This window comes from Winogradskyella sp. (assembly GCF_045105575.1).
Taxonomy (GTDB): Bacteria; Bacteroidota; Bacteroidia; order Flavobacteriales; family Flavobacteriaceae; genus Winogradskyella.
On the sequence record NZ_JBGCDQ010000009.1, the window covers coordinates 1 to 57,671 of the forward strand.

The 57,671-nt window shown below is 34.8% G+C and carries 54 protein-coding genes and 1 riboswitch (1 of these 55 running past the window's edge); of the genes, 24 read left to right on the forward strand and 30 right to left on the reverse strand.

The window, feature by feature from the left end:
• Window positions 1-322: 322 nt before the first annotated feature.
• Window positions 323-859, reverse strand: a complete 537-nt coding sequence (locus AB8B52_RS01875; protein WP_406024679.1) for a YcxB family protein — start codon at window positions 857-859, stop codon at window positions 323-325.
• Window positions 860-1,404: 545 nt separating this feature from the next.
• Here AB8B52_RS01875 and AB8B52_RS01880 point away from each other — a divergent pair.
• The 6 genes from AB8B52_RS01880 to AB8B52_RS01905 all read left to right on the forward strand — a co-directional run bounded on the left by AB8B52_RS01880 (window position 1,405) and on the right by AB8B52_RS01905 (window position 7,528).
• Window positions 1,405-2,886: an arginine decarboxylase gene (locus tag AB8B52_RS01880; RefSeq protein ID WP_406024681.1), complete on the forward strand. Its 1,482-nt coding sequence runs from the start codon at window positions 1,405-1,407 to the stop codon at window positions 2,884-2,886.
• A 195-nt stretch (window positions 2,887-3,081) separates the two neighbouring features.
• Window positions 3,082-4,032, forward strand: coding sequence for an agmatinase (gene speB / locus AB8B52_RS01885; RefSeq protein ID WP_406024683.1), 951 nt, complete (start codon window positions 3,082-3,084; stop codon window positions 4,030-4,032).
• Window positions 4,022-4,999 carry a deoxyhypusine synthase family protein gene (locus AB8B52_RS01890; protein ID WP_406024685.1) on the forward strand — a complete coding sequence of 326 codons (978 nt, stop codon included), beginning with the start codon at window positions 4,022-4,024 and terminating at the stop codon, window positions 4,997-4,999. Before speB ends, AB8B52_RS01890 begins: the two co-directional genes overlap by 11 nt.
• Window positions 4,999-6,528, forward strand: a complete 1,530-nt coding sequence (locus tag AB8B52_RS01895) for a bifunctional GNAT family N-acetyltransferase/carbon-nitrogen hydrolase family protein (RefSeq protein WP_406024687.1) — start codon at window positions 4,999-5,001, stop codon at window positions 6,526-6,528. Before AB8B52_RS01890 ends, AB8B52_RS01895 begins: the two co-directional genes overlap by 1 nt.
• A gap of 46 nt (window positions 6,529-6,574) precedes the next feature.
• Window positions 6,575-6,901: a hypothetical protein gene (locus AB8B52_RS01900; protein ID WP_406024689.1), complete on the forward strand. Its 327-nt coding sequence runs from the start codon at window positions 6,575-6,577 to the stop codon at window positions 6,899-6,901.
• Window positions 6,902-7,162: 261 nt separating this feature from the next.
• Entirely contained in the window at window positions 7,163-7,528 is a 366-nt protein-coding gene (locus AB8B52_RS01905; RefSeq protein WP_406024691.1) for a hypothetical protein, read from the forward strand.
• Between the two features lie 62 nt (window positions 7,529-7,590).
• Here AB8B52_RS01905 and AB8B52_RS01910 read toward each other — a convergent pair whose 3' ends face one another.
• From AB8B52_RS01910 to AB8B52_RS01940, 7 genes are all read right to left on the reverse strand, one after another.
• Complete coding sequence (locus tag AB8B52_RS01910) at window positions 7,591-9,060, reverse strand: mannosyltransferase (RefSeq protein WP_406024693.1); 1,470 nt, start codon at window positions 9,058-9,060, stop codon at window positions 7,591-7,593.
• A gap of 4 nt (window positions 9,061-9,064) precedes the next feature.
• On the reverse strand, window positions 9,065-10,483 hold the full coding sequence (locus AB8B52_RS01915) for an ATP-binding protein (protein WP_406024695.1): 1,419 nt from the start codon (window positions 10,481-10,483) through the stop codon (window positions 9,065-9,067).
• 180 nt (window positions 10,484-10,663) lie between these two features.
• On the reverse strand, window positions 10,664-12,097 hold the full coding sequence (locus AB8B52_RS01920; protein ID WP_406024884.1) for a cellulose synthase family protein: 1,434 nt from the start codon (window positions 12,095-12,097) through the stop codon (window positions 10,664-10,666).
• 56 nt (window positions 12,098-12,153) lie between these two features.
• Complete coding sequence (locus AB8B52_RS01925) at window positions 12,154-12,873, reverse strand: glycosyltransferase family 2 protein (RefSeq protein ID WP_406024697.1); 720 nt, start codon at window positions 12,871-12,873, stop codon at window positions 12,154-12,156.
• Window positions 12,873-13,343: a toxin-antitoxin system YwqK family antitoxin gene (locus AB8B52_RS01930; protein WP_406024699.1), complete on the reverse strand. Its 471-nt coding sequence runs from the start codon at window positions 13,341-13,343 to the stop codon at window positions 12,873-12,875. The genes AB8B52_RS01925 and AB8B52_RS01930 overlap by 1 nt, the downstream gene beginning before the upstream one ends.
• The gene (locus AB8B52_RS01935) at window positions 13,343-14,932 is read right to left on the reverse strand and encodes a 4Fe-4S binding protein (RefSeq protein ID WP_406024701.1); all 1,590 of its coding nucleotides are present in this window, start codon (window positions 14,930-14,932) and stop codon (window positions 13,343-13,345) included. The genes AB8B52_RS01930 and AB8B52_RS01935 overlap by 1 nt, the downstream gene beginning before the upstream one ends.
• A gap of 178 nt (window positions 14,933-15,110) precedes the next feature.
• Window positions 15,111-16,415: an NAD(P)/FAD-dependent oxidoreductase gene (locus tag AB8B52_RS01940; RefSeq protein WP_406024703.1), complete on the reverse strand. Its 1,305-nt coding sequence runs from the start codon at window positions 16,413-16,415 to the stop codon at window positions 15,111-15,113.
• A gap of 206 nt (window positions 16,416-16,621) precedes the next feature.
• On the opposite strand from AB8B52_RS01940, the gene AB8B52_RS01945 reads away from it, so the two are divergent.
• The 6 genes from AB8B52_RS01945 (at window position 16,622) to AB8B52_RS01970 (ending at window position 22,434) form a co-directional block, all read left to right on the forward strand.
• Window positions 16,622-17,332 carry a DUF547 domain-containing protein gene (locus tag AB8B52_RS01945; protein WP_406024705.1) on the forward strand — a complete coding sequence of 237 codons (711 nt, stop codon included), beginning with the start codon at window positions 16,622-16,624 and terminating at the stop codon, window positions 17,330-17,332.
• A 53-nt stretch (window positions 17,333-17,385) separates the two neighbouring features.
• Window positions 17,386-18,333 (forward strand): hypothetical protein, encoded by a 948-nt coding sequence (locus AB8B52_RS01950; RefSeq protein WP_406024706.1) that lies wholly within the window; start codon window positions 17,386-17,388, stop codon window positions 18,331-18,333.
• A 35-nt stretch (window positions 18,334-18,368) separates the two neighbouring features.
• The gene (locus AB8B52_RS01955) at window positions 18,369-19,370 is read left to right on the forward strand and encodes a glycoside hydrolase family 113 (protein ID WP_406024708.1); all 1,002 of its coding nucleotides are present in this window, start codon (window positions 18,369-18,371) and stop codon (window positions 19,368-19,370) included.
• A 64-nt stretch (window positions 19,371-19,434) separates the two neighbouring features.
• The gene (locus AB8B52_RS01960; RefSeq protein WP_406024710.1) at window positions 19,435-20,697 is read left to right on the forward strand and encodes an outer membrane protein assembly factor; all 1,263 of its coding nucleotides are present in this window, start codon (window positions 19,435-19,437) and stop codon (window positions 20,695-20,697) included.
• Between the two features lie 354 nt (window positions 20,698-21,051).
• Window positions 21,052-21,786 carry a metallophosphoesterase family protein gene (locus AB8B52_RS01965; protein WP_406024711.1) on the forward strand — a complete coding sequence of 245 codons (735 nt, stop codon included), beginning with the start codon at window positions 21,052-21,054 and terminating at the stop codon, window positions 21,784-21,786.
• A gap of 117 nt (window positions 21,787-21,903) precedes the next feature.
• A complete protein-coding gene (locus tag AB8B52_RS01970; RefSeq protein ID WP_406024713.1) occupies window positions 21,904-22,434 on the forward strand; it encodes a hypothetical protein in 531 nt (176 codons plus the stop codon).
• A gap of 59 nt (window positions 22,435-22,493) precedes the next feature.
• On the opposite strand, the gene AB8B52_RS01975 is transcribed toward AB8B52_RS01970, so the two are convergent.
• The 14 genes from AB8B52_RS01975 to AB8B52_RS02040 form a co-directional block, all read right to left on the reverse strand.
• Window positions 22,494-23,321: a TIGR04283 family arsenosugar biosynthesis glycosyltransferase gene (locus tag AB8B52_RS01975; RefSeq protein WP_406024714.1), complete on the reverse strand. Its 828-nt coding sequence runs from the start codon at window positions 23,319-23,321 to the stop codon at window positions 22,494-22,496.
• Window positions 23,314-24,195 carry a DUF547 domain-containing protein gene (locus AB8B52_RS01980; RefSeq protein WP_406024715.1) on the reverse strand — a complete coding sequence of 294 codons (882 nt, stop codon included), beginning with the start codon at window positions 24,193-24,195 and terminating at the stop codon, window positions 23,314-23,316. Before AB8B52_RS01980 ends, AB8B52_RS01975 begins: the two co-directional genes overlap by 8 nt.
• A 46-nt stretch (window positions 24,196-24,241) precedes the next feature.
• On the reverse strand, window positions 24,242-25,123 hold the full coding sequence (locus AB8B52_RS01985; RefSeq protein ID WP_406024716.1) for a sterol desaturase family protein: 882 nt from the start codon (window positions 25,121-25,123) through the stop codon (window positions 24,242-24,244).
• Between the two features lie 35 nt (window positions 25,124-25,158).
• Complete coding sequence (locus tag AB8B52_RS01990) at window positions 25,159-25,971, reverse strand: purine-nucleoside phosphorylase (RefSeq protein ID WP_406024717.1); 813 nt, start codon at window positions 25,969-25,971, stop codon at window positions 25,159-25,161.
• Window positions 25,964-26,593 carry a TIGR04282 family arsenosugar biosynthesis glycosyltransferase gene (locus tag AB8B52_RS01995; protein ID WP_406024718.1) on the reverse strand — a complete coding sequence of 210 codons (630 nt, stop codon included), beginning with the start codon at window positions 26,591-26,593 and terminating at the stop codon, window positions 25,964-25,966. The genes AB8B52_RS01990 and AB8B52_RS01995 overlap by 8 nt, the downstream gene beginning before the upstream one ends.
• A complete protein-coding gene (locus AB8B52_RS02000) occupies window positions 26,586-27,080 on the reverse strand; it encodes a rhodanese-like domain-containing protein (RefSeq protein ID WP_406024719.1) in 495 nt (164 codons plus the stop codon). The genes AB8B52_RS01995 and AB8B52_RS02000 overlap by 8 nt, the downstream gene beginning before the upstream one ends.
• 30 nt (window positions 27,081-27,110) lie before the next feature.
• Window positions 27,111-27,938, reverse strand: a complete 828-nt coding sequence (locus AB8B52_RS02005) for a metallophosphoesterase family protein (RefSeq protein ID WP_406024720.1) — start codon at window positions 27,936-27,938, stop codon at window positions 27,111-27,113.
• 70 nt (window positions 27,939-28,008) lie between these two features.
• A complete protein-coding gene (locus AB8B52_RS02010) occupies window positions 28,009-29,349 on the reverse strand; it encodes a sodium:solute symporter family transporter (RefSeq protein WP_406024722.1) in 1,341 nt (446 codons plus the stop codon).
• Between the two features lie 126 nt (window positions 29,350-29,475).
• Window positions 29,476-30,975 carry a SusD/RagB family nutrient-binding outer membrane lipoprotein gene (locus AB8B52_RS02015; RefSeq protein WP_406024724.1) on the reverse strand — a complete coding sequence of 500 codons (1,500 nt, stop codon included), beginning with the start codon at window positions 30,973-30,975 and terminating at the stop codon, window positions 29,476-29,478.
• Between the two features lie 60 nt (window positions 30,976-31,035).
• Window positions 31,036-34,230 carry a SusC/RagA family TonB-linked outer membrane protein gene (locus tag AB8B52_RS02020; RefSeq protein WP_406024726.1) on the reverse strand — a complete coding sequence of 1,065 codons (3,195 nt, stop codon included), beginning with the start codon at window positions 34,228-34,230 and terminating at the stop codon, window positions 31,036-31,038.
• Window positions 34,231-34,296: 66 nt separating this feature from the next.
• Window positions 34,297-34,980 (reverse strand): DUF2064 domain-containing protein, encoded by a 684-nt coding sequence (locus tag AB8B52_RS02025; protein WP_406024728.1) that lies wholly within the window; start codon window positions 34,978-34,980, stop codon window positions 34,297-34,299.
• A gap of 288 nt (window positions 34,981-35,268) precedes the next feature.
• Complete coding sequence (arsS, locus tag AB8B52_RS02030) at window positions 35,269-36,324, reverse strand: arsenosugar biosynthesis radical SAM (seleno)protein ArsS (RefSeq protein WP_406024730.1); 1,056 nt, start codon at window positions 36,322-36,324, stop codon at window positions 35,269-35,271.
• 78 nt (window positions 36,325-36,402) lie between these two features.
• Entirely contained in the window at window positions 36,403-36,738 is a 336-nt protein-coding gene (locus AB8B52_RS02035) for an arsenosugar biosynthesis-associated peroxidase-like protein (protein ID WP_406024732.1), read from the reverse strand.
• Window positions 36,739-36,881: 143 nt separating this feature from the next.
• Entirely contained in the window at window positions 36,882-37,862 is a 981-nt protein-coding gene (locus tag AB8B52_RS02040) for a hypothetical protein (protein WP_406024734.1), read from the reverse strand.
• 158 nt (window positions 37,863-38,020) lie between these two features.
• On the opposite strand from AB8B52_RS02040, the gene AB8B52_RS02045 reads away from it, so the two are divergent.
• From AB8B52_RS02045 to AB8B52_RS02065, 5 genes are all read left to right on the forward strand, one after another.
• Window positions 38,021-39,262, forward strand: a complete 1,242-nt coding sequence (locus AB8B52_RS02045) for a sensor histidine kinase (RefSeq protein WP_406024735.1) — start codon at window positions 38,021-38,023, stop codon at window positions 39,260-39,262.
• Entirely contained in the window at window positions 39,255-39,923 is a 669-nt protein-coding gene (locus tag AB8B52_RS02050; protein ID WP_406024737.1) for a response regulator transcription factor, read from the forward strand. Before AB8B52_RS02045 ends, AB8B52_RS02050 begins: the two co-directional genes overlap by 8 nt.
• Window positions 39,924-40,020: 97 nt before the next feature.
• Window positions 40,021-40,800: a xanthine dehydrogenase accessory protein XdhC gene (gene xdhC, locus AB8B52_RS02055; RefSeq protein ID WP_406024739.1), complete on the forward strand. Its 780-nt coding sequence runs from the start codon at window positions 40,021-40,023 to the stop codon at window positions 40,798-40,800.
• A gap of 36 nt (window positions 40,801-40,836) precedes the next feature.
• A complete protein-coding gene (locus AB8B52_RS02060; protein ID WP_406024741.1) occupies window positions 40,837-41,844 on the forward strand; it encodes a hypothetical protein in 1,008 nt (335 codons plus the stop codon).
• On the forward strand, window positions 41,841-42,350 hold the full coding sequence (locus tag AB8B52_RS02065) for a nucleoside-triphosphatase (protein ID WP_406024743.1): 510 nt from the start codon (window positions 41,841-41,843) through the stop codon (window positions 42,348-42,350). Before AB8B52_RS02060 ends, AB8B52_RS02065 begins: the two co-directional genes overlap by 4 nt.
• 235 nt (window positions 42,351-42,585) lie before the next feature.
• Here AB8B52_RS02065 and AB8B52_RS02070 read toward each other — a convergent pair whose 3' ends face one another.
• The 5 genes from AB8B52_RS02070 to AB8B52_RS02090 form a co-directional block, all read right to left on the reverse strand.
• On the reverse strand, window positions 42,586-42,975 hold the full coding sequence (locus AB8B52_RS02070; protein WP_406024745.1) for a hypothetical protein: 390 nt from the start codon (window positions 42,973-42,975) through the stop codon (window positions 42,586-42,588).
• A 219-nt stretch (window positions 42,976-43,194) separates the two neighbouring features.
• Entirely contained in the window at window positions 43,195-45,519 is a 2,325-nt protein-coding gene (locus tag AB8B52_RS02075; RefSeq protein ID WP_406024747.1) for a xanthine dehydrogenase molybdopterin binding subunit, read from the reverse strand.
• The gene (locus tag AB8B52_RS02080) at window positions 45,512-46,924 is read right to left on the reverse strand and encodes an FAD binding domain-containing protein (protein ID WP_406024749.1); all 1,413 of its coding nucleotides are present in this window, start codon (window positions 46,922-46,924) and stop codon (window positions 45,512-45,514) included. The genes AB8B52_RS02075 and AB8B52_RS02080 overlap by 8 nt, the downstream gene beginning before the upstream one ends.
• 20 nt (window positions 46,925-46,944) lie before the next feature.
• Complete coding sequence (locus AB8B52_RS02085; RefSeq protein WP_406024751.1) at window positions 46,945-47,163, reverse strand: hypothetical protein; 219 nt, start codon at window positions 47,161-47,163, stop codon at window positions 46,945-46,947.
• Between the two features lie 158 nt (window positions 47,164-47,321).
• Window positions 47,322-47,795, reverse strand: a complete 474-nt coding sequence (locus tag AB8B52_RS02090; RefSeq protein ID WP_406024753.1) for a nucleoside deaminase — start codon at window positions 47,793-47,795, stop codon at window positions 47,322-47,324.
• 576 nt (window positions 47,796-48,371) lie between these two features.
• Here AB8B52_RS02090 and AB8B52_RS02095 point away from each other — a divergent pair.
• From AB8B52_RS02095 to AB8B52_RS02125, 7 genes are all read left to right on the forward strand, one after another.
• Window positions 48,372-50,027: an alpha/beta fold hydrolase gene (locus AB8B52_RS02095; RefSeq protein ID WP_406024755.1), complete on the forward strand. Its 1,656-nt coding sequence runs from the start codon at window positions 48,372-48,374 to the stop codon at window positions 50,025-50,027.
• Window positions 50,028-50,514: 487 nt separating this feature from the next.
• Entirely contained in the window at window positions 50,515-50,886 is a 372-nt protein-coding gene (locus tag AB8B52_RS02100; RefSeq protein WP_406024757.1) for a hypothetical protein, read from the forward strand.
• Window positions 50,887-50,916: 30 nt separating this feature from the next.
• A complete protein-coding gene (locus AB8B52_RS02105) occupies window positions 50,917-51,474 on the forward strand; it encodes a YceI family protein (protein ID WP_406024759.1) in 558 nt (185 codons plus the stop codon).
• Complete coding sequence (locus AB8B52_RS02110) at window positions 51,471-51,869, forward strand: OB-fold protein (RefSeq protein WP_406024761.1); 399 nt, start codon at window positions 51,471-51,473, stop codon at window positions 51,867-51,869. The genes AB8B52_RS02105 and AB8B52_RS02110 overlap by 4 nt, the downstream gene beginning before the upstream one ends.
• Before the next feature lie 7 nt (window positions 51,870-51,876).
• The gene (locus tag AB8B52_RS02115; protein WP_406024763.1) at window positions 51,877-52,722 is read left to right on the forward strand and encodes a DUF5777 family beta-barrel protein; all 846 of its coding nucleotides are present in this window, start codon (window positions 51,877-51,879) and stop codon (window positions 52,720-52,722) included.
• A gap of 28 nt (window positions 52,723-52,750) precedes the next feature.
• Window positions 52,751-52,996 (forward strand): hypothetical protein, encoded by a 246-nt coding sequence (locus tag AB8B52_RS02120; RefSeq protein ID WP_406024765.1) that lies wholly within the window; start codon window positions 52,751-52,753, stop codon window positions 52,994-52,996.
• A gap of 156 nt (window positions 52,997-53,152) precedes the next feature.
• Window positions 53,153-54,322: a hypothetical protein gene (locus AB8B52_RS02125; RefSeq protein WP_406024767.1), complete on the forward strand. Its 1,170-nt coding sequence runs from the start codon at window positions 53,153-53,155 to the stop codon at window positions 54,320-54,322.
• Window positions 54,323-54,544: 222 nt separating this feature from the next.
• Here the strand turns inward: AB8B52_RS02125 and AB8B52_RS02130 are convergent, their stop codons facing one another.
• From AB8B52_RS02130 to AB8B52_RS02140, 3 genes are all read right to left on the reverse strand, one after another.
• Window positions 54,545-55,552, reverse strand: a complete 1,008-nt coding sequence (locus AB8B52_RS02130; protein WP_406024769.1) for an alpha/beta fold hydrolase — start codon at window positions 55,550-55,552, stop codon at window positions 54,545-54,547.
• Window positions 55,553-55,631: 79 nt separating this feature from the next.
• Window positions 55,632-56,930 (reverse strand): O-acetylhomoserine aminocarboxypropyltransferase/cysteine synthase family protein, encoded by a 1,299-nt coding sequence (locus AB8B52_RS02135; protein ID WP_406024771.1) that lies wholly within the window; start codon window positions 56,928-56,930, stop codon window positions 55,632-55,634.
• 141 nt (window positions 56,931-57,071) lie between these two features.
• A riboswitch (SAM riboswitch) is annotated at window positions 57,072-57,195 on the reverse strand.
• A 137-nt stretch (window positions 57,196-57,332) separates the two neighbouring features.
• Window positions 57,333-57,671: the final stretch of a hypothetical protein gene (locus tag AB8B52_RS02140; RefSeq protein WP_406024773.1), read on the reverse strand. The gene runs 1,209 nt beyond the window's last position; 339 of the gene's 1,548 nt are visible here — the last part of the coding sequence; the start codon falls outside the window, past its right edge — the gene reads right to left on this strand; its stop codon occupies window positions 57,333-57,335.

Sequence of the window (57,671 nt, forward strand, 5' to 3'; positions counted from 1 at the left end):
TTAAGGAATACGCTGGAAAATTGTTGCGGAATGATAACTAACCTTTGCAGAAAATGCAACGACCATTGTGCGTTTAGTTCTCCAAAAAAAGATTTTCGAGCTACAAGTAAGTAGATAAAAAATTGAACTTGAGCTTTGCCATTTAAATTGCAAAAATGGAAAAAAGTTTTTTTGCACCTATTGTTGCTAACTGTCTTGTGTATGGTTAGTTGCGTGTTTAAGCACTAAAGTTAGCAAATAAATCACGGATAGAAAGTCCGCGAGGACTTTCGTAAGTAGGCTATAACTAGCAATGAATTATACACATTGTTGCCATTAGTACTTATTTCCATTCCCAATTCAGTTCGTCAACATAATCAGCTCCCAATTCAGTCACACGTTTCTTAAATTCCGCTTGATTTCCAATCGAATGTTTTGGAACAATTAGTGATAAATCAGTTGTCAATTTTATAAAGAAATGGTTTTTTGTTTCAATCAGTTCCTTTAGTTCAGTTCCGTTTATTTTGCTTTCAGACGTAAAATCTTTGGCATTCACAGAATTTTCATCAAAGTCAATTTCCACAGGTTTATTAATCCGATTTTTATAATTTTCTTCAACGTGCTTTTGAAAATGCTTTTTATATCTCCATTTAGAATACATTGGATAAAAAGCAAACCATCCAATTCCGATTCCAGCCATTATAATTCCAATTCCACCGTTTTCGTTTTTATTCGCAAAATAAAGTCCAATAAGTAAATAAATTATTGGGACGATTATTCGAGAGCGAAATCGTCTTTTTTTATGTAATTCAGATTTTGAAGAAGTATAAAGCTGATATTCTAAAAAATCCGAGTTTGTAAGTTGATAGTTTATAGTCATTTCGTATTAATGGCAACTTGTTATAAAGCAACTTTTATTACTCATATCCCTTAAGTAGTTGAGGTTATCGTAATACTTATGTTACTATTGGTTAGTAAATATAATTCTTTTACAGCAGTATTCAAAGGCTTCATTTTTTCTAATTAAGTAGTTATAAACGATTGAATTTCGGTTTAAAACCACCAAAATCCATTACTTTAAATTACATTCAAAAAAAACAAAAAAAAGTTTGCCATATTAAAAAATAAATTAAATTTGCAGCGAAAATTGGTAGAGGTGTAAATACTTTAATTCCAATTTTTAGCTGAACAATTGAAACATGTTTATATGTTCGGGTTCTTGAAAATTAGGAAGTCATATTCAAGAGCAGCTTACAGGTTAAGTAACCGAATTTTAGAGCTAACTTCCGCTTCTTCCATTGCTGCCAGTCAGCACATTTATGGTTTTGTGCCTACGACGCAAAGCCAAATTCAGGTATGAGATAAAGCACCTTCTACTTTATTGCGTTTTTAATTTACATTTTACCTGAATAACTATTTTATCACATGAATAATAAATACGTTGATCTCATCGATCAATCTTTCGATTTCCCTCAGCCAGAATTTAAGCTAGAGGACAAAGCCTTGCATTTCCATGATATTGACCTAATGAAACTGGTTGAAGAACACGGTGCACCATTAAAATTCACCTATTTACCACAAATATCCAATAACATTCAGCGTGCCAAAAAGTGGTTTACCGATGCTTTTGAAAAGTACAACTACAAAGGCAATTACAACTATTGCTATTGCACCAAAAGTTCGCACTTTAAGCATGTTTTAGATGAAGCACTATCTAATGATATTCATATTGAAACCTCGTCGGCTTTCGATATCGATATTGTAAAAGCCATGAAAAAAGAAGGCAAGATTACAAACCAAACTTTCGTTTTAAGTAATGGGTTTAAACGCGATCAATACATTAAAAATATCGCAGATCTTATTAATGAAGGTCATGAAAATGCCATTCCTATTATAGATAATTACGAAGAAATTGAACTACTGTCTCAAGAAATTAAAGGGAAATTTAAAGTTGGGATAAGAATCGCTTCAGAAGAAGAACCAAAATTTGAGTTTTACACCTCGCGTTTGGGTATTGGTTACAAGAATATTGTACCGTTTTACAAAAATCAAATTCAGCAGAATAAAAAAGTAGAACTTAAAATGTTACACTTTTTTATCAATACAGGCATTAGAGATAATGCGTATTACTGGAACGAATTACACAAATGTTTAAAGGTATATACCGCTTTAAAGAAAATTTGCCCAAGCTTAGATAGTTTAAATATTGGAGGTGGTTTCCCTATTAAAAACTCATTGGCTTTCGATTTTGATTATGCTTATATGGTGGACGAAATTGTGAACCAAATAAAATTGGTTTGCGAAGAAGAGGACGTTGATACACCAAACATTTTTACAGAATTTGGCAGTTTTACCGTTGGTGAAAGTGGTGGTGCTATTTACAAAATCTTATACCAAAAACAACAAAACGACCGTGAAAAATGGAACATGATTAATTCATCGTTCATCACAACCTTACCAGATACTTGGGCTATAAATAAGCGCTTCATTATGTTACCTATTAACCGTTGGCACGATAATTACGAGCGTGTACTCTTAGGTGGTTTAACTTGTGATAGCGACGATTATTACAACAGCGAGCAACACACCAATGCTATTTATTTACCAAAATACAATAAAGAAAAAGACTTGTACATTGGCTTTTTTAATACAGGAGCTTACCAAGAAACGATTGGAGGTTTTGGCGGATTACAACACTGTTTAATTCCAACACCAAAGCATATTTTATTACAACGAGATGCTGATGGCAACGTAACCACCAGAGTTTTTGCAGAACAACAAAAAAGTGAAAACTTGTTAGGGATTTTGGGTTATGAAATGGAAACCGAAACCGAAGCTGAAGTCGAAGTTGAAATCAAAGTCGAAGTTGAAAAGAAAGCTTCGGAGCTTTCGGAAATAAGAGTCTAAACTTATAGTCAAAATGCCTATTAATTTAGATTGTCCTCTTGAGGGGACTTTAGGGGTGTTTTAAAACAAATTAAAGTATAATTTAATAAGATTTCTGCATTCGTGCGAAATGTATATGAAACATCCAAACTAATTGTTTAAAATAACAAAGCTAATTTTAAGGATGTTCTATGTGACCTTAATAACAAAATAAAAATGACACACATAAAAACAACAACTTACGCTGGTATTCCAGATCAATTTTCAAAATTAGAAACATCAAAAATTGTACTAATTCCTGTACCTTACGATGGTACAAGTACATGGCAAAAAGGAGCTGATAAAGGGCCTGATGCCTTTTTAGATGCTTCGGCAAATATGGAACTTTATGATATTGAAACGGATTCTGAAGTGTACCAACAAGGGGTCTTTTTAGCAGAAGCGGTTACGGAAACTACGTCGTCAGAAGCGATGGTAGATGCTGTGCACGAAGCGACAAAAAAATACATTAAAAAGAACAAGTTTGTCACCGTTTTTGGTGGTGAGCATTCTATTTCAATTGGCACTATTAGAGCCTTCAACGAAATGTTCGATGATTTAACGGTATTGCATATCGATGCGCATGCCGATTTACGCGAGAGCTACGAAGGGTCATCCTGCAATCACGCATGTGCAGTTTACGAAGCGAGCCAAACCACCAATTTAATTCAAGTTGGTATTCGTTCAATGGATATTCTTGAGAAAACCGTTATGGACGAAGACAAAACGTACTTCGCTCACGAAATGGCTGAAGACGATAGCTGGATGGATGCTGCAATAGACCAAATGACAGACAATGTTTTTATTACATTCGATTTAGATGCTTTCGATCCGTCAATTATGCCAAGTACAGGGACACCAGAACCAGGAGGCTTATTGTATTACGAAACGCTAGAATTCTTAAAACAAGTGTTCGAGGAAAAGAATGTGGTTGGTTTTGATATTGTAGAATTATGCCCAAATAAAAACGAGAAGTCTTCAGATTTTTTAGCGGCAAAATTATATTACAAAATGTTGAGCTATAAGTTTATGGATCAAAATATCGAAGACAACTTTGAAAGTAACTTCAGCGATTCAAACAGTGAAGGCAACAAGAAATCTAAATTCAATACAGAAGATGACTACTAATAAAGGAGAAATTTCAAAATTTATAGAAAAGTACTATTTACACTTTAACGCAGCAGCTTTGGTTGATGCCGCAAAAGGGTATGAAGACCAATTAAATGCTGGTGCTAAGATGTTAGTCTCTTTAGCAGGTGCCATGAGTACTGCGGAATTAGGAAAGATTTTTGCTGAAATGATTCGTAAAGATAAAGTTCAAATTATCTCATGTACTGGAGCTAATTTAGAAGAAGATATCATGAATTTGGTAGCGCATAGTCATTACAAACGCGTGCCAAATTATCGCGATTTAACACCTCAAGACGAATGGGATTTGCTTGAAAAAGGTCTAAATCGTGTAACAGATACTTGTATTCCAGAAGAGGAAGCCTTTAGAAGAATTCAAGAGCATATCGTTAAAATTTGGAAAGATGCTGAAGCCAAAGGCGAGCGTTATTTACCTCATGAGTACATGTACAAATTATTATTATCTGGTGTTTTAGAGCAGCATTACGAAATTGATATTAAAGATTCATGGATGTATGCGGCTGCTGAAAAAAACCTACCAATTATCTGTCCTGGTTGGGAGGATAGTACCATGGGAAACATATTTGCAAGCTACGTGCTTAAAGGCGAATTGAAAGCAAGTACTATGAAGTCTGGTATAGAATACATGACGTTTTTAGCAGATTGGTACACTAATAATTCTGAAAATGGCATCGGATTCTTTCAAATTGGAGGCGGCATTGCGGGCGATTTCCCAATATGTGTGGTGCCAATGTTATACCAAGATATGGAAAGACCAGAAACACCATTTTGGAGTTATTTTTGCCAAATTAGTGACAGTACAACCAGTTACGGATCATATTCTGGAGCCGTTCCAAACGAAAAAATAACTTGGGGAAAACTAGATATTAACACACCAAAATTTATTATTGAAAGTGATGCGACCATTGTGGCGCCATTAATTTTTGCTTACCTCTTAGACATGTAATGGAAGATCAGAAAATTGAAAATATAGAATTAACCTACTTAACGGTTGACGATTTTGAAGAATTAAAATCAGCAACATTGGAGTCTTATGGAGGCGTGCTCGATTCATTTTGGAAGAAGGGTCACATTGAGCGTTTAACTTCTATTTTTCCAGAAGGGCAAGTCGTTATAAAAATTGATGGTGTTCTGGCAGGTTCAGCTTTATCACTTATTGTAGATTACGATAAGATAGACGACAACCATACCTATGCAGATATTATTGAAGGCGAAACGTTTAAAAATCACGACCCTTATGGTGATGTTTTGTATGGTATCGATGTATTTATAAAACCAGAATTTAGAGGTTTGCGTTTAGGACGACGTCTATATGATTACAGAAAAGAAATCTGCGAAAATTTAAATCTAAAAGGCATTGTATTTGGTGGTAGAATGCCAAATTATCATAAGCACAAAGCACTTACACCTAAGGAATACATTGAAAAAGTAAAACGTAAAGAAATTCATGATCCGGTTTTAAATTTTCAGATTTCTAATGATTTTCATCCGGTTCGTGTTTTAAAAGGTTATTTGGAAGGAGATACAGCATCAAATGAATATGCGGTTTTAATGGAATGGGATAATATCTATTATACCAAGAAAAGCAAAAGAGCAAGTACCGTTAAGTCGATTGTGAGATTGGGCTTAATACAATGGCAAATGCGTCCGTACAATACGCTTGAAGATTTAATGCAGCAAGTCGAATTTTTTGTAGATAGTGTTTCTGCTTACAGATCTGATTTTGCATTATTTCCTGAGTTTTTTAATGCACCATTAATGGCTAAGTTCAACCATATGTATGAGCCAGAAGCCATTAGAGAATTAGCAAAATACACGAGCGCAATTGTTGAGAAAATGCAACAGTTATCTATTTCGTATAATATCAATATTATTACGGGTAGCATGCCAGAAGTTATCGATGATAACTTGTATAATGTGGGTTATTTATGCAGAAGAGATGGTAGTTTGGAGCGTTACGAAAAACTTCACGTAACACCAGACGAAGCAAAAGTCTGGGGCATGCAACGTGGCAATAAATTACAAACCTATCAAACTGATGCAGGGAAAATCGGCATTCTTATTTGTTACGATTCTGAATTTCCTGAATTATCAAGACTATTGGCAGATGAAGGTATGGATATTTTGTTCATTCCATTTTTAACAGACACACAAAATGGCTATTCTCGTGTACGTTTATGTGCGCAAGCGCGTGCAATTGAAAACGAATGTTACGTCGCTATTGCTGGTAGTGTTGGTAATTTACCGAATGTAAATAACATGGATATTCAGTATGCACAATCCGCTGTATTTACTCCATGCGATTTTTCATTTCCTAATAATGGCATCAAGGCTGAAGCTACTACAAACACCGAAATGATTTTAGTAGCAGATGTAGATTTAAGTCTTTTAAGAGAATTACATGCGTTTGGAGCGGTAAAAAATTTAAAAGATCGCAGAAAAGATTTTTATGATGTGATTCGTGTAAACAAATAAGTATTATATTTAAAAAAAAAAATTAGCTCCAGAAATTTTATTAAAGATGAAACCAAAAGACGCACACCTAAAACGAGTAATCGTTGATTTTAAAAAATTAACACCAGAAATTTTAGCACTTCTGGTAGAAAAATATCCACATGGTTACGATGATGATAACGTTATCTCATTTAAAAATGCTAAAAACGAAACCGTTGAAGCTGTCGAAGTAACTACAGAAGATACTAAGTATTTAGTAAAAGTGAGTACAAAGTTAGAGCAGACCATGGAAAATTATGATGAAGACGATTATGAAGATTTTGCAGATGATGATCCAGATGCTGTCGTCGATCCAGATTTGGAACCAGGTGCTGAGGATGAAGATTTTGAATAAAACATACTATTTATTTTTCCTAAAAAAACCGAACGAGATTTAAGAAGAAACGTTTCTAAGCGTCCACAGTAATTATAACTATAAGTTTATAATCTAAAAGCATTTGGTCTTGAGGTGGCTAATTCCCAATAATTCAAAACAAAATATCGAAATATTTATGACATGTTTATGCAACAATTTTGTGGCATAACGGTATCTTAAATATGAGGTAATCAATGTTTTAAAACAAGGTTATTAGTAATATATTAAATGTTATTCAAGATGAAAAATAAACAATTTTTATTAGCATTCATTTGTGCAATCGTTGTATTTAGTGCAGATGCTTTATTGGAAAAGAAAAATAATACTAAAGATAAAACAACAACTACTATAGCCATTTTTGATGGTTACGATGCAGACGATGGTTATGCGTTTATTGTAAAAGCAGACGACGAAGACGACGATAGTGAAGAAACTATGTATTTTTCTGAAATTTCTGAAGAGGCTATTAAAGCGATAAACTTAAAGTCTAAGGACATGGTTGGTAAGCGTTTTGAAATCACTTATGCGATTACAGAATACGAAGAAGAAGATGGTTATAAGGAAACGTATGAAATCTATAAGATTTTAAAGATTAAGAAGTTGTAAGTTTTAAGTACTTTTTTTTAAAAATAGACCTCAGTATTTGTGGTGTTGAATTTTTTTCAATATTATAAATGTTGAGGTTTTTTCTTGATGAAAACTTCCCAAATAAAAGCTGAAAATACAATTCCATATTCCAAAGCAATAATCCAAAGATTTTCAGAATTTGAAGCGTTAGCATAAGCCAAATAACTTAGAATTAGTGCAAACGACCAAACCAAAGGAAATTTGTAATCTGTAAATACGCATAGAATAACTAAAGTAGCAATATACCAAGGATGCACTGTGGTACTCAAAAACAAATAGCAAGTAAATGCTAAAAGCATAGAGGTTGTTAATGTTGGAATGGTATGATTCTTTTTGAAAAATGAAAAGAACAAAATGACAAGCACTGAAATAACAGGAAGCACTTTTCCGATGATCGCTATTTCATTATAACCTGTAATGGCATAACCAATTGCTCTAGCGATATAATAGATGCTGGCATTAAATTCAAAATTCCCAAACCAAAGGCCAACCGTTTTAGAGTAATTGTTAATGAATTCCATGGAGAAAAAGGGCAGAAACAATAAGATCGTAGTGCAACCAATAATTAGATAAAACCAAATGAGTTTTAAGTAGGATACCTCACAGGTTTTCAAAACTTGTGAGGTCTTATCGGTATTTAAATGATTTGAAGCTGATTTTTGTTCTTGGTTACCGAACGATGGTCGCTGAGCGTAGTCGAATCGAGCCGAATTAAACCATCTAAAAAACAAAGGCAATAACATCAAAGGAATCAGTTTCACAGAGATAGAACAAGCTAAAACCACAGCAGCCCATTTCCATTTGCCAGAATGTAACAGATACAAACTCCAAACCAAAAAGAAAATCATCACGCCTTCAAAATGAAGATTCCCAGTCAATTCAATAATAATAAAGGGATTTAAAATATACCAAAAGATACGATTTGGTGGCAGTTTTAAACGCTCTAAGAGTTTTTTTCCAAAGTATAAAGTTCCAATATCAGCGGCAATAATTAAAAGACGCAATACGGTTACGGAGCCCAAAATGCTTTTTCCTGAGAATAAAGCAGCAATATAAAAACACAACTGATTTATAGGTGGATAATTAGTAAAGTGAGACGAACTCAAAGCTCCCATGCCATTATATAATTCTTGCGCTTCAAACACTGGAAACTTACCGTTGTTTATAAACGAATCTGGTGTATATAAATAAGGATTAAAGCCTTCAAATAGCATCCGTCCATCCCAAATAAACCGATAAAAATCTTGTGATAAGTTCGGAATAGCAAAAATGAAAATAGCACGACTGATAAAGGCAATTAGTGTTAGTAACTTAAAATTGTCCTGAGCATATTTCTTCCCGATAACTATCGGGATTAAAAGAAAAATTAACCACAACAAACTATAGGTGAGAACGAGTGTTTTATAATCGGTTCTAATCATCTGGTATGCAAAAAACCAATAGAGAATAGCACTCAATAAAACGAGTAGTATTAAGAATTTGTTTTTAATGAAAAATGCGAGATGGAACATAAATTTAAATGGATATAAATAAATCGTTTAAACTAATGTCATTAGAAACCAAATCAATTTTATGCATATTATCTGTGATGCCATAAGTACTTACCATAACTAAAAAGAGTTGTTTTTTTGTTTTTGTGGCTTCTTTAAAACCTGTAAGTTTTTGTCGTAAGGTTTGAGCATAACTTTTAGTAATGGTGAATTCTGAGGCATAAAATTTCATTTCGCAAACAGAAATCACTTGGTCGCTTCGGTCAATAAGCATATCTATTTGAAATCCAGAACTCTCATCATCAGCTTTTTTTAAATAGCTCGATGTTTCACTATATATACCGGAAATGCCTAGCGCTTTTTTTAGTTCATTATCATGTTGCAGACATAAACTTTCAAAGGCATAACCTGTCCAGCTTTTCCAAGCCTGACTTTGCGATAGTGCCATCCAAGACGTGTGTCGTTTCCCTTTAATAAATTTTAGATAGAATAAGGAATACGCATCTGATAAACGGTATAAGGTGTCTTTTTTCTTGTTTTCGAAGGGAAGATAAGACGTTATAAATCCTGAAGTTTCCAGTTCTTCTAATAATTTTGAAAACGTACCACCATCTTTCAGTTGGCTTAATTTCAAAATATCTTGACGCGACAAGCCTTTCCATTTTTTGGCAAGGCAAGTCACAATATGTATATGATTATCCGCATTTTTAAAAAGTGCGGCATACAAATTTGAAAATTCATTTTTTAGTAATCCGTGATTTTGAAAGCACATGTTATCAATGTTTTGTGCTGCGCTTAAACCAGATTGTATGCCTTTGAGATAATGAGGGATGCCACCCATTACCATATAGATTTGTGTAATTTGGTAGCGGCTTAATTTTATAGCTCTACTGATGAGGTAAGCTTCCGTTTCTTTTAGTGAAAATTGCTGCAGTTTAATAAGTTTTGTAATCCGATTGTGCAAGCCACCTTTGTGATTCACAACATGGTCTATCATCCAGCTTGCTGCTGAGCCACAAATAACAATTATTATGGGCTGTTTGCTCGCCCAATTATTCCAGAAATGAGCAAAAGCCTGCAAAAACCCAGAGCGTTGTGAGGCTAGCCAAGGCAATTCGTCAAAAAATAAGACGGTTTTTTTAGATGATGGTAACTGTTCTAAATAAATTTTTAGTTGTGTAAAAGCGTCAGGCCAAGAGCTTGGCGTTTGTAATGGTATTGGTGATTTTGAGTAATCGGTGAGTTGTGTAGAAAAATTTTGAAGCTGTTGGTTTAAATGAGCATCTTGGATACCTGTAATTTCAAATTGTAAATGTGCTTTATAGGTTTCACGGATGAGGTAGGTTTTTCCAATACGTCGTCTCCCAATAAGAGCCAGTAGTTCTGCTTCTTTACTCTGAAGTAAATTATGCATTATTTGGCGTTCTTTTTCTCTACCAACCATAAGTCTATTGTTTTAATACTTAGCGGAATGAAACAAATATAAGTATTTTTCGCTACATATAAAATATATACTCAGCGGAAAGTATCCTTAATTATAGTGTTTACGCTAAGTATAGTAGAAGTGTGTTTCAAATCAATGAACAGTGAGGCGGAAAAAAAAGAGTATTAACAACGTAAAAAATTAAACCTTAGAACTTAAAGATTTAAAAAAGACATACCCAAAACCAATAAATAGCATAAGGTGGAACGGAAACAAACCAAAGTCGCCTCCTTGGTCACCAACCACAAAGGCACTGTACATACCAAAACCAAAATAGAGCATTAGGATGCCTTCAATAATAACATTAGACGATATGTTTTTACGCAAGTATTTATTGTTCTTAAAATTGTCTTTATACTTACTGATATTAAATTTTGGTGTACGGATAAAATCACTGCGTTTACCTGCATGTCCTTCGAGCACTGCAATAGAGTTGTGCAGCGAAAAACCCATCGCAATAGAGAAAAAAGTAAAAAACATGCCAACATAGCCAAAGAACTTTTTAAAGCCACTACCATAGATGCTTTTGTACATAAACCAATAGCACACAAAGAAGATGATGGTGCTCATTACAAAGAAGCTCATAATATAAAAATAGTTACGTAAATGTGCATACTCATTTTTTATATAAAGCATCGGTATACTTAAAACAGCAACGGTAAAAATGCTTAAAAACATGGTGCTGTTGAGTAAGTGAAGTAAGCCATGTATTTTGGTTTTTGCCGAAATATGATCTGACGTTACAACGCGTTTAAACATTTTTCTAAAGTTCTCCGCACCTCCTTTATTCCAACGAAATTGTTGCGAACGTGCTGCACTAATGACGATAGGCAATTCGGCAGGAGTTTCAACATCTTCTAAATATTTGAATTCCCAATTTTTAAGTTGTGCTCTATAGCTTAAATCTAAATCTTCGGTAAGTGTATCTCCTTCCCAATTGCCAGCATCGAGAATGCATGTTTTTCGCCACACACCAGCAGTACCATTAAAGTTGATAAAATGGCCTTTACTGTTTCTACCGACTTGCTCTAAAGTGAAATGTGCATCTAAGGCAAAAGCTTGAATTTTAGTCAGTAATGAATAATCACGATTAATGTGTCCCCAACGTGTCTGTACAACGCCTATTTTTTCGTTCTTAAAATATGGGATGGTACGTTTTAGCCAATTCGACTGTGGTAAAAAATCAGCATCAAAAATGGCTATAAATTCTCCTTTAGCAATTTCTAAACCTTCTTTAAGCGCACCAGCTTTAAAACCACTTCTGTCTGTTCTGGTAATATGCGTTATGTCTAAACCAGCTTCAAATAATTGTGCGATATGTGCTTTTGTTGTGGCAACGGTTTCATCTGTAGAATCATCTAAAACTTGAATTTCTAATTTATCTTTTGGGTATTCTAAAAGTGCAATATTGTCTAACAAGCGCTCCATGACATACATTTCATTAAACACAGGAAGCTGAATAGTCACTAGAGGAATCTCAGCTGGATTTGAAAAATCGAAAGTCTCACAATCGTTACGTTTCTTTTTTGACGAGAGGTAATTATAAAGCAAATTCAATTGCGCTAAAGCATACATAAAAATGAGTACGATGGCAATCGTGTAGATAATGATTATGGTATATTGAAGATAAATCACTTAAAACTGTATTTAAAAATCCATGCAAGAATTTTTACGCCAGCAAATATAGCACCTTTTACGGTTCCTGAAACTTTTGAGACACCTATTCTATTTCTATAATTTACAGGAATTTCGCGATAACTTAACTTCTGCTTCAAGACTTTAAGTTGCATTTCAACCGTCCAGCCATAGGTTTTGTCTTCCATTTTTAAGTCTAAAAGCCTATCGTATTTTATAGCTCTAAAAGGCCCTAAATCTGTAAATGTTGAACGAAAGAATAATTTCATTAAGCTAGTAGCTAACCAATTTCCGAAAATTTGAGGCATGGTCATAGACCCTTCTTCTCGAAGTTCTTTTATACGTGCTCCAACTACAAAGTCGATATTTTCTTCTATAATAGGTTGTACAATTTTTGTCAGTTCTTCGGGATAATCGCTGTAATCTCCATCTAAAAAAACGACAATATCTGGTTTTTTGGATGGGTCGCTGTGCTTAGCGGAGTCGAAGTAAGTCGAAGCAATGTACTCCATGCCTTTTAAACAGGCAAAACCATAACCTTTTCGATGTTCAACTAAAACAGTAGCTCCAGCTTTTTTGGCATTAGCTTCCGTGTGATCTGTTGAATTATTGCTAATAACAATAATCTCATCTACAGTTTTAGGAATGTCTTTGATGACAAGAGGAATGGATGCTTCTTCGTTGTATGCAGGAATTATAACTACGATTTTGGTCATTAATATAGATCTGATAATTTATTTTCTTTCTTAAATGATTTTAAATCGGTCCATTCTTTTACTTTTTTTCCACGAGAATATTTTGAAGCTGATGTCAACGCTTCATCTTTGTAAATTAAACAATAGCCATTTTTTTGATTATTTTTAATTTGACATTTATGATTAACTAAACCATGACTGTCGTAAAAAATCCACCATTTGGTTTTTTTATCATTTTCAAAATGTCCTTCACTTTCTTTTAAGCCTTTCGCGTTATAAAGTTTCCAGTATTTAATCCTTATATTTTTTTTGTGATGTCCTTCAGATTTTAGATGACCATTGTCATAATAGGTTCTCCAATAGTTTATTCTTTTGCCATTTTCAATCCAACCAGCAGATTCTAACTTGCCATTATCAAAATAGTTTTTTTGATAGTGCTTTTGTCCGATTGCGAAATTACAAATAAGAAAAATAACAAATAGGAGTCGCATTATTTTTGATTTACCAAGTCCATGAGGTCAACATCGTTGCCTAATAAAATCTCTGTCGGATTAATTCGGCCTTTCATACTATCATTTTCTAATTTTAACACTCCTCTTGGGCAAACCGCAGAACAAATACCACAGCCCACACAACTTGAGCGCACAATGTTTTCACCTTTTTGAGCATAATGCCTAACATCAATTCCCATTTCGCAACTGTTAGAACAATTACCACAAGAAATACACTGACCACCATTAGTTGTTATTCTAAATTTAGAAAATAAACGTTGTTGAAATCCGAGAATTGCTGCCATTGGACAACCAAAACGGCACCATGAACGACTCCCTAAAATGGGGTAAAAACCTGTGCCAATAACACCAGAGAAGATTGAACCGATATAAATTCCATAGGCAGAACGTAACGCTCCAGCCTTTGCATAGAACACATGATCTGTTGTCCCTGTAAAATGAAGGATTAACAACAGCGCAATCGTCACAAAAAATCCGATGGCTCCGTATTTAGCATCTTTGCCAAATTCTTTTCCTTTAAAGTACATAACTCCTGCGAAAACTAGAGTTAAAAATCCAATAACTAAAGAAATAAAAATACCTCTTGTAAGCCAGAAATCATTACTGTCATACCCTAAATAGGTGTAAACCATTGCAGTGGTCATTACTACCGAGAACACAAGTACCAAGTGAATTAACCAACGCTCTATTTTCCAAGCAGACATTTTTTTCGATGATAAATGTCTAAATGAATCTCCTGCAGTTTCGGCTAAACCACCACAGCCACAGACCCATGAGCAGTACCAACGTTTACCATATTTATACGTTAAAATTGGTGAAATAACAAAAATGGTAATAATACCAAAAAGAATTAATCCCAGTCCAATATTTCCATTAGATAGAAACGCTTTTACAGACCATTCATCAAAAATGTAATAATTAAGTGGCCACATTGATTTGAGATCGTAATATGGTAAGTCGTTATTCATAACGTACATAAATTCGGGTATCAAAAAAGCGAAGCCTAATTGAAAAAACATCACAGAAACGGTACGTACTTGTTGGTAACGGTTATGTCTGTATTTAAGCATAAATTTATAACCAAACGCTAAAATAGCAAGCGTATAAAGTGTACCATAAACAAACCATTGACTTGCATTTCTGCCGCTTAACAATTGACTTAAAGGATCAAAAAGGCTTATTAAACCTGTGTTTTCTGCGCCATCAGTACCAAGTCCTAAATATTTTGGAAAAAAGTACAAGACAATATAAAAGGTTGTTAAAATAACTCCCACAACCCAGCCCCAAATACCACGAGACGAAATGGATTTAAACCACTGTCCGTCATTTTTTATACCTTCTAGTTTGTTTACATAAGCTTCTCGAGAGTAAACAATAATACCAACCGCAATTAAGCCAAGTGAAAGACTTAAAAATAGGCCTTCATTCGGAAAATTAGTATTAAAAAGCGCGAGGGTTAGTATAAAAAGACCAATGACACCGATAGCCAGAGCTATTTTTTGTTTGGTGGTAATGTCTAAGGCATCTGGTGTTGCTAAAGACATGCTGTGATTTAATTTATTGCTCATGTTGTTGTTGTTTTTATCCTGCAAGGTTTCAAAAACCTTGTAGGGATTGTTTTATGATAACGAACCAAGTGTTTACGACCTTCTAGATTCGAGTTGATTATTTTTTAGACCTTTCAGGTTTCCTTTGTTATCCGAAGCTTTAAGCGAAGGTTAAAAACCTGAAAGGTCTGGTACATAATTATACGCTTGTTAATTGTCTGTTATAAGCTGAGAGAATCTCACTTTCAAATTGCGTGTAAAACTCAGGGTCAAAATTAGCTTCAGAAAGATGGTTCATCACATAATCAACATCGCGTTTTTCTGTTAACCATTTGTCAAAAGTTTCGTGTCGCATTCTAATGCCAAAGGTATTGATGCCTAAAAATTCATTAGTGGCTTTATGATAAGCGACTGTGATGCATTTGGTGTCATCGTCATGTTTCCAGTGAAAATGTTGCTCGTATTCTGGTCTGCCGCGTTCAGCAAACACCCAACCATAGGTTTGGTATTCAATATCTAAAAACTTTGCTGAATTAAACCAATGGCCTGGTTTGTATGCCATTCGGTTGCCGCAAATGGTTTGCGCTAAAGTTTCACCCATCATACGTCCTGTGTACCAAACCGCTTCAATAGTTCTGCGGTTTCCAATGGGCTCATGTTGTTCTGCACAATCACCAATGGCATACACATCCGGAATGTTCGTTTCTAGAAAACGATTCACTTTAACACCACGACCCGTCTCAATGTCTGAATCTTTTATAAAATCAATATTTGGCGTGACTCCTGCCGTTAAACCAACCACATTACATGCTAATTCTTCGCCAGTTTCCTCAATGATCACAGATTTTACCTTGCCGTTTTCGTCTGATTTTATTTCTTTCAAATTGGTAGACAATCGTAAATCGATATGGTGATTTTTAATATGTCTATTAATCATTTCACTTTCGCCTTCTGGTAATACGCCATTCCAAAAACTAGATTCACGCACTAAAAAGGTGACCGGAATACTTCTAGAATTCAACATTTCTGCTAATTCAATGCCTATTAATCCACCACCAACAATAACAGCGCGTTTACAGACGTCTTTATTAGGCGCTTGTTTTTCTAAGTTGTCTAAATCTTGTTTATGGTACATGCCCATTACGCCTTCTAAATCTTGTCCTGGCCAACCAAATTTATTAGGCTTGCTTCCTGTGGCAATAACTAATTTATCATATTTAAGTGTATCGCCTTCTGCAAAATGAAGTGTTTTTGATGCAGTGTCAACAGTTTTTACATACCCTTTTTTAAGGTCGATACGGTTTTTTTTCCAAAACCAGTTTTCGTAAGGTTGGGTGTGTTCAAACTTCATATGTCCCATATACACGTACATTAAGGCGGTACGTGAGAAGAAATAATCAGTCTCAGCAGAGACAATGGTGATTTTTTTATCGGATAATTTTCGGATGTGTCTGGCGAGTGTAACTCCAGAAATTCCGTTACCTATAATAACGACATGTTCCATAGTGATTTTGATGGTTAGTTAGTGCTTGGTCGGTACTAAAGATAGAAACTTAATTCTAATTTTTAATTTAGAAAGAATTTAAATTAAAAAAGAGTGTAAGGTTTTATCGTACAGTGAGACGTTCAGTTTTTTTTAAAGTTTTTGTAAGTCACTGATTTTATGTGCGACAGAAGAGCCATCAACTAGATAAAGTCAATTCAAATATTATGAAATTATATACTTTTTTATTCGCACTCTCTTTAACGATTACTATGAGTGCACAGAATTTAGAGACCTTCTTGTCAAAGACCAATACTTTTATGAATCAACATGTTAAAGACGGAAAGGTCGCATACGCGGTTATTCATAAAAATCAAACCGAATTAAATGATATTTTAGAAATTGGAGAAGGTATTTCTATACAAAAATCAGATGTTAATAACTACCAAGCCTTTTGGATTAACGCTTATAACATTGCTGTAATTAAGGGTGTTATTGACAATTACCCGACAAAATCTCCCTTAGATAATAAAGGATTTTTCGATAAGACTACTTATAATTTAGGTGGTAAAACTATTACACTAAACGATATTGAACATAAGTTGCTAAGAGGGAATTTTAAAGATGCACGCTTTCATTTTGTGCTCGTTTGTGGTGCTATTGGTTGTCCGCCTTTAATTGATAAAGCGTACATGCCAAATACCTTAGATGCGCAATTAGAGGAACAAACTAAAATTGCTATTAATGGTAGTTTCTTAAAAGTGAATGCCAAAAAGAAAAAAGTAGAAGCCTCTAAAATCATGGAATGGTACAAAGAAGATTTTACTATGAACGGCACCACAGAAATAGATTTTATAAATGCTTACAGAACAGAAAAAATTCCTGAGAACGCAAAATTGAGTTATTTCGAATACAATTGGAATTTAAACAAACAGTAAAATCCTTTTAAAGAAAAGGATCTCAAATTAGATCAAACCAAACAAAAAAAGCAATGATAAAAAAAGTAAGCGTTTTAGTAATGGCAATGGTGATGTCATTAATCGGATTTTCACAAGAAGATGACGAACAAGAAAAAAGTGTCATCCAAGAATACACGCCATCTAAATTATTGAATAAAGGGCAATGGGATATTAAGTGGTTTAATAACCTTTATACCGAAACGTCCGATTTATTTGGCCCTAATGGCGATAAACGAGATATTCCTAGGAATACATTTTTCACGTCAAGTGTTGATATTTTCACAGGAATCTCGGATAATAATAATTTCAATGTTGGTCTTTTACTAGAGTTTCGCTCTAATGTTGAATCAAACGCATTAAACGAGAGAGGTGCCCTTGATGTGTTTTCATTTGATGGAGAGCGTGGTTCAGCGCGTTCTGGATTTACCTCATTTGCTCCCGCTATTAAGTTTAATCCTATTAAGTCTGTGAGCAATTTTACTATACAAACGGCATTTCATATTCCATTAATTGATAATGAATCGGAAGATCCAGTTTTTGATCCAAATGGTAATGAAATTAATGGAGGTGTATTTTTAGACCAAGACGGTTTCATTTTTCAAAACCGTTTTTTTTATGATTACAGTTTTGCAGGAGGCGATTGGCAATTATTTACAGAGTTGAATACAGAATATAATTTTGGTGAGCAGGCTAGTTTTGCTTACAACAGCTTGCGATTAACGCCTGGTGTATTTTTAAGTTATTTTCCAACTTCTAAATTTACCGTATTAGGTTTAGTGCAACATTTACAGCTCATTTCGTTTGGAGGTAATGATGCTGGAAACAACGATTTTAGTCAAGATGCAACGATTCTTGGTGGTGGTGCCAAATACCAATTAACGGACGAGTTAAACGTTGAATTTTTATATTCCAATTTTGTAAGAGGTACGGATACAGGTTTAGGACAAACATTTAATATAGGATTAAGAGCATTATTTTAAAGGATATCTCTAAATTAGTCACTTAATATAATTCTATGACTAATTTTAAGTGGTTGTTGTTCTGTTTGGTCTTAACATCCTGTTCTGCCCAAGAAGAGAAAATAAATGGTGTCAGTTTCGTAGCTTCAAGAGATGTTATTGACGAAACGCATGTCAATCCTGTGGTTGCAGTCAATGCAAATTATGCTGCAGTAATGCCTTTTGGGTTTATAAAAAATTTAGACCATCCTGAGATTATTCATAATACGGATAGGCAATGGTTTGGAGAAACCAGAGCTGGTGCTAAGCAGTATATTGAAGAACTTCGGAAGAAGAACATCAAAATAATGATAAAACCACAGATTTGGGTCTGGAAAGGTGAGTTTACAGGAGACATAATGATGACGTCTGAAGACAGTTGGAAAGAACTCGAAGACTCCTATTCTAGTTTTATTTTAGAATATGCAGCCTTAGCAGAAGAACTCAATGTCGCCATTTTGTGCATTGGTACTGAGCTTGAGTTATTTATAAAATACAGACCAGAATATTGGTTTCGTTTAATTGAAAACATAAGACGTACATACGACGGTAAATTAACGTATGCGGCAAATTGGGACGAGTTTAGACGCACACCATTTTGGGAGAAACTCGATTTTGTGGGTATCGATGCTTATTTTCCTGTAAGTGATGAAAAAACACCAACGGTTGAAGCGTGTTTAGAAGGTTGGAAAACACATAAACCCATCATTGAAAAATTATCAAAAACGGTAAATAAGCCTATTTTATTTACGGAATATGGCTATCGAAGCGTTGATTTTTCGGGAAAAGCACCTTGGATTTATGACCGAAATATGGGAGACGTGAATTTACAAGCACAAGTCAATACTACAACAGCACTCTATGACACCTTTTGGAAAGAAGATTGGTTTGCAGGTGGTTTTATTTGGAAATGGTTTCATAAACACGACGAAGTTGGTGGCGCAGACAATCCTATGTTTACTCCGCAAAATAAACCTGTTGAAGCGGTAATTAAAACGTATTATACAAGAAAAAAATAAAAATTCAAGAATTTATTGGTAAGGAGATTTAAGCTTAACGACTAAGTAAATTATTAGCTAGCACATGAAACAGCTTTTGTTTTTATTTTTTTTAGTAGCGTTACTAGGTAATGCGCAACAAAACACTGTGGCCGATTTGTCCATTCAGGGCAACAAAAAATTAAAATCTTCATTTGTAAAAAAGATCACACTTGTAAAATCAGGAGTGGCATTAGATTCTGCTGTGATTGAAGAAGATATGAAATTGTTAAAACGCTTGCCTTCCATTGCGCATGCTTATTATCAAGTATTTCCAGCAGAAGCACCCAACGCGTATAATGTCTTTTACAATATTGTAGAGAATTTCACCATTATTCCTTCAGCAAATGTATATACCACAATTGATGATGAATTTGCTTACCGTTTAGGTGTGTACGAATTTAATTTGTTCGGACAAAATATCATACTTGGTGGTTTTTATCAAAAAGATATCTTCGATTCTTATGCACTTAATTTTAGAGCCCCTTTTTTGTTTTCGCGTAAATTGGGCATGGCTGTAAACTTTCAAAATTTAACCACTTTAGAGCCAGTCTTTTTTGATAATACTACTGCGGATTATCGCTATAATAATGAATCGATAGAAGTTTTAGGACTCTATCAAATCAATTTCACCAATCGAATTGAATTCGGGTTAAACTTCTTTACGGAAGATTATGCATACCAGTCGGGAGCTTTAAATCCTAACGTGCCTCAGGCTTTGGTTGTAGAAAAGTTACTCTATAAACTCATTTACGAATACAACAATCTGAATTATGATTATCAGTATGTGGAAGGGTTTCGCAGTATTTTTAATTTTCAATATGTACATTCTAGAGACGATAAAAAATTACCCGATTTTTTAATTGGCTGGAATGATTTTCAATACTTTAAACGCTTCGGAAAAAAAGGCAATTGGGCAAATCGCATGCGCATCGGCTTTGCGACTAATGATGACACACCTTTTGCACCATTTGCAGTAGATAATAATTTAAATATTAGAGGTGTTGGTTTCTTGATAGACCGAGGGACAGGTGCTATTGTTTTGAATACAGAATACAGACACACACTGTATGAAAAAGATTGGTTTAGCTTACAAGGCAATGCTTTTGTAGATGCTGGAAGCTGGAGAAATCCAGGCGGTGACTTAAGTGATTTTGCAGATTCCGATAATTTAAGAATCTATCCTGGTGTAGGGTTGCGTTTTATCCACAAAAAAATCTTTAATGCTACTTTTAGAGTAGATTATGGTGTAGGGATTACGCCAAATTCGACTCAAGGATTTGTGTTTGGTATTGGTCAGTATTTCTAGTGAGACCCAAAACAAACAAGAGCTGCGCTCGCAGTTTGTTTTGCTGGTCGAACTAATCCCGTTGAAGAACGGGATCTCATTGTACTTTCCACAAAACATTAATTGTAGTTCACATTTTCTAATGAAGAAGAGCTGTGCTCGCAGTTTGTTTTGCTGGTGGAACTAATCTCGTCTAAGAATGGGATTTCATTAATGTTTCAAGAATCTATGAGTAGTTCATTTATCGTTTAAAGGCAAATAGTGCTTTGCTAGGCGTAAGTTTTGCTAATCGAACTCGTCATCTCGAAGAAAGGATTCTGTTTATAACTTTATTTATAAATCGAAAGCTTTAATTTCGTAAAAACAGAAAGAAATATGCGAACATTTGCAATAGGAGACATTCATGGCGGACTGAAAGCTTTAATTCAACTTTTAAATGAACTTAAACTCACTAAAGATGATGAACTTATATTTTTAGGAGACTACGTTGATGGCTGGAGCGAATCTGCGCAAGTCATTCAGTTTTTAATTGAACTGTCTAAAACTAACAATTGCATCTTCATTAAAGGTAATCACGATTTGTGGTGCGAGCAGTGGTTAAGAACCGGAGATGCAAACCCAGTTTGGCTAGCGCATGGCGGAAAAGAAGCTGTTGAAAGTTACCAGACGTTTTCCAAAGAAGATAAAAAACAACATTTATACTTTTTTGATAATATGCAATTGTTCCATATCGATGCTAAAAACCGATTGTTTATTCATGCAGGATTTACTTCAATGCATGGTGTAGAAAAGGAAATCCTTAAAGAAAATTTCTATTTTGACAGAACCCTTTGGGAAATGGCTTTAACGATGGATAGGCGTATTGAAAAACAGTCCGAATTATACCCAAACCGACTAAAACATTATTCTGAAATCTACATTGGACACACACCAACCACGAACTATAGAATATTACAACCTATGAATGCGGTTAATGTTTGGAACGTTGATACGGGAGCAGCTTTTACAGGTCCATTATCTGCAATAGATTTAGAAACCAAAGAAATTTTTCAGACTGATCGTGTGATGGATTTATATCCAAACGAAATGGGAAGGAATAAAAAACACTAAAATAAAATACGATACTTAGCATTTTAGCGTTTAGTTATTTGAACAAAAAAATCAAATTAAAAGTCTAACACTTAGGCCGTTTTTATATATTTGCGGCTAATTTAAAAACAAAGCAATATGAAAATTTTAAAATTCGTTTTATTTACAGCAGCAATGCTAACTTTAGCATCTTGTGGAGATGATGATGTTGATGCACCTAGCGTAGTTGAGTTAAACTTTGCCAACTTTGCAGGAACCTATGAAATTACATTTTTAGAAGGTTCTGAAGTTATCACTACACAAGCATCTGATGGCAGTACAATCTTTCTTGAGTCTGAAACATTTTCGGCAGGTACTTTTGATGATGCTGTTTACACATTTGATGCTAATGGCAACTATACTGCATCAGGTGCTTATGTGCTTACTTTTGTAGAAACTATTGGCAGTCAGGCGCCTGTGTCGGATACAGAAATTGAGACTTTAGATGGAGAAGAAGGATCTTATTCATTAAATGCTACCAATAGAACTATAACATTTGGTTTTGGGTCGACTGAGGATGTGACGTTTTTTGATGGAAATAATGTAACTGTCACGGGTAGTGATGTAGAGGTTTTTGAAGGTGATACTTACACGACCACCAACGAAATCCGTCTGGTAAGAATAAATTAATCACTCGCAAAAGCGACTTTAAGTTAAAAGCTGTCAATTTTTTTGACAGCTTTTTTTGTTTAACGGATATGTCTATGATAATAAGCCAACAAATCCGCAGCCGAAGCACCAAACCATTTTTTTACATAAATCGTCCAAAAATGATATTGAACCTTCCAAACTCCATGTTTTTTATACAAACGTGCCGAGGTTTTAATCTTTTTATTGATAACCACAAACTGGTTTCGTGCGTAGAGTTCGTTAATTAAGATGTTGTCTTCGTAAATGATGTAATTTTCATCATAACCGCCAATTTCATTAAATAATACTCTTGTTATAAACTGACTTTGGTCACCACCTCTGCAAGCACGCCAAGAAAATTGCGTGAACCAACTCGCTAATTTTAGCCACCAATGCGCGCTGTCAAACTGCATTCTAAAGCAACCTGCTGAATTTCCTTTTTGGACTTCATTAATTATAAGTTGATTAAAGTTTTTTGGTGGAGAGGAATCAGCATGAAGAAAATATAAAATGTTGCCTTTGGCTTCTTTTGCGCCAAGATTCATTTGTTTTGCTCTGCCTTTTGGAGAATTAATAAAAAGTATTTTTGAGTGATTCTCCAATGCTGAACTTGATTCTGCGTTTCTTTCATTGCTTATTAACGTTATGTCTGGTCGAGTGCAGTCGAGACTTTTAGTTGATTTTGAATTCATATCAGACCTACTAGGTTTTTGAAACCGAGTAGGTCTCAAAATATCCAAAGTCCCATCAGTACTACCACCATCAACCACAATAATTTCAGCAAGAGTGTCAGTGTCAGTATTTGCAATGAGATGTTTCAATAAATCACCAATGATTTCAACTTCATTTAAAACAGGAATAATTATTGAAATTTGGTGTTTACTCATTCAAATCCCAATTGTAATCCATAAAACTTTTTTTTGCTTTATTAGAAATTGTAACACCCGAATACTGATTTATAAAATCAATTAAACTGCCATGGTCTTCAAAATCTTTTTTAAACCATTTAAAGATTTTAGAGATTTCAATAGTGTTTTCTGACAGTTTGTTTTTCGAGGTATCTGCTAAAAATTCTTTAGTAGCTTTAGTTAGCTGCGCTTCTAAATTTGCAGCCGTAAACGCTTCGTTCTGTAATTTAGGACAAGATATGGAAGCACAAACGATGGCGAAATGAATACGAGGTTCGTTCATATTGCGTAAAATTTTGTGTTCAATATCATTAAGGTTTTGCCAAGTATCACCAAATTGCCAAAGCCGTTGATCCCAAGGGTCTTTAATGTCTTTAATGCTTTTGGTTGGGTAATTTCTAAGAATTAAATCGATGGTAAGTGCGTTGTAGGCATTAATCCAGTAGGCGAGTTTGTCTTTTTTATCCCAGTCTTCTGTTGGAAGGTTGTGTTTTAAATCATCTATATAAACTTGTAATTCTAGAGGGTTATGTTTAAAAGCTTTGTAGTCGACATTCCCATTTTTAGAAACGTTTTTCGAAAGTAAGATATTCCATCTGTTGTGATTGAACTCTTCTGGATAATAATGATCTGTAATTTTTACCTCCTCTAATTTAGGTGGTTTGGGTGGTTCTGGAACATTAGTTTTATCGTTGTTTGGTGTGTCTAGTACGGATGGAATTTCAACTATGTCTTTCACGTCAGTTACAGTAGCAACTTCTCTTACTGGTTCAGGTTGTGGTTCAATAGCTTTTTTTGTTCCAGAACATGAGAAAACAAATAAGCTTAATATTAAAATTGATACGTATTTCATGTTGGTTAAGAATTATGAGATGCTTCGCTTTGCTCTGAACGACAAATTACTTTTTTAATGGATACAATTCCTGACTCAAAAAATCTTTTGGAAATGTTTCATCACCTTCAAAACCCAATTCAATATCTCTACCATCGTGTGGTATATGAGCCGTTTTAAAAATATAATCCCAAATACTCAATGTTAGTCCGTAGTTAACACCATAACTTACATCGTTTGGTAATGTTTTGGCGTGATGCCAAATATGCATTTTCGGATTGTTAAAAATGTACTTTAAAATGCCATAATCCCAACCTAAATTAGCATGATTTAAGTGACCAACAGCAATGCTAAAAAAGTAAACAATAGCAACATCTTGCGAACTATAATTTGCAATAATAGCCAAAGGAATATATCGGATAGAATTATAAACTACAGGTTCCATCCAATGGTAACGTAAGTGCGCAGCAAAGCCCATTTGTTTCACTGAGTGGTGGACTTTGTGAAAATTCCAAAGCCAAGGCACACGATGCAGCAAGCGATGAGTATTCCATTGCACAAAGTCATTCACTAAAAAGAAAATTAATAAACCTAACCATTTTGGTAAATCGGTGGAATCAAATAATTGAAAGCTAGCTAACGATAATCCAATAACCGACAAACCATCATTAAAGAATTCTGCAACCGTATTTGACAACGCGATAAGTATAATGAGGTTAAGAATAAAGAAATTGAAAAACATATAAAACGTGTCTAACCAAAAATCTTTTCTAAATAACCCTTGTTTTTTTCGCCATGGAAATGCAATTTCAAGCAGCCAAACCACTATTGAAATTATTATAAGACCATAGAAGTAGTTATCCCAATGACTAAGGTCAATGAGCTCGTGTTTGAGATAATTCCAATATCCCGAATATGAGTTTTTTATGATGTTTATGTATTTTTCCATGTAACTTCCTGCGAAGGCAGGAATCTTTTTTAGTTCTATAAACTTTTTATCAATTCTTTAAATAATACAATCATATCAGGCTCAGCCTTACCAGCCATAGCAATAATTTCAGAAATATCAACAGGTTTTAAATCATCTGGATTACACTCATCAGTTAAAACAGAAACAGCAGCAGCTTTTAAACCCAAATGATTAGCAACAATAATTTCAGGTACGGTACTCATCCCAACCGCATCTGCGCCAATAATTTTTAGCATTCGGTATTCAGCTCGTGTTTCAAGCTGAGGACCAACCACACTAGCATAGACACCTTTATGTAATATGATGTTGTTTTGTTCGGCAATGCTTTCAAATTTTGAATTGATGCCAGCATCATATGGTGCGCTCATATCTGTAAAGCGTTCTCCTAATTCTGAAACTCCTTTAAAGGCCAAAGGTGAACCTCCTTGTAAATTAATATGATCGTCAATAAGCATTAATTCTCCTTTTTTGAAGTTGAGATTTATCGCTCCGGAAGCATTTGAAACTAACAAGGTGTTAATACCTAACTTCTCCATAATTCGTACAGGAAATGTGACATCTTGTAATGAATATCCTTCATAAACATGAAATCTTCCTTGCATCACCACTACTTTTTTTCCAGCTAATAAACCATAGATAAGTTTACCCTTATGAAACTCAACAGTTGCTGTAGGAAAATTGGGAATATGGTTATAACTCGCTTCGGCTAGTATATCAACGTCATCAATAAGTTGTCCTAAACCAGTGCCTAAAATGATGCCGACTTCTGGTTGGTCAAAACCTTTATTTTGAAGGTACTCTGTGCTTTCTATTATCAATTTAATCATTGAGTTGCTGTATTTTTTCTTGTAATTTTAGATTCGATTTATAAAAATCGGACGCAATTAAATCTTCGTAAGTGTCAATATCGTTTAGTGTACTAAGTAAATAAAATTTAATATTTTTACTTGACAATTCTAACATGGTTGTTACTAACAAATCAGGCTGACTCCAAGGTTTATTTGTGAAAATTGAAGCTTCGAGTTGAGACATGCCAACCAAATAATAACCACCATCTTCAGCTGGTCCGAAAACCACCTTTTCAGTTTCTAAAGCTTTCAAGCCATTCATTATATGTTTTGCATTAATATCTGGTAAATCAGAGCCGATGAGTACAATGTTTTCATAGCCATCTCTAAAACCATCTTGAAAAGCATTCAACATACGTTCACCTAAATCTGAACCAGATTGCACCGTTTTAAATTCATTTTTCCATTTGGAATCTACCACAGCGTTAGAAAAGTAAATACGTTTATCAACCTCTAAGGTTTCAGTTGCTTTTTCTGTAATTTTCACCAATTCGGAATACACTTCAAAAGCACCAACATCTCCAATAGTTTTAGCAAGTCTGGTTTTTACAGTACCCAGTTTAATGTTCTTTACAAAAACAATTACAAGTGATTTAGTCATATATCTTAATGCCTTTTAGTAGCCATTTACTCCAATCTTTAGAGAAGGCATGTACGTTATCAGTTTCTTTTTCTTCGGAATCAAAAACAGGAAAATCCTTATTTTTCCATTCAAAAATACCACCAAATAAATTATAAACATTGGTGTAACCTGCTTTTTTAAGCTGTTCAGCAATGTCTTCTGATCGGATGCCAAGCGAGCAATACACAATAATGGTTTGTGACGTGTCTGGCAGTGCTTCTGTAACGGTTGCTAAATTGAAATGATCATAACCGACGTGAATAGCATCTTCTAAATGACTGACATTGAATTCATTTAATTCTCTAGAATCCAAAAGAATAGCATCAGTTTTAGGCATGGCCAATTCTTCAACAGACATATAAGGCACAGATTCTGTGTTAAATTTCTTTAAGAGCTTTTTTATAGATTTTTGGCTGTGACCAAATGTGCTTAATAGCACAAAAGAGACTATAAATAATCGTTTCATTGTCGTTTAGTATAATTTACAGGTTTAACCTTACAGTTGTATCCGTTTTCCCTGTAATTTTTGTTCTGTTTCTGGTAAAATCTCCATGTTATCCCAAAGACCAGATACGATGGTTTTGGCATACGACTCAGGCAATAATCCATTTTGCATGAGTTGATGAGTTTCCTTATGATTGTAAGATAAGGTTCTAAATTCAAAATTAAAAGTGTCAGATGCATCATTTAGTATCGCATACCAAACATCTGTATTGCCATCGTTGGCAGGCATCCCAATAACGCCAGAATTTAACCAAAGCTGATCCTCGTTTTCATGATAAAACGGCAAGCCACAATGACCAGCAATGATGACCTCACTTTGTAACGCATCAAAATTAGGCTGTTTAATGTTCCAATGGGTTGATTTAAATACGAATTCAGAAATACCGAGATAAGAGCCATGCACCACTGCAATAGCTTTACCTCCAAAGGTGAATTTGATGTGGTCTGGAAGTGTTTGAAGATAATTTAATGAATCTTGCGATAATTTACTTTTCGCATAAGGATACCATTGTTGCGAAAAATTGTCGCATCGAGAGCCTTCTCTAAAATCGCAACCACAATCATCTGCATTATCACGTAATTGCAGCTCTACATTACCAATAATACTTTTGGGATTCCAGTTTTTGAAGGTTTGCAGCGTTTCTTCAGGTTGTGCACAATACCCAATAATGTCGCCAGTACAAATACAATTTTCAGCAGGAATACCTTCAGATGTAGCGATAGCTATTAAAGCTTCTAAAGCTTGAAGATTACTGTAAACACCTCCAAAGAGTAGAACTTTACCTGTTAATTTTCCTATGTTTTGAATCTGTTTATTCATGTTTAATCTTTTTAACCTTAGGTTTTTTGTTGACTGATCGAAGTCGAAGTCAAAACTTAAAAAGGTCTAGTTACGTTTTTAGTTTCAACAATTTCGGAATAAAATATAAAATAAAACAACTCAAAATTCCCCAAATATTAACCCAAAGCAAGCTTGCATATTTTCCTGTTGTAAACATCAGTGCTTCCGGAAAACTATCAAAGACCAGCATAAATCCAAAAATTAAGCCGCAAATAATAGACAAATAGAAGCTGAGTTTTGGCACGTTTAAATTCCAAAAGACAAAGATAGGTGTTAAGCCAATAACCATAGTTCCTGAAATTGTGGTTGCGGATAATATTTCGGCATTAAAAAATACAGGAAGCGTACCTAATATTGCAATAACAGCCATTGAAAGCCGACCAAAAGACAGACTTTTTCCTAATTTTAAATCCACAGCTAATAATTTTGAAAATGATGAAAATGTGGAATCTAAGGTTGATGCTGCTGAGGTAATCATAATAAAATTAATGACTAATAAAATAACGACTCCAAAAGCTTTGCCAACTTCGACGGCTGCTTGGCCTTTAAAACCTTGGGTTTGTGCATAGACACCAATGACACTAAAAAGTACAATACAAATGGCACCTAATAGACTTGCCCAAAGGAAACTTTTACGCGTCACTTTTGGGGAACTTATAAAGGCTCTGTCGGTTAAAACGGGATCATGAAACGGATAACTAAACGATTGAATAATGGCTGCAAAGAACAAATTTAAACCTAATTCAAAGCTCCACGTTCCAGAAGTGATGACGTCATTGGCACTAAAATTTTCAATAGAAAAAATCTGCCATAAAATAACAATCAATAAAACTGAGAATAATACCATCTGAATCACATCTGTAAATATAGAACTACTTAATCCACCTTTAATAGCGTATGCTAAGGTCAAAACCGTAAAGACGCTAATTGCCCAATAGTAATTTGAACTGCCCATTTCGCCAAAGTAACTTCCAATAACCATGGTATTACTCCAAACTTCATTAAAGAGTCGGATGGCAATTAAAATTGAAAAGATAGCCATGGCAGGTTTCCCAAATTTGGAAGTCAGAAAATGGTGAATACTTTTAAATCCACCTTTAGTCCGCATTTTGTAAATAACAAGTCCAGCAACAGCAAACGATACATAATAACCAGCATAAGCAACACCACCAACAATACCAAAATCTAAACCTAGATTGGCAGCATTGGTAATACTCTTTGCAAAAATCCAAGAAATAATAAGACTACCAGTAAGTACCATGGTATTTGGTGCTTTCCGTTTATGGACCGCCTTAAAAAATTCGTCTGTGGTTTTAGCTAATGGTGATAATAGGAACAAGATTAAACTTGAGCCAATTACCAAAACCCATTGCCAAAATTCTATATTCATTTCATCTTAGTTGTTGAGACCTCACAGGTTTTCAAAACCTGAGAGGTCTTTGTTTTAATGTTTTTTTAACCAACCATTTTCTGCAATAGTTTCCTTCCCTCTGGGAAGGCTAGGATGGGCTTTTTTCTATTCATTCCACCAAACCCTTACATTAATACTATTATTATCCGTTGCAGATGCTGCGACACTATAATTTTCAAAATTCAAAGCTTCTTCTTCGGCTGGATAAGGCAATCGTACTGGAATTAAATCAGCATTTAAACTAGCTGAAATGGTGCGCAATTCAGGAAACCCGGTTCTGTTGAATTCCACCCAACCTTCATAACCATTAATCGTATTCGCAATCCATTTTTGTGTTATAATTTGTTGAAGTGGTGTGGTGCCAATGGCATTATATGCTGCATTTCCTGATAAATAATCGGCTGGTAAAGCTGTATTCCAATAGTCAAAAGCGAGTGCCACTCCTGTGTTATAAAGTTGCTGTCCATCTGCATTAATTAAATTCTTTGCAGCTGCTTCGGCTAGCGCAAAATGCACTTCCCAAGCGGTGATAAAATTAGCATCTAACGTTGAGGTATCTTCTCTAAAAGCTTCGCCTGCTAAAGAATAATCAGCTAAGGCAATTGATGTTTGCGAGGCGTCAATACCATTTAAAAGACCATTAAATCCGTTGGCATCTGAATTCGAAAACGGTCTGAAAAATGTAGAAATCCGAGTGTCATTTAAATTAACTAAAATGTCTTCCATGGTTTCTGAAAGCACAAAATTATTGAAATCGCCAATACGTAATTGCGCTAATCTAAAACTATTTGGGTCTGAATTTGTAAAGTTGAAAATGGCATTTTCACTATTGGTTTGCATGTAGTTACCAGCATCAAAAAGCATTTGTAATTCTGCTGAAACATCAATTTTATTAGAAATACGCACCAAATGTTTAATTTTTAGTGAATTTGCAAAACGCACCCAAGCCTCTAAATCTCTATCGAATAAAATATCACCTTCCAAAGGAATGACATCAGAATAGTTTTCAATCGCAGCGATGCCTTTATCTAAATTATCGAGAATCCCATTTTCGTTTAGGTAAATGTCTTCTTGTAAATCGTAAGCAGGTGTTACGGTACCTTCAACACCATTAAAAGCTTCAAAATAAGGGACGTCTCCAAAAAGATCGGTTAATCCTGCAGCCATGTAGGCTTTCATAATTAAAGCAGGCCCTTCATAAACGGCAAAAGTTTCAGTCGTTCTGGCTTGATTCAGAATAATTTCATTATCTCTAAGATTGGTGTAAAATACAGGCCAAGGATTGCCACCTAATTGTGGCGATTTTAAGGCATGCCTGTCAAATAGATTAAAGTCTAAAGCCGTTCTGTGTTGCGCTAGTAAATCGCCAGCCACGAAACCTTCGTAACTCATGTTTTCGCCATAATCGTAAATAACTTGTCGTAATAATAAACTTGGTTGTACAGCACTTGGTGCATTCGGATTGGTGTTAATAGCTTCGAAATCTTTGGTGCAGCTTGTTGAAAATAGCAAGGCTAAAATCGCAAGTGACCAACCTGTAAGGCTTCTAATTTCTATTTGCTTCGGTACTGACAGGTTTTGTCCTATTAGCATGTAGTATCTCATATTTATATTTCTTTTCTAGACCTAGCAGGTTTTAAAAACCTGCTAGGTCTCCTTATGATGTTAAAAATTAAACCCAGCCTTAAAGCCAATACTTCGTGTTGTGGCATAACTCATGTCTTCCACACCACTTATAAAACCATTACCTTGTACTGCCAGTTGTTCTGGATCGAAATGCGGATTTTCAGTAATGGCAAATAAATTATTTCCTATAATAGAAAGGCTTAAATCTGCGCCTTCTTTTAAACCTAAAAACCCATCTTTAATCGTAAAGGTGTAGCCTAGAGAAAACTGACGTAACTTTAAAAAAGACGCATCATAAATATTATTTTCTTCATGGTTTCTGTCGTAAAACTGTCGGTAATAACTTTCTGCTGAAACCGAAACGGTGTTGGGTTGTCCAGTATTTATATTTACTCCTTGTGCAATAATGCCATTTTCTGGTCGGTTGGCAGTTTCGGCTAGTTGACCGCCAACATTTCCTAAAGCACGTGTTCTCGAAACCACTTCTCCGCCTTGTCGCCAATCGAAAAGAAAACTCATATTCCAGCTTTTATAGTTGAAATTATTTGCCCAACCTAAGGTGAAATCTGGATTGAAATTCCCTAATTTTTGCAAATTATTATCGGCTATAAAACGGCCATTATCATCTATTCGAAAATCACCATTTTCGTTACGTTGATAGCCTGTTCCGTAAATGTCACCCACACGACCTCCTTCTTCAACTTGAAACCAAACGGTTTGGTTGGCACTATCGTAAATACGACTGTAAGCGAGCGTCAGCCGACCATCGGCTTGCGGTAAATCTCTAATGACAGAACGGTTGGTGGCGAAATTAAATGTGGTATTCCAATTAAAATGATTGGTTTGTAAAGGTGTGATGCCTAAAACGATTTCAACACCTTGCGTATTCACTTCACCACCATTAACCACTTGCTGATTATAGCCTGAAGATATCGCTACTGGCAATGAAATAATCTGGTCTTCGGTACTATTGTTATAATAGGTAAAATCGAAGCGTAGGCGGTCTTTAAAGAATCGTAAATCGGTTCCGAATTCATAAGACGTGGTGCGTTCGGGTCGTAAATTAGCATTTGGAATAAAATTTTGGTCGCTAAACGTCGGCTGTCCATTAAAAGGGGTTTGGGCTACAAAAGCACTTGAGGTTTGGAAAGCGCCTGTGTCGTTTCCAACTTGTGCCACACTCGCTCTAAGTTTGGCAAAGGATATTATTTCTGGTAATTTGGTACTGTTTGATATAATAAAACTAGACGATACAGAAGGGTAGAAGAAAGACGTGCCACTAACCGAAAAAGGCGTGGCTAAGGCACTAGACCAGTCATTCCGACCTGTAATATCTAAAAATAAATAATCCTTGTAACCTAATTTTACAATACCATAGAATGAATTGATGCGTTTCTGACTTTCAAATTGAAAGACTTCAATGGGTGACGCTGCATTATTTAAATTAAAAATACCAGGCTGTGCTAAATTTACGGTTTGCGACTGCTTGGTCGCTGCATTTTGGTCTAATCTGTTTCCACCTAAAAACACATCTACCGAAAAATCTTCAAATTGATTTGTATAGTTGATTAAAAAATCGGTATTGACTTCTCTAAAGGTGACATCATGTTCCGCATAAGCGCCATTTCTAAAACGGTTACTACTAAAAGCACGACGCAATTGACGTTTTTCAGTACTAAAATCCATACCTGTTCTTAAAGTAAGGCTTAAGTTTTTGGTGACCTGTTGCTTTAAAGATAGGTTTCCAAAAACACGGTCTCTTACAAAGGCGTTGGTGTTTTCATTCAAAATAAAATACGGATTATCAAAAAAGGTATAGTTAAACGAATACTGCTGCGTACCTTCTAAACCTCGTTGCCAATACGATCTTAAATTATTAATATCTAAAGAACGTGGTCCCCAAGCCACTAATGAATAATTCACATTTTCACTGCCATAACCATTAGACGGTCGGTTGTCACTACTAGAATTGATATAGCTAAACGCTGAGTTAATTTCTGTTTTATCTGTAAGTTTAAAATTCAGTTTTGCTGAAATGGTTTGACGGTCTAAATTTACATTCGGAATAATAGACTCGCTGCGTAAATCTGTAAAAGACAAACGGTAATTGCCGCGTTCAAAACCATCAGAGATTGAAATGTTATTAATGGTTGTAATCCCAGTTTCATAAAAGTCCTTTAAGTTATTGGGATTAGACCTAAAAGGGGTTGCTGTAATTGGTAAGTTATCATACAATGCCGTATCACCACCACGAACAAAAGTACCGTTTGCTAAGGCCACAGGACTATCAAACTGCGGAATCAATAAACCAGTATCTAAACGTGGTCCCCAAGAATAGGTAATATTATCGCTTACTCCGCCTCCAAGTCCATCAACAAATTCAAACTGACCAGATTGTCCTTGACCATATTGGTTTTGAAAATCGGGCAATCTAAAAGCCGTATCTACAAATAGAGAAGAATTAAAACTAACGCCTAAGCCTTTTTTATGACTCCCGTTTTTTGTTTCAATAACAATTACTCCATTTGAAGCACGCGTGCCATAAAGTGCGGCAGCACTCGGACCTTTTAAAACCGTAACGGAAGCCACATCGTCTGGATTGACGTCCATGGCGCCATTTCCAAAATCAATTTCTTGAAATCCTGCTGCGGCTTCATTGGTAAAATTGAAAACGGTTTCGTTATTAATTGGTACACCATCGACGACAAATAATGGATTATTGTTTGAAAAAGAGGCTTCTCCTCTAATGGTAATTTTAGAAGACGACCCAACTCCAGTAGCACCTTGCGATATGTTAACGCCTGCCAACTTCCCTTGAAGGTTGTCTAAAAAGTTAACTGTTTTAACTTCGGTTAAGCTTTTAGATTTTATGGATTGTACGGCATAGCCCAATTCTTTGGTATCGCGTTTTAAGCCTAAAGCTGTAATAACAACTTCATCTAAAGCAGCAGAATCTTCAACCAAAGCAATGTTAATAATTGTTTTATTACCAACAGGAATTGTCTGGGTTTTAAAGCCCAAGAATGAAAATATGAGTGTTTCGGAAGCGGCATTTACAACAATGGTATAATTACCTTCTATATCTGTCGTAGTGCCTTTTCCTGTGCTGGTAGAGATATTTACAAAGGGTAAAATTTCATTGGTGTCAGCACTGGTTACAGTACCCGAAACCGTAATTTGAGCATGGCTATAGAAACAAAAACATAGCAACATACAGGTATAAATGTACTTCATAGATCGACCACGAAAGTGGCAATATTTAATAATAGGAATAATGAGGTGTGAAAAATCACAAGAATTCTAAATATGATCTAAACTAGGCGACCCTTTATTTTGCTGAAGTTTGAAGTGGATGCGATTTGAAAACGTCTGAACCGAAGTAGAAATACGATTCTCAATGTTTCGGATGTGAAGGATTATTTTTTTAAGTTGAAACGAAAGCGGTTTGAAATGATTTAGAACTAATTCTATATCCGAATCGTTATCAATATCTGAAAGTGCTTCGAGATAATCTGTTTTGTGGTTGTTAGCTTTTAGGGTTTGCCTGAAAACGTATTGTAATTTTGAAGTTTGCCACGGAAGTGCTTCGAAATGCGGTTTGTTAAAATGTGCTTTTTTTAAACCCATTAAATAAAATCCACCATCGGTTGAAGACCCTAAAACAAAATCAGAAGATTGTAACTGGTTGGCTGCTTTTAAAATATGAGCTGCTTTTAGATGTGGTGTGTCATTTCCAACGGAAATAACTGTGTCGTAACCTTTTTTGTAAATGGCTTCAATGGCGTTTGAAAATCGTTGACCAAACGTTGTGCCTACTTGTTCATTTTCTGAATAGTGGTAATAAGGTAGACCTGTTTTTTCAACCGTTTTTAAGGTTTCAGAATTGAGTAAATCAAAAACAGCAACAGATTGAATTGATTTTGAAAGCAACTCTTTTTCTGCATTATTTGCAAATACTAATATGGCTATTTTACCTTGTTTCATATCGATTATCCGCTGAAGTGGATATTTCGTTTTATTTTTTTAGACCTCACAGGTTTTAAAAACCTGTGAGGTCTTAATAAAATCATCATGTTTTTAAATTATCCTGCAAGGTTTTAAAAACCTTGTAGGTATCAAAATATTGTTAAAACCTACAAGGAATCCTCATTCTTCGGGAATACCTTTTAAGATTAATTTTAGACCTTTCAGGTTTCCATTGTTAACCGTAGCTTTAGCGTAGGTTAAAAACCTGAAAGGTCTTCAGAGATTCCTGCTTTCGCAGGAATTTGGTTAAGCCACAACACCTTGGCAACTACTACCAGCACCAGCCGTACAACCATAACAATGCTGAGAAATGACAATGTTACGTCCTTCTAATAACTCTTGGTTGTATTCTGAAATATGTTTGGCTTTACTATTTACTGGTAATTCTAACATTTGATTAAAATCGCAATCAAACAAATAACCATCCCAACTTACTGAAAGTGTGTTGGTACACATTACGTTTGCCACAGCGGCTGGATTATAAGCTTCAACAAGTTGATACATATAATCTTCATAGTTTTCAGAAGCAATTAAATAATCTAAAAATCGTGCAATTGGTAAATTTGTAATCGCAAATAGATTATGAAACTGAATATTAAAATCTTCGAGCAAGGCTTTTTTGAAATCTTTTTCCATAGACGCTTGGTCGCCAGGTAAAAATGCACCTGATGGATTGTAAACTAGGTCTAGTTTTAAGTCGCTACCTGGCATACCATAACCACGTGCGTTAAGTTCTTGTAAGGCTTTTATAGACATGTCAAAAACACCTTCGCCACGTTGTTTGTCTGTTTTTCCACGCGTCCAGTGTGGCATAGAACTCACCACATGTATGTTGTGTTTTTTAAAGAAATCGGGTAAGTCGTGATACTTTTTGTTAGCACGAATAATGGTAAGGTTAGAGCGTACAATAAAATCTTTAACACCAATTTTTGTAGCTTCCTCTACAAACCATCTAAAAAGTGGATTCATTTCTGGCGCACCACCAGTTAAATCTAAAGTATGTGCTCCAGTAGATTTAATGACATTCAAGATTTGCTGCATGGTTTCTTGTGTCATTATTTCTTTGCGGTCTGGGCCAGCATCAACATGGCAATGCTCACAAACCTGATTGCACATGTAGCCGACATTGACTTGGAGTATTCCGAGCTTCTGTGCTTTTAATGGAAATTGACTTGTTTCAGAAATTTTATCTTTAAACGTCGGTAATTCTCCATTGGCAAAAATACCGTTTGAGAGTATTTCTAGTTGTTTATTGCTTTTTGCTAAATCGCTTCCAAGTTTTTTAAGGGACTTTGTTGCCATTAATTGTATTGTCTTATCTATTTACGATATTTATTTAGTGTTGGTTTTCCCCCTCTGGGGAAATTAAAAGGGGCTTCTTTACCCATCTAACTTATTTACTTTATTCATCATTTGTACTCCATGCACTAAAGTGGCACCACTTTTTATGGCAGCACCAACGTGTATGGCTTCCATCATTTCCTCTTTTGTCACTCCGCGTTGCAACGTATCTTTAGTGTATGCATCGATGCAATAAGGACATTGTTCGGTATGCGCAACAGCCAATGCTATGAGTGATTTTTCGCGAGCTGTGAGCGCTCCTTCTTCAAAAACTTTTCCGTAATAGTCAAAGAATTTAGTTCCTAATTCTTCACTCCATTCTGTTATTTTTCCGAATTTTCTTAAATCAGCGGCATCGTAATATGGCTTTGACATAGTGTAGCAATAGTTTTAATAAAAATTAATTTGTCGAAGATAACTCTTAAAGATTACAGAAAAACAAAAATAATTTTAAAATAAAAACTCAGGTCTAAGTCTGAGTTTTGATCATACTAATATAAAGAAAATTTCACTGAATTTTAATACATTCTTCCGCCAAATGGATTGTTGTTCCTTGCTTCAATCTCAGTTGCATTTAGTTCTGGTAGACCAATAGATCGTCGTTTCTTATTAACCGTATCTTTATTAACTTTTCCAGGGTGATATCCATAGATTGTTTCTCCATTTTCTCTTATGGATTTAAAATCTTCAAACATGGCCCAGAATGAAGGTTCTGCAGTTCCTGCTTTAATTTCATTATTAATCAAAGGTTTAAAATACTTCCATATCCAATTATCTTCACCATAACTTCCACGTTGATGCCATAAGAGAAGATGTGCTTCTTCTTGCCAGCCATGTTTTTTTGTAATAGCAATAAGTTCAACAATGTTTAAACTGTCGGTATGTCGCATAATTTTATTGTTGTACTCGTCATGCTCCTTACTCACCTCTGGCCAAAGTATATTTTTGTGCTTTTTTAGAGCGACCGTATCATTAGCTTTTTGTGCTGCTAAGTAACCATCAAAAGCTTCTTCTTGATCTTTTTTTGAAATCCCTAAATGATAGTCGCTCAGTTTTCTTGTAAATTGATCTCTATTGACTAATTTTTGAATCTTTACATAAGCAGTTAGATTTTTCTTTTTAGCAAAAAATAGATCTGATAAAGCTTCATGATTAACTAAGATGTTATTGGCAGATTTCTGGTAGTTCTCGTTTTTAGAAAAGTTAAGAATCGTTTTTGAAGTTGCATTTTCTTCGGTAATTACGGCTTTAAGCCAATTTTCGCAGGATATATTATTTTTTGTCTCGGCTGCGCAAATAGCGGCAGACAAGTATTCCGAAATGCTATTCAGTTTTTTTATTTTGTAGGCTTTGTTATATAAGTCTAAAGCAGCTTGGTAATCTTTATTCGCCTTTGCTCTGTAAGCCGAAAGTAATAAGTTGTTCTGTTTTTCATAATCGATTTGAGCGTTTAGAATTATACTTAAAAATAGAAATGGAAGTAAAAGAATTGTTTTCATGATAATTAAAGTTTTTGTTACACTGCAAATCTATTCACCACTCTTCTAAATTATGATGAAGTTAAAATGAAGGTTGTATAAGAAAAACTGAAAAAACTTAATGAAAACTGAATTAACCAGGAAGTGGGTATCAATTTTGTAATTTAGTCTATCTAATTATGAAAAAAGGAACGAACATAATTGTTATCATAGGTGCTTTGATGGCATTTGGACTCATCTTTTGGCAAGTTTGGCATTTAAACGAAAATCAAAAATTGAAGTTTGATTTAGATAAAAAAGAGATGTCATCTACGCTATTAGCAAGTGCTATAGAATTTAGAAAAGTCGAAATAAAGCATACGAGTTTATCTCAAAATACGTCGTTAAGCGTGAAGGTTTGGGATTCTATACTAAACAAAAACCTTAGTGATTATAACATAAATTTTAAGTGGTCACTGTTTGATGGTTTAGGTAACCCTTTGAATGAGTTTAGCAGTAAAGCGGAATTTAAAGACAGATTAACTTTTAAAGTCTGTATATCTTGTTTGATAACAATTGATATTCTAGACGAAGATGGTTCTGCTGACAATGACCGAGGATTTGTTCTCAATCAAACACCTGCGCAAATGGTTGAAATGAAAGGGATAAATGAAGTAGACTTGGATTATATCCATTTATTTGTGGAGCCACAAAAGTTTAGTTTTAAGCCATACATTATACCTTCTGTTTTTTTACTAGGACTTTTAGCTACCTTATTAGCATTAGTGAATTTAACCAAAAAGCAACGTAAATTAATTACACAGAAGAACGAATTTGTTAATCATTTATCACATCAGTTTCAAACACCTTTGTCTTCAATAAAATTAAGTGCTAATTTACTAGCGAATGAGGCTTTGGTTGATAAAAGTGAATTGGTTCAAATCATTCAAACCGAAAGTAATAGATTAGAGAATCATATTAAAACGGTGCTGCATTGGGTAAAATCAGATGCAGACCATCTTCATATTACCAAAGAGAAAGTCCGTTTAACAGATCTTATTGAAAATTCATTAAAGCAAATGAAACCTGTTTTTTTAACCCATAATACAAAGGTTAATTTTATACCATCAGAAGAAGAATTAGTGATAGAAGCTGATATAAATCATTTACAATTAATGTTATTTAATATTTGGGAAAACGCTATTAAACATAATGATTCGCCATTAGAATTGACGATTAGAATGTCTAAAGAAAAGGGAGTAATTCAGATTTCTAATGCAGATAATGGTAAAGGAATTTCTAACTTAACCTCAGATATAACATTCAAGGGGCTAGGCTTGGCTTATGTAAAACGCTTAATGCATAAACACAGTGGTGAAATGCTATTAATTTCAACTGAAAAAGGATTAACTCTAAATTTAAATTTTCCGAGCAATGGTTAAAATCTTACTGGTAGAAGATGATAAAAGCTTTGGCTATGTTTTAAGTGAATATATGAAACTTAAAAATTATAAGGTCGTTTGGAAAGAATCTGTTTCACAAGCTATTGATGTGCTTTCTAATACCAAGTTCGATATGGCGATTTTAGATATTAATTTAAAACAATCATCAGGATTTGAAATCGCGAAAATGATTAGAGGTGAAGTTCCTAATTTACCGTTTGTGTTTTTAACAGCTCGCGATCTAAAAATAGATCAACTAAAAGGCTATCAGTTTGGCGCAGAAGAATATATAACCAAGCCAATAGATGAAGAGGTTTTAATGGCTAAAATTGAAGCCATTCTTACGAGAAGTAGTTCCAAGAATTCTGAGGAAAAAGAATTGATTTATAAAGACGTAGCATTAGATGCTAAAAAACGCGAACTAACCTCGAATGGGATAACACATAATTTAACCGAACGTGAAAATTTGCTAATGCGATATCTAATTTTAGAGCCTCAAGAATTAGTAAGCCGAAAATTAATTCTTCAAAATTTATGGGATAGCGAAGATGAATTTTCTCGGAACTCAATGGATGTTTACATTTCTCGCTTGAGAAAGCTGTTGTCAAAAAGTAGTGTGGTGATTAGAAATGTGCATGGCAAAGGATTTATCTTAGAATAGCTTGTGTATTAATTTATATTTTCTTTTAGTTCAAAGACTAGAGAATAGCTATTCATCCGTTAAAAAACCTTATTTTTAAATCCACTTTTTACAGGGCATGAAGAATTGGATTGAACGTTTATCAGAATTTAAGTTGAAGCAGCAACCCGTTGCGCTAGTGACTGTGACGAAATGTTATGGCTCAACACCTTGCGTTTTGGGTTCGCGTATGATTATAACTGAAGACAAGGAGGTTTTTGGAACCATTGGTGGCGGAAAATTAGAATTCTTAGCCATAGACCAAGCTATCAAAGCACTACATGAAAATAGAATTATTGAATCTGGCTACACCTTAGGGCCAGAGTTTGAGCAATGTTGTGGTGGTAAAGTAGAATTTATAATAGAGCCTATGAATCAAACACCAGAATTATTTTTATTTGGAGCAGGACACATTGGACAAGAAATTGCTAATCTGTTGATAGGTACACCTTTTAAGGTTAATCTTATCGATTCAAGAACGGATTGGTTTTCTGAAAAAGAATTAGATCCGAGTATCAATCCATGTGAGGTGAGTGAGATAGATTTTAAAACCTTTAGAGATGTCGTAAAATGGGGAAAAAGTTGTTATGTTTTAGTTCTTACCCATAATCATGCTATAGATTTTGACATCATAGCAATGGCATTACAAAACGAAACTAAATTTCTAGGATTAATTGGAAGCAAAACCAAAAAAGCACGTTTTAATAATATGCTCATAAAAGAGATGAAGATTGAAGATGGCATGAAGAATGTCGTCTGTCCAATAGGATTACCGATTGGTGGCGATACGCCAAAAGAAATTGCGATTAGTGTTGTGGCACAATTACTTCAAGTGCATTATGGTACTAATAATAAATAACACTATGTCATTCAGAGCGAAGCGAAGAATCTCTTCATGAAAAACAACAAATCCATCATAGATAAATTAACAGCCCTTTGGGCGCTGAATGAATCTGGTTTAGGTGGATTTCTTCATGTATTTAATACTCCTTTTACAGGATTGATTGTTGGCGGAATCGCTATTTTATTAATAAGCCTTGTCGCTTATTATGCCGAAAATAAATGGCAAGCTATTTTTAAAGCCTTGGTTATTGTATTGATTATTAAAATGGCAGTAAGTCCGTATTCGCCTTTTGGTGCTTATGTTGCGGTAAGTTTTCAAGCGCTTTTTGGTGCACTATTATTTTCTAAGTTTTCATGGAAAGGAGCAACCTTAATGGTTCTGGGAATAGTGACATTTTTAGAATCGGCTCTTCAGAAATTATTAATATTGACTATTGTTTATGGCACGGAACTTTGGGAAGCGATAAACCTTTATGGAATTTGGGTTCAGAAAAAGATGAATTTTGTTTCAGAATCATCAACAACGGCAGTTTTGGTAACCGTTTATTTAGTAGTTTATGGAATTGCTGGTTTATTGGCAGGATTATTTATTAGAAGCATCATTAAAATAATTTCAGAACGAAAAGAAACTGTGTTTTATATCGAATCTGATGAAGTTTTAGTAACAGGTAAAAAATCAAAAACCTCATTTAAAACTAAAATCATTTGGGTCTGGTTAACTACAGTAGCCATTATTGTATTGGCATTTTCATTTTTCGGTGGTGACTTATTCGGTTGGCAAAAAGCCATTTATATTTTATTGCGAAGCTTTCTAATATTAATGCTTTGGTACTTAGTTATAGGGCCATTTTTATTGAAATTGATTCGAACATATTTAAACAGAAAGGAATCGCAATACAAAGAAGATATTACCAATGCCATGGATTTGTTTCCCTACTTTAGGAAGATTTTATCACATACATGGAAAGAAACAAAACACTTAAAAGGCTATACACGTTTCAAATACTTTATGGCAAATAGCATTTCTAATTGTATTCATTTTAAAATAACTTCTGAATGATTTATATTTTAAAAGGCGAGATACGCTCGGGTAAAACAACAGCTCTAAAAACTTGGGTTAACACTTCGACTGCGCTCAGTGGGACAAACCGAACTGATGTCGATGGCTTCCTTTGTCCAGATGGTGAAGACGGAAAACGTTATTTTCTTAATGTGAAATCGAAAGCCGAATTTGAACTCGAAGTTGAAGCTTCAAACGACCCAATAGTTGAAATTGGAAAGTTTAAGTTTTTGAAGTCTGCTTTTGACAAGGCTAATTCGTATTTAGTTTCGATTCCAGCGGAACCTTTCTGCAGGTATATCGTTTTGGATGAAGTAGGACGGTTAGAATTAAAAGGGGAAGGTTTGCATGATGCCACTAAAGTCTTGATTCCGAAATTAATGAAGGATGAACATCAGCATGTGATTGTAGTGGTTAGAGATTATTTGTTTGAAGATGTTTTGGGATTTTATTCGATTTCTGAATATTCAGTTTTGAGTAAGGAGGATTTGTCTTTACTAGCATAGATAGCAGGTTTTTCAAACCTAGCAGGTCTGGTAATTTAAACTTTGATTTTTTCGTTTGTTATCCTGCAAGGTTTTAAAAACCTTGTAGGTTTAAATTATTATCAATAAAACGTTTAAGTTATAGTTAGTTTTTAGTCAACTTTTCATACCCACAAGGTTAAAATAAAACCTTGCAGGAAAGTACGAGCGTATTTTTGTTTCTATTAATGAGATTCCTTTTTTCAAAGGAATTTGATTAACTAAAAAGTGTGTCACTCAACGCATAATAAATCGCCATAATTGCAGAAAAAATGGCAGACCCAAGAAAACGCCATTTCAATTTAAATTGATTTTGAATAATATAATTCGCAATAAACGAAATAGGAATATTAACTAAAAACGACCAAAAGGCAATCTCTAAAAGGTGAAACCCAATAGCTTCAAACTGACCAGAAAATATTTTTATAAAAAGTAAATGTCTGGCAATCCATAAGGGATTGAAATACAATATAGCAAGAAGCGTTTTGCTTAAAGTTGCCTTAATGCCTTTTAAATATTGGGTTTTTTTTACAATCCAATCAAAGTAATTGGGGATTTCAAAAGCGTAAAACGTTGCTCCAACTAAAACCATTCCTAGTAATCGCATCCAAGAAAATTCATCTAATAAAAGTGCAGCAATAGTATCACCAGCACTGTAGATTAGTGCGCCTTTAATGATGTTTTGTTTTTTGTAGTATAGTTTGATGACTACTATTTATTGGTTATCCTGCAAGGTTTCAAAAACCTTGTAGGTATTAATTTTTTGTTTTATACCTACAAGGTCTCCAAGACCTTGCAGGATATGTTGATAGGATAAATTTCAGTTTCAATTTTTATACAAACCCATCAAAACCTTCTCAGGAGTCATTGGTGCATGGAACTTCAAGTCGTAATTAGGATTAAAAGCCTTAATCGCATTCTGGATCGCAAAATAAGCACCAATCCCATACATTAAAGGTGGTTCGCCAACGGCTTTAGATTTTAAAATGGCCATATCGTTGCCTTCGGTTTCCACAGGAATGACTTCGACCTCTTTTGGAACCGAAAATATATCAGGAATTTTATACGTTGATAGTGCGTTTGACAATAATTTGCCTTCATCATTATAAGCAATCTCTTCCATCGTCATCCATCCAATGCCTTGTGCTAATGCGCCTTCTACTTGACCTAAATCAATACCTTCACTCATGCTTTTTCCGTAGTCATGAACAATCTTGACGGAATCAAACTCATAAATGCCACGCGTGCAATCTACAGTAACTGTTGTGATGGCAGTTCCGTAAACATGATAGGCAAAAGGGTGTCCTTTTTCTTTGGTTTTATCGAAGTGAATTTCTGGTGTGGCGTAATGTGCGTTTTCAGTTAAAGCGACACGTTGTAGCATTGTTTTACTGATGAGTTCTGTCCAAGATAATTCCGTTTTTTTATTATTGACATAAACAGATTCATCTTTTAAAGTGATACTATCCTCTGAAGTATTTAAGTCGTCAGAGGCTACTTTTTTAATACGTTCTAAAAGCGAATTACAAGCCATCAATGTTGCTTTTCCGTTTAAATCTGCCGTAGAACTTGCTGCTGATGGCGAGGTGTTGGCAACTCTGGTGGTATTCGTGGTTTCAATCTTAATCTTTTCAATAGGAATCGAAAATACTTGCGCTGCAATTTGCATCATTTTTGTATTCACACCTTGTCCCATTTCTACAGCTGCTGTGCTGATGCCAACGCTGCCATCTAAGTAAATATGAACCAATGCTCGTGCATGATTCATTGGTGTGTTGGTAAATGAAATGCCAAAGGTAATTGGCATAAAAGCAATTCCTTTTTTGAAACTTGAATTGTTCTTATTAAAGTCTTCAACCTCTTTTTCAAGGGCTTCACTATTGAATATGGCTTTTGCCGAATCCCAAGTGTTTTTAGCTTCTACTTTTTTTGCAATCTGTCCATAAGAAAATGTGTCATTTTCATCCAATAAATTAGCTTCTTGAATTTCTCTAGAACTCACACCAATTTCAGAAGCTGCTTTTGCAATAGCAGACTCAATAACAAACATTCCTTGTGGTCCACCAAAACCACGAAATGCCGTATTTGGTGGTAAGTTGGTTTTACAACTAATCACAGTCGTTTTTACATTCGGTATAAAATAACTATTTGTCGCATGAAACAACGTGCGTTCAGCAATGGCAGGCGATAAATCAGCTGCTGCACCAGAATTCTGAAGAAATTCAGCTTCGTAGGCGAGTATTTTTAAATCTTTAGACAATCCGATTTTATAAGAACTTTCATAAGGATGACGTTTGCCAGTCATTCGTAGATCGTCATGACGATTCAGAATTAATTTCACGGATTGGTTTAAATGATAAGTCGCCAAAGCTGCCATCACTGCCCAAGGTGTCGCTTGGTCTTCTTTACCACCAAATCCACCACCAAGACGTGTGACATCAACTTCAATTTTATGCATCGCAACACCAAGGACATTGGCCACTGTTTTTTGAACAGCTGTTGGTCCTTGCGTGGATGAGGTGATTTTTATAGTGCCATTTTCTAAAGGTTCGGCATAAGCTCCTTGTGCTTCGATATATAAATGTTCTTGTCCGTTAGAGAAGGTTTCGCCTTCAAAGACATATTCACAATCTTTGAAAGCGTTTTCTACATCACCTAGGCTAAAAGACCTTGGTGCATTGATAAAACTACCTTTTGCTTTGGCTTGCTTTGCAGTTGTGATGACTGGTAATTCTTCAATATCAATTTCAATTAAACCTCTTGCTTTTCTTGCTATGAATTCAGATTCAGCAACAATAAGAGCGATTGGCATTCCCCAAAAATGCACCTCGTGTTCTGCGAATAAAGGTTCATCTTTTATAATGCCTCCAATTTCATTTTCACCGGGAACATCTTTATAAGTAAAAATGCGTTCGACACCTTCTAAGGCTTCGGCTTTAGAATAGTCTATAGATTTTATTTTTCCGTGTGCTTTTGGCGAATCAAAAACCACAGCATGAAAGGTTCCTTGTCGCACATTCACATCATCGACATACAATGATTCTCCACGAACATGTGTGTAAGAATCTAAGTTTTTAATGCTCTTTTTTAAAGCAACAGAAACCGCGTCTAACTTTGAGTTAAGCTTATGATTTAATTTGTTTTTATGCATGCTGAACAAAGTTATGTAGTTGAAACTGCTTCGGGAATAATTCCGTAAAATGTGCAAAGAATAATTGTCTCGCTAGTAAACGTTTATAATCGCTTGTACCACGAACATCACTTATCGGCGAAATTTCATTTTGAAGCATCTCGTTGGCTTCCATTATGGTTTCAATAGTTAATAATTTACTATTTAAAAAAGCGGAAGTCTCATGTAAATATTTCGGAATCGCAGCGACACCTCCAATAGACACATGTGCTTCTGTAATTATATGATTTTCAACGGAAATTTGAATAGCAGAATTTACGCTTGCAATATCTAAATGAGTCCGCTTGCAAACTTTTTCAAAATTAAAAAAAGAGTGTGGTGTTGGTAATTTAAAGCTGATGTCTTTTAAAAGTTCTCCAGCGTTTAAATCATACGTTTTATAACCTTGATAAAAGTTTTTTAGTGCGATGCTGCGTTCTTTCTGATTTTCATCTGAAATAGTAATATCACTATTCAAGCCTAAAAAGAAAATCGTCATATCTCCAATTGGAGACGCATTCACTAAATTGCCTCCAAAGGATGCCATATTTCTAATTTGTTCAGAAGAGACGAGTTTTAAATGGTTTTTTAAGTTGGGTAAAATGGCATTTAATTCAACATGGTTCCATAAATCAGACACTGTTGCGTTGGTGCCAATGGTGCAAATTTCATTTTCAATTGTAATGCCTTTTAAATAATCTTTTTCAGCAATCAAATGGACATCATTATCAATTAAATTATCAGCTTGTTGTACATATAAATCTGTTCCTCCAGATACATATTTTCCTTTGGGCTGATTGAGATCTTTTGCTTCTAAATCTTTTAATCGTTTTGGAATGGAAGAGAAGTACTCAGGTATAAAATTGTTTTTTATGAGCCAATCAAATCTATGGTCTTCTTGATAGTTTTCTAGTTTTTCAACAACTTGATGTGCTGCTTTTTCAATAGCTTTATAGCCAGTGCAACGACAAATATTGCCACTAATTGCGTCGATCGCGTTACTGTAATTTTTTTCAGAATTAGATAAGGCAAAACCAGTGAGCGACACCACAAAACCTGGTGTGCAAAAACCACATTGTGTAGCGTAATTAGCTTTCATGGCTTCTTGAGCCGTTGTTAGTTTGTTTTGAAGATTTGTACCTTCAACCGTGACGATATGTTTACCATGTGCATTTCCTAATGGAGAAATACAAGAGGTAATACTTTGGTATACAATAGTATCATTTTTTAACTCTCCAACTAAAACGGTACAGGCTGCGCAGTCACCTTCACGACAACCAATTTTGGTACCTGTAAGACGTTGTTCGTAGCGTACAAAATCCAATAAGGTCATTCCAGAATGTTCTGAAGTGGTGATGGTTTTGTTATTTAGGATGAAGGTTATCAATTTTTAATTTGTTTTTATATTTAAATACTCTTAAATTTCTGTCTAAAGTCGGCCATCCAACCAGTAATTTTATCCTTTTCATTATCCCATTTTCCTTTGTAACGAACAAGTTTTTTGTTGTAGTCATGATGCAATTCTCCAGGTAAATCTGCTAAAAAAATATCTAATTCTTTTACTCTCCATAATTTCCAATGCTTAAATTCTTCATCATCAATCTGGGTGTTTTTTAAAATTTGCATTATTTCCTATGCGGAGCTTTCTAAAGTATAATGTGAAGGGTATTTTGATTTCGATGCCTCAAATAATCTGAGATTAATTTTTTTGAATTTGTCGACAATTGATTGAATTTGAACCTCTTTATTTTCGTTTGCGCTCATTGGTATTTGATGTAATTTGGTTAATACTCAGTCCTATCTTCTTTTCTAGCCCATTCCTGAAAAGGCTCTAAGGCAATCTCTCTCCCTAATTGCTCAAAAGGAATACTACGCTCAGCATAAGGCAACGGAATTTCTTTATAAATAAATTCATCATCAAAACCAATATTAGCCGCATCTACTTGATTACTGCCATAATAGACTTTATCTGGTCGTGCCCAATAAATAGCACCTAAACACATTGGGCAAGGTTCGCAAGAGGTGTAAATTTCGCAACCATCTAATTGAAATGAATCTAAATTTTTACAGGCATCTCTAATCGCAGTAACTTCGGCATGTGCCGTTGGGTCGTTAGTTGAGGTGACTTTATTATTTCCGCGTCCTACAATTTTTCCGTCTTTAACGACAACACAACCAAAGGGTCCTCCTTCATTATTTTTCATGCCTTTTAAAGCTGCGTTAACCGCTTCTTTCATATAGTGTTCTTTATCTGTCATAGTCACGGTCTTATGAGTTGTTGTTTTATGATTGGTTTTCGCGATTTAGCTAATATAAAGTTTTCTGCGAGATTCTTTTCATTTAGTGAAACTCAATTTTTAAAAGTTGCGAAGCAATGAATTAAAAATTGTTAGTTGAACTAATCCCGATTTTTAGCGGGATCTTTAGATTTCATTCCCCTATGCTATGCATCGAAATAGAGAAGTAAATTTCAACTTGATTCTTCTTAACCTTGGGTCGAGCTTATTCATTTTATGAACTCAAAAAACGGTTATTGCATTCTAAATTCAGATAACATCAAATTAAAATTTACGGCCTTCTTAGTTGGATTAGAAATTATAAACATCCAACAATTTTAATGAATCAACTTATTTGAGCTTTAACATTGTTAAAAATAATAAAAATTTTAAAATATTGTTTTTCAATCTCTTATATGGTTTTTTATGCCTATTTCTTATGTTTTATATTTTTTTAATCATAAATTTAAAGGAGAAAATGAGTTTAGATTGTTTATTAGATAGAGAGTCGCTCAGACCGATCGATTATAATAAAAACCAGCAATAGCATTTTAATAAATGAAACCTGATACTAAATATACTAAAAGTGGAGATGTAAATATTGCATACCAAGTTTTTGGATCGGGAGCTATTGATTTGGTTTATATTCCAGGATGGATTTCTAATATCGATTTAATGTGGGCTTGTCCCGAATTGGTTCATTTCTTAGAAGAATTAGGCAAAATTGCACGTGTGGTTCTTTTCGATAAACGTGGTACTGGCCTTTCGGATCGTGTTGTGGATTTTCCGACTTTAGAAGAACGTATGGACGATATCAGAGCTGTAATGGATGCTGTTAATTCCGAAAAAGCAGTATTGTTTGGACATTCAGAAGGTGGCTCCGTATCAGCACTTTTTGCAGCCACCTATCCCAATAGAACCATTTTACTGATTACATTTGGCATATTCGCAAAACGGATTTATGCTTCTAATTACCCTTGGGCACCAACACATCAAGAGCGTCAAAAGGTTTATGATATGATTGAAAATAGTTGGGGCAGTGGTGATATGAATTTAGAATCTTTAGCACCTTCAAAAGCTAACGATGCTGTTTTTATGCGCTGGTTGGCTAATTATTTTCGTTCAGGAGCGAGTCCGAGTGCAGCATTAGTGATTACTAAAATGAATACACAAGTCGATATTATTGATATTCTGAGTTCTATAAAAGTACCAACGTTAATATTGCAACGCACCAATGATATCGATGTGAAAATTGAAGAAGGACGATTTATCGCAGAACGTATTGAGGGTTCTAAATTGGTAGAATTTGAAGGGAGTGATCATTTATTTTGGACAGGTAACACTGAGGAAGTGTTAGAAGAAATGAAGGCTTTTATATTAAATGTTAAGCCAAAACCTGTTTATGAAAAGCAACTTTTTACCATTATTGTTGGGCGACTTTTGTGTTCTGATACTCATAAAGCAAAGTATCAAGAGTTGATTAATACGCATGTAAAACGCTACAATGGCAATGTGGTGCAGTATAATTCTGAAACATTTACGGTTACTTTTAATGGTCCAAGTAAAGCAGTGTATTGCAGTCTAGATCTAATGGATACGATGTGTGATTTGCCTGCAGAACTCAATATTGCTATTCATATTAAAGAATGTTTTACCAATCATTGTATCAGCAAATCCACAGAAAAATTGGCTGCATCAATTTTTAAACAATCAAAACCTAATCAAATTGTGTTGACGCAAACGGTAAAAAATCTGTTGATTGGTGTTAACTTGAATTTTTCATCTCACAATACAATTTTCGATACGTCATCTGGCGAGTCACTCTTATTATTTAGAGTGAACAAAAAAGCAAAGCAAAGTGCACAGCTCAATAATCTCGAACATCATACATTACCTCAAAATGATGTTTTTTTAGAAAATGTACTTCAAACCATCAATTCAAATCTCAGTAATGAGTATTTTGGTGTGGAGATGCTTTGCAAAGAAGTTGGTTTGAGTGAACGTCAATTGCAGCGAAAACTTAAAGAGATGACTCAAAAATCTCCGAATCAATTAATTTCATCAATTCGACTAAACTTGGCGAAAGAATTAATACAAAGTACCCAAGATACTATTTCTGAAATTGCCTTTAAAACTGGTTTTTCTAACCCATCGTATTTTTCCAAATGCTTTAAAAAAGAATTTGATATCAGTCCTTCTGATTTAAAGAATTAGTAATCACCAAAGCTATCTGGTCTGGATTCAATTTATATTTAGGTGCAACGAATTGCATGTTAATTAATATTGATTTGTCTGGTCGAGCGCAGTCGAGCCCTCAATGAAGATATGAGTTTTCAAAGACTTACCAATTGTGCTCAAGGAGACAAGTTATTTTTTCACCACGATTTCACTATTACAATAGCGCTTTTCAACTCAGTTTTTTCTTGTACTACTTTCTTTTTGTTAGCAAAATTTGAGCAGCAAAATATCACAATTACGAGCGCACTTTTCAACAGAAATAAATCATAAATAATAGCGTGTCGGAAATGTTGCATAACGTCGGTTTTACACCATCAATTTGTCGGGAATGTTTATGGTTTAGGCGCATATGTGTTAACGATAAAGTAGTAATCTAAATACCTTTGTAATCAATAAGTTAAGCCTTCAAATTAACACGGTTTTTAGAGCTTTTAGAGTATCAATTTTTAATCACATTAAAAAAATGAAAACAAGTAAATTATTTCTTTTGTTCCTGCTAATTTTTACTATTTCTAGCTGTAGTTATGATAGTGAAAGTGACTTAATAGAAGTGTCCACAGATCCTGTAGATCCAAATATTTTAGTCAATTATACAGACGATGTTTTACCAATAATGCAAAGTGCTTGTATTGGTTGTCACTCTAGTCCGCCTGTCAATGGAGCTCCATTTGCGTTGGTAAATTTTAGTCAAGTAGATCAAAGAGCCAGTAGTATACTCAATAGAATGAGCTTACAAAGTGGTGCGCCTGGTGCCATGCCTCCATCAGGAAGATTACCACAATCCACCATTGATAAAATACAACAGTGGATAGCAGATGGGCAGTTAGAAAATTAACATTAAATAATACATATAGACATGAAGAAAATGAAAAGTATCACCGCTTTGGTTTTGCTTACAATTGCTCTTACAAACCTAAGTTCAGTTGATGCACAAACTAAATATATTGATAAAAAAGGAAACATCAGCTTTGAAGCTTCGGAAGAACTTTTTGAACCTGTAAAAGCTGCAAATGCTTCTGTTACAGTGATTTTGAATACAGAAACAAATGAAATGGCGTCTTTGGCACTCATGAAGAGTTTTAGGTTTAAAAACTCATTAATGGAAGAGCATTTTAACGAAAACTACATAGAATCGGAGACCTATCCCAAAGCCACGTTTAAAGGAAAATTGATTGATTTTGATTTTTCTAAGTTAGATGAAAATGTTACAGATGTAGTTATCGATGGGAAGATTATGTTGCGTGGAAAAGAAAAAGATATTCGCACTACGCTAAAAATGAATAAGGTAGATGATTTGGTGATGATAAAAGGATCCTTTGTGGTGAGTCCTGATGATTTTGATATTGACATTCCGAACATTGTAAAAAACAAAATTGCAAAAGAAATCATCATCGCTTTAGATTTTAATCTTAGTCAAAAATGAAAAAGAAAACCATCATAATTCTAAGTCTTATTGTCGTCGCCATTGTTATTGGAGCTGGTGTTTACGATTATACATTTAACAGCAAACATAGAGATATTGCTAATGAGGAAGCGACACTAGCATTATCAGCCAACGAACTATTCTCTCATTTTCAAAAGGATGAATTGTTAGCCACAACAAACTACTTAGATAAAGTTATTGAGATAAAAGGAAACGTCACTGCAGTTGAAGACGGAGAAGTGGTTTTGAATGAAAAAATACAAGTCCGATTTACTAATGAAGACCTACCCAAATTGGCAGACAAAACTTTTGTAACACTAAAAGGCCGTTGCGTCGGATATGACGAATTGCTTGAAATGGTAAAAATGGACCAAGCCACAATAATCAATAAATAATATTAAAATGAAATACATATATCTGGTAATTTTTTTACTACCAACATTACTATTAGCACAAGATGATTTATTATCTGAGATCGATGTTGAAACTGAAGCAGATTATAAAAGTGCAGCCTTTAAAGGCTTAAAGATTATAAATTTTGAATCCACCAAAATGATTTCAAAAAAGGAACTCTATTTTGTGGTATCGCACAGGTTTGGTTCCGTAGAAACAGGATTTAAAGACTTTTTTGGTCTAGACCAAGCCGTAACGCGTCTCAATTTGCTTTATGGTATTACTGATGGTATTAATATAGGAGTATCACGGAGTTCATTTCGAAAAATTTATGAATCGTCACTTAAAATGCGATTGGTTAGAGAAAAAAAAGGAGGCTTTCCGTTCACCATTGTAAGTTCAAGTAATATTTTAATTAATACGTCTTTGGACGATGCCATATTACCTGGTTTAACTTTCGAAAATAGACTCGGCTACACCACACAGTTATTAATTTCAAAAAAGTTTAGTCCAGATTTTTCACTTCAATTAATGCCTACATTTTTTCACGATAACTATGTAGATATTGATGAGCAACACAATTCTCAATATGTCATTGGTTTTGGTGGACGACATAAATTAACCAAACGATTATCGGTTAATTTAGAGTATGGCTATCATTTAAATAGAGCGGAAAGTTCACCATTTGTAAATCCACTTTCAATTGGTTTAGACATAGAAACTGGTGGTCACGTATTTCAGTTGCATTTCACTAACGCACAACCTATGAATACGAATGGGTTTTTAGGACAAGCCACAGGAGATTGGGGAGATGGTGATGTATTCTTCGGCTTTAATGTTTCAAGAGTATTTTAAAATGTTAGAAGCAACGAGAAACACATCCATGGCAAAAATACATGTTGAGCAAGGCTTTTGTAAAAGTTGTTCAGTTGGTATTAAAATGCAATTACAAGAAATTGAGGCGATTTCTAATGTGAGATTGTATCCAAAAGAATCACTCGTCACCTTCAACTTTATAAAAGCAGATAAATTGTCTGCGGCTTTAAACGTTCTGTCAGATATCGGCTATCCTGAAAAAGGTGAAAACATTTGTAGCGAACCATTTTCGAATACGGTTTGTAGTTGTTAGAAACATTTTTATTGATCCCAATTGCTATGAAGGATGAATAAGGGAAAAGGGCTTCTTTTAGGAGGAGCCTTTTTTAAAAAAGCGATGACAAACACATAAGATGAAACGCAAACGGTACTGCGTCAATTGTACCCATATTAATTATAAAAAAAAAGCATGAAAAATTTATTTGTTTTAATTTTTGCCAGTCTGATAGCCATGAGTTGCGGTTCGGATGATGGCTATGGTTCTGATCCAGAACCAAACGTTGAAAATTCCGTAAGACTCCGTAACGATGCTACATTTGGTAATGTCCTTACAACTGATAGCGGATTTACACTTTACTTTTTTGCCCCAGATGCAAAAGGAGCAGCCAATTGCTTAGGTGGTTGTGCTGAAAACTGGCCAGCATTTTTTGCTGCAAACCTTACGTTAGATTCAGGTTTAGAGGCTTCAGATTTTGGCACGATTACAAGATCCGATGGTCAAAGTCAGAATACCTATAAAGGCTGGCCATTATACACCTTTATTAACGATGCCGAAGCAGGTCAAATCAATGGTGATGGTGCCGGAGGAACTTGGTTTGTAGGTAAGCCAGATTATTCTGTGATGCTAGTGCGTTCGCAATTGGTAGGACGAGATGCTAACGGTAATGAGACCAACCTTAATAGTGCTTTTGAGCCAGGTGATGAAGCGACGTTTTACATTACTGATGATCGTGGGAATACGCTGTATCATTTTATTAATGATCGTAATGGAGTTAACAATTATACGGCTTCAGATTTTTCAAATAATGGGTCTTGGCCAATTTTTCATACAGATGTACAACATGTGCCAAGTGCTATTAATATTGCTGGTTTTCAAGTTATAGATGTTTTTGGACAATCGCAGTTAACCTACAAAGGTTGGCCCTTATATTATTTTGGTGGAGATGAAAATAGAGGCGATAATTTTGGAGTTGGATTTCCAGCGGCTGGAGTTTGGCCAATCTTAAATGCTGATACTGAAATCGCACCAGAAGATGATGGTGGCATAGAGCGCGTATTTGAGGTGTCAAACACTGGAGCGTCTGCATATGTATTTGAATTTACTGATGTTCCAAATCCTGCTTTAGAATTGAGAAGAGGGTTTACATATGAATTTAATGTGAACAGTCCTGGACATCCATTTATCATAAAATCCGTTCAAGGATCAGGAACAGGTAATGCTTTTAATGAGGGTGTTGCAAATAATGGTATATCTAATGGTGTAATTACATTTCAAGTTCCAGAAAATGCGCCAGATACTTTGTTTTACAACTGTGAATTTCATGGAGTGATGACAGGTACTATTACGATAATTGATTAGAGTTTGAGTTTTGATTAGTTAATTGGTAATCCCCAAGAAATTAAGGGTCTTGGGGATTTTTTTGTTTTAGAATAAAAAGTAAGGATAAGGCGCAACCTGAATTGAAGAATTTGAGACTTATTTTGTGTCAGATGACGTTTTAAAAACCTAGACAACCTTAAGTTTTGTGCATAAAAAACCCAATTCAGATGAATCGGGTTTTGTAATTAATTGTAAATTTAGTTAGGCGACACATTTTGAAACAGGAAGGCAAGCAGGCGTTTCAACCTTAAAAATAGGTTTCAAGAACTTGGCTAATTGTTCAAACTCAATTAAAAAAGCATCATGTCCGTGGATCGATTTAATTTCTTGAATCGTCACATTATCTTTGACACTTTTCAATTCCACAAACGTGTCCCAGTTTTCTTTCGCTTTAAAAAACAAATCAGAATTAATGGTGATGATGTGAATGTCACTTTCAATTTTAGAAGCCACTTCCAGAAAATTAGTCTTACCGTCAGTTATATCGATCGTTCTTAATATTTGATTCATCAACTTATAAGCCGACACCTGAAAACGATTTTCGAGCGCAGAACCATGATAATTCAGCCATGATTCAATATTAAAAAGCGTAGCGTCTTGTTTAGTTCTTCCAAACTTTTGTGTTAAAGATTCTGGTGTTCGATATAAGGTCATAGCATGCATTCTGGCATCAGCCAAAGGTTGCGAAGAATGGTTTAATAGCGCATCTTGGATGTGGCAATTTGCGATTAACCAGTCTGTAGATTTCCAATCTGTAGCGATCGGAATTAAGTGTTCTATAAGTTTTGGTTTTAATGCTGCCAATTCCCACGCAATGCCTCCTCCAACCGAACCTCCGATTACAGCAAATAAGTGTTGAATATTAAGCTGTTCTAATCCAAGAGCGAAAATTTCGGCAATAGTCTTAGCTGTAAAATCCTTATAATTATCAATGAGATGTTCAGGATGATTATCGTAGCCATTTCCCGGAATATTGAACGCTAAAATGGTATAATGATTGGTGTCAATACATTTGTGGTTTCCAATAAGATCATTCCACCAACCGTTATCGCCAATGACGTTAGAGTTTCCTGTAAGGGCATGGTTAACCAAAATAATTGGAGCGGAATGTAAAGCTTTGCCAAACGTTTGATAAGACAAGTTTATAGCTTTTTTGCTCCCACTAGCTGTTGTAAAATTAGAAAGATGTATATGATGCAGTTTTTCCATTTTAAAAAGGATGAAGTAAATCGATGTCTCTCGTAAAAAAAAGACATCGATTTTTAATTAAACAAAGATTAAATAGCGCTTAATTTTGAAGGGCTTTTTTCTCTTTTACCACTGCGAATGCAGCTTTTAAATCGGCTTTTAAATCATCAATATTTTCAATACCAACCGAGAGACGAATAAGGTCTTTAGTGACACCAGTAGTCTCTTGTGCATTATCATCTAATTGTTGATGCGTAGTGCTCGCAGGATGAATAATGAGTGATTTTGTATCTCCAATATTAGCCAAAAGTGAAAATACCTTTGTTGTATCGGCAATCGTTTTTGCAGCTTCATAACCTCCGTCAGCTCCAAAAGTGACAATACCACTCTGACCTTTTGGTAAATAGCGTTTGGCCAAATCATTGTATTTGCTCGATTCAAGTCCTGGATAGTTGACCCATTTCACTTCTGGTTGTGCTTGTAACCATTGCGCTAATTCAAGTGCGTTTTCGCTATGTTTTTTAATACGTAATTCTAAAGTTTCTAAACCTTGAATAATTTGAAACGCATTAAACGGACTCAAAGCTCCACCATAATCACGTAGGCCTTCAATTCTAATTTTAGCAATAAATGCTGCTGCACCGATAACTTCGCTATAGACTAAACCATGGTAACCAGCTGATGGCTCTGTGAATTCTGGAAATTTGCCGTTAGTCCAATCAAAAGTACCAGCATCAATAATGATACCTCCAAGAGACGTTCCGTTGCCATTGATGTACTTGGTTAAAGAATGAATGACAATATTGGCTCCATATTCTATTGGATTTAATAAAGAAGGCGTTGCTACGGTATTATCGACAATTAAAGGCACTTTGTGTGCTTTTGCAGCTACAGCAATGGCTTCAATATCTAAGACATCTAGCTTTGGGTTTCCTAGAGATTCTATAAAAATAGCTCTGGTGTTTTCTTGCGCTGCTTTCTGAAAATTTTCCGGATCAGATGGATCTACAAACGTGGTGGTAATACCATGTCTAGAAAGCGTGACACTCAATAAATTGTAGGTGCCTCCATACAAACTACTAGACGCTACAATATGATCGCCTGCGCGCAATAAAGTAAGCAATGTAGTTGAGATTGCTGCGGTTCCAGAAGCGGTTGCCACTGCTGCAATACCGCCTTCTAAGGTAGCTAGACGTTGTTCTAAAATGTCGTTTGTAGGATTGTTTAATCTGGTGTAGATAAATCCTGGAACAGAGAGATTAAATCGTCCTGCTGCGTCATCCGAATCATCGAAAACATAAGCTGTAGATTGGTAAATAGGAACAGCTCTTGTGCCTCCTGTTAAATTGGTGTCGTGTCCTGCGTGCAACGCTTGGGTTGCAAATTTTTGTGTACTCATTTTTCTTGTTTTTTGAGTTAATAAAAAATTAATTCAAACCAATAATGAAAACTAATTTCATGCTCGGAAACGCTATAAATAGCGTAAATACTAGAAAAATGTTATAAAGAAAATGCTAATTACAGATGGGTAATTAGTCTTGAGTTATCTATCCAATGTTTCGATTAATGAATCGAAATATTAAGTAGAATTTAGCACCTTCTCAGTAAATCTAAGGGTTGCTAAGGCTTCAACGAGTCTATCTCTCCGCCTTTCTTGATAACATTTTCGGAAAATTAAAAAAATATAATTTTCCTGTCAGTAAGTGTTTGAACTTTGTGAGCACAAATATTGCAACACAAAATTTTAATATCCAAATTAAATCAAGGTTTTTCTGTTTTTTTTGTGAAATTCAAAAAATATCTAGCGATTATTTAGCAGATACTTATTTTGAATAATCGCACCAACAGGTTTATTTTCAATTTTACTCTCTAGCCAAGAAATAATATCTAAATAGAGGAAAGCTCTACGTTCAAACGGGTGATCTTCGTAAGTTCTGAGCGTCACTAATAAATCTTTAAATGCATTTTTAAGATCGTGAGGGTAAATATCTTGAAGGCCTCTAATAAATTTTATCATTTCTTTTTGCACTTCATGCAAGTCATTCATCTTTATTAAAAACTTGTAGGTACTTCTTAAAAGCGTTTCTAAATGATAATCTAAACCTGCTTCGTAATGGGCTACAAGATTCAAAACTCTTGA

Excerpts from the sequence above, each read along its gene's own strand:
- AB8B52_RS02020 (WP_406024726.1), bottom strand. The coding sequence starts at position 34,230 with ATGAAGTACATTTATACCTGTATGTTGCTATGTTTTTGTTTCTATAGC.
- AB8B52_RS01875 (WP_406024679.1), bottom strand. The coding sequence starts at position 859 with ATGACTATAAACTATCAACTTACAAACTCGGATTTTTTAGAATATCAG.
- AB8B52_RS02110 (WP_406024761.1), top strand. The coding sequence starts at position 51,471 with ATGAAAAAGAAAACCATCATAATTCTAAGTCTTATTGTCGTCGCCATT.
- AB8B52_RS02100 (WP_406024757.1), top strand. The coding sequence starts at position 50,515 with ATGAAAACAAGTAAATTATTTCTTTTGTTCCTGCTAATTTTTACTATT.
- AB8B52_RS01985 (WP_406024716.1), bottom strand. The coding sequence starts at position 25,123 with ATGGAAAAATACATAAACATCATAAAAAACTCATATTCGGGATATTGG.
- AB8B52_RS02125 (WP_406024767.1), top strand. The coding sequence starts at position 53,153 with ATGAAAAATTTATTTGTTTTAATTTTTGCCAGTCTGATAGCCATGAGT.
- AB8B52_RS02130 (WP_406024769.1), bottom strand. The coding sequence starts at position 55,552 with ATGGAAAAACTGCATCATATACATCTTTCTAATTTTACAACAGCTAGT.
- AB8B52_RS01925 (WP_406024697.1), bottom strand. The coding sequence starts at position 12,873 with ATGACCAAAATCGTAGTTATAATTCCTGCATACAACGAAGAAGCATCC.
- AB8B52_RS02050 (WP_406024737.1), top strand. The coding sequence starts at position 39,255 with ATGGTTAAAATCTTACTGGTAGAAGATGATAAAAGCTTTGGCTATGTT.
- AB8B52_RS01940 (WP_406024703.1), bottom strand. The coding sequence starts at position 16,415 with ATGGAACATGTCGTTATTATAGGTAACGGAATTTCTGGAGTTACACTC.
- AB8B52_RS02015 (WP_406024724.1), bottom strand. The coding sequence starts at position 30,975 with ATGAGATACTACATGCTAATAGGACAAAACCTGTCAGTACCGAAGCAA.
- AB8B52_RS01930 (WP_406024699.1), bottom strand. The coding sequence starts at position 13,343 with ATGCGACTCCTATTTGTTATTTTTCTTATTTGTAATTTCGCAATCGGA.
- AB8B52_RS01920 (WP_406024884.1), bottom strand. The coding sequence starts at position 12,097 with ATGTATGCTTTAGCGCAATTGAATTTGCTTTATAATTACCTCTCGTCA.
- AB8B52_RS01995 (WP_406024718.1), bottom strand. The coding sequence starts at position 26,593 with ATGACTAAATCACTTGTAATTGTTTTTGTAAAGAACATTAAACTGGGT.
- AB8B52_RS02000 (WP_406024719.1), bottom strand. The coding sequence starts at position 27,080 with ATGAAACGATTATTTATAGTCTCTTTTGTGCTATTAAGCACATTTGGT.
- AB8B52_RS02040 (WP_406024734.1), bottom strand. The coding sequence starts at position 37,862 with ATGAAAACAATTCTTTTACTTCCATTTCTATTTTTAAGTATAATTCTA.
- AB8B52_RS01910 (WP_406024693.1), bottom strand. The coding sequence starts at position 9,060 with ATGTTCCATCTCGCATTTTTCATTAAAAACAAATTCTTAATACTACTC.
- AB8B52_RS02075 (WP_406024747.1), bottom strand. The coding sequence starts at position 45,519 with ATGCATAAAAACAAATTAAATCATAAGCTTAACTCAAAGTTAGACGCG.
- AB8B52_RS01990 (WP_406024717.1), bottom strand. The coding sequence starts at position 25,971 with ATGATTAAATTGATAATAGAAAGCACAGAGTACCTTCAAAATAAAGGT.
- AB8B52_RS01935 (WP_406024701.1), bottom strand. The coding sequence starts at position 14,932 with ATGAGCAATAAATTAAATCACAGCATGTCTTTAGCAACACCAGATGCC.
- AB8B52_RS01960 (WP_406024710.1), top strand. The coding sequence starts at position 19,435 with ATGAAACAGCTTTTGTTTTTATTTTTTTTAGTAGCGTTACTAGGTAAT.
- AB8B52_RS02005 (WP_406024720.1), bottom strand. The coding sequence starts at position 27,938 with ATGAATAAACAGATTCAAAACATAGGAAAATTAACAGGTAAAGTTCTA.
- AB8B52_RS01975 (WP_406024714.1), bottom strand. The coding sequence starts at position 23,321 with ATGAGTAAACACCAAATTTCAATAATTATTCCTGTTTTAAATGAAGTT.
- AB8B52_RS01895 (WP_406024687.1), top strand. The coding sequence starts at position 4,999 with ATGGAAGATCAGAAAATTGAAAATATAGAATTAACCTACTTAACGGTT.
- AB8B52_RS01890 (WP_406024685.1), top strand. The coding sequence starts at position 4,022 with ATGACTACTAATAAAGGAGAAATTTCAAAATTTATAGAAAAGTACTAT.
- xdhC (WP_406024739.1), top strand. The coding sequence starts at position 40,021 with ATGAAGAATTGGATTGAACGTTTATCAGAATTTAAGTTGAAGCAGCAA.
- AB8B52_RS01970 (WP_406024713.1), top strand. The coding sequence starts at position 21,904 with ATGAAAATTTTAAAATTCGTTTTATTTACAGCAGCAATGCTAACTTTA.
- AB8B52_RS02085 (WP_406024751.1), bottom strand. The coding sequence starts at position 47,163 with ATGCAAATTTTAAAAAACACCCAGATTGATGATGAAGAATTTAAGCAT.
- AB8B52_RS01945 (WP_406024705.1), top strand. The coding sequence starts at position 16,622 with ATGAAATTATATACTTTTTTATTCGCACTCTCTTTAACGATTACTATG.
- AB8B52_RS01965 (WP_406024711.1), top strand. The coding sequence starts at position 21,052 with ATGCGAACATTTGCAATAGGAGACATTCATGGCGGACTGAAAGCTTTA.
- AB8B52_RS02010 (WP_406024722.1), bottom strand. The coding sequence starts at position 29,349 with ATGAATATAGAATTTTGGCAATGGGTTTTGGTAATTGGCTCAAGTTTA.
- AB8B52_RS01980 (WP_406024715.1), bottom strand. The coding sequence starts at position 24,195 with ATGAAATACGTATCAATTTTAATATTAAGCTTATTTGTTTTCTCATGT.
- AB8B52_RS02060 (WP_406024741.1), top strand. The coding sequence starts at position 40,837 with ATGAAAAACAACAAATCCATCATAGATAAATTAACAGCCCTTTGGGCG.
- AB8B52_RS02070 (WP_406024745.1), bottom strand. The coding sequence starts at position 42,975 with ATGCGATTACTAGGAATGGTTTTAGTTGGAGCAACGTTTTACGCTTTT.
- AB8B52_RS02135 (WP_406024771.1), bottom strand. The coding sequence starts at position 56,930 with ATGAGTACACAAAAATTTGCAACCCAAGCGTTGCACGCAGGACACGAC.
- AB8B52_RS02035 (WP_406024732.1), bottom strand. The coding sequence starts at position 36,738 with ATGTCAAAGCCATATTACGATGCCGCTGATTTAAGAAAATTCGGAAAA.
- AB8B52_RS01880 (WP_406024681.1), top strand. The coding sequence starts at position 1,405 with ATGAATAATAAATACGTTGATCTCATCGATCAATCTTTCGATTTCCCT.
- AB8B52_RS01950 (WP_406024706.1), top strand. The coding sequence starts at position 17,386 with ATGATAAAAAAAGTAAGCGTTTTAGTAATGGCAATGGTGATGTCATTA.
- AB8B52_RS01955 (WP_406024708.1), top strand. The coding sequence starts at position 18,369 with ATGACTAATTTTAAGTGGTTGTTGTTCTGTTTGGTCTTAACATCCTGT.
- AB8B52_RS01900 (WP_406024689.1), top strand. The coding sequence starts at position 6,575 with ATGAAACCAAAAGACGCACACCTAAAACGAGTAATCGTTGATTTTAAA.
- AB8B52_RS02105 (WP_406024759.1), top strand. The coding sequence starts at position 50,917 with ATGAAAAGTATCACCGCTTTGGTTTTGCTTACAATTGCTCTTACAAAC.
- AB8B52_RS02065 (WP_406024743.1), top strand. The coding sequence starts at position 41,841 with ATGATTTATATTTTAAAAGGCGAGATACGCTCGGGTAAAACAACAGCT.
- AB8B52_RS01905 (WP_406024691.1), top strand. The coding sequence starts at position 7,163 with ATGAAAAATAAACAATTTTTATTAGCATTCATTTGTGCAATCGTTGTA.
- speB (WP_406024683.1), top strand. The coding sequence starts at position 3,082 with ATGACACACATAAAAACAACAACTTACGCTGGTATTCCAGATCAATTT.
- AB8B52_RS02115 (WP_406024763.1), top strand. The coding sequence starts at position 51,877 with ATGAAATACATATATCTGGTAATTTTTTTACTACCAACATTACTATTA.
- AB8B52_RS01915 (WP_406024695.1), bottom strand. The coding sequence starts at position 10,483 with ATGGTTGGTAGAGAAAAAGAACGCCAAATAATGCATAATTTACTTCAG.
- AB8B52_RS02095 (WP_406024755.1), top strand. The coding sequence starts at position 48,372 with ATGAAACCTGATACTAAATATACTAAAAGTGGAGATGTAAATATTGCA.
- AB8B52_RS02045 (WP_406024735.1), top strand. The coding sequence starts at position 38,021 with ATGAAAAAAGGAACGAACATAATTGTTATCATAGGTGCTTTGATGGCA.
- AB8B52_RS02120 (WP_406024765.1), top strand. The coding sequence starts at position 52,751 with ATGGCAAAAATACATGTTGAGCAAGGCTTTTGTAAAAGTTGTTCAGTT.
- AB8B52_RS02025 (WP_406024728.1), bottom strand. The coding sequence starts at position 34,980 with ATGAAACAAGGTAAAATAGCCATATTAGTATTTGCAAATAATGCAGAA.
- arsS (WP_406024730.1), bottom strand. The coding sequence starts at position 36,324 with ATGGCAACAAAGTCCCTTAAAAAACTTGGAAGCGATTTAGCAAAAAGC.
- AB8B52_RS02090 (WP_406024753.1), bottom strand. The coding sequence starts at position 47,795 with ATGACAGATAAAGAACACTATATGAAAGAAGCGGTTAACGCAGCTTTA.